Below are 53,432 nucleotides of genomic sequence, written 5' to 3' on the forward strand. Positions count from 1 at the left end.
AAAAATGGCGTAGTAGCCGAAAAGCCAAAACCCGAAAACCCTTGCAAATCAAGGAAAAATCGAAGGAGAATGAGTATATATGAAATTAGGCATCGTCGGGCTGCCGAACGTCGGCAAGTCCACCCTGTTCAACGCGATCACCAACGCGGGCGCGCAGTCCGCGAACTATCCCTTCTGCACCATCGAGCCGAACGTCGGCATGGTCGCCGTGCCGGACGAGCGCCTCGACGTGCTCGCCAAAATGTACGACCCGGACAAATACACCCCCGCCGTCATCGAATTCGTCGATATCGCCGGGCTGGTGCGCGGCGCGTCCAAGGGGGAGGGGCTGGGCAACAAGTTCCTTTCCCACATCCGCGAGGTGGACGCGATCGTGCATGTGGTGCGCTGCTTCGAGGACAACGAGATCATCCATGTCGACGGGGAGATCGGCCCCCGGCGGGATATCGAGACGATCAATCTCGAGCTCATCTTTTCTGACATCGACATCGTCGACCGCAAGATCGACCGCGCCCTCAAGGCCGCCAAGGGCGGCGACAAAACGCTCGCCGCGCAGGCGGACGTGCTGGGACGGCTCAAGGCCCACCTCGAGGAGGGGAAATCCGCCCGCAGCTTCGTGTGCGACGCAGAGGAGCGCGCCGCGCTCGAGGACATGCCGCTGCTCTCCGACAAGCCGGTCATCTACGCCGCCAACATGAGCGAGGCGGATTTTACCGGCGGCATCGAACAGAACCGCTTTTACCATGAGGTGGAGGAGATCGCGGCGGCGGAGCACGCCGAGGTGCTGCCCATCTGCGCCCGGATCGAGGAGGAGATCGCCGACATGTCCGCCGAGGACAAGCTGCTCTTCCTCGAGGAGATGGGGCTGCATGAGTCGGGCCTCGACCGCCTCATCAAAAAGAGCTACGCCCTGCTCGGGCTGATCTCCTACCTCACCGCCGGCAAGCAGGAGGTGCGCGCGTGGACGATCACGCGCGGCACCAAGGCCCCGCAGGCCGCCGGGAAGATCCATTCCGATTTTGAAAAGGGCTTCATCCGCGCCGAAGTCGTCGCGTACGACGACCTCATCGCCTGCGGCTCGATGGCCGCCGCCAAGGAGAAGGGCCTTGTCCGCTCGGAGGGCAAGGAATACGTCATGCAGGACGGCGACGTCGTCCTCTTCCGCTTCAACGTCTGATGAGGCGGGCGCTGGTCCTGTGCGGCGCGCTCGCGCTCGCCGCGCTGCTCTTTTTGTTCCTGCGGCCGCACCCGGAGCGCGCCGCCTTCCTGCCCGAGGCGCAGAACGACTTCGTCCTGGGCGCGGTCGGCCTACCCGGCGGCGCGCCCGCCCCGGAAAGCGCATCCCCCGTCGACGGGGTCCCCTCCCGGGCGGAAGTGGTCCCCGCGGAATCCTCCGCGGCTTCCGAGGCCGGGTCCGCCGAGGCCGAATCCGGCGAACCGGAAAATACCGCCCCGCTTCCCGAAGCCGCCGCGCTCCCCGCCGGGGAACGCAGCGTGGACGCCCGTCCCGAGCGGGAGAGCTACCCCGTTGGGACCGGCGAGATCGCGCTCGTCGTCACCAACCGGACGGAAAACGACCTCATCTACACCCACTGGTTCGACTTCCGGCGGGTGGAGGGGGACGCCGTCGTGCCGCTCACCCCGCGCGCGGGGCTGATGGCAAACCCCGACGACGTGAACGCCGAACGGGTGCTGCACGGGGGCGAGACCGTCACGATTACGCTGCCCATCGACCTCTTCGACGAGCCGCTGCCGCCGGGCACCTACCGCGCGGCGCAGCTGAGCTGCTTCGCGGATACCGGCGGGCAGGCGCTCGCCTGCTCGGAGATCACCGCGGACTTCGTTATCGCGGAAAGCTGAAGAGCAGGCCGGGGCGCCGCCCCGCCGCCTTTTGAAAAAGGCGGGCGAAAATCTTCGCTTTTGGCTTTCTCACGGCGCCCCCCTTTGCGGGGGACGCGGCCGGCCTGCGCCAAACGTTCTTTGCCCCCTTTCTTGAAAGAAAGGGGACCGACGGCTTCCGGAGGAAGCCGGACAAAAGAAGGCCCCCGCCGCAAGGCGGGGGCCTTCTTATTTTCGCCTCCCCGTCATTCATCCTCGGGGTAGGCGGCGTTGATTTGGTAGCAGAGGGTCATGAGGCTGTCGCCCAGGTGGACGTTCTCGACGACCGCACCCTCAAAGTCGAGGGAGAGGTCGTAATGGGAGAAGTTCCAGAAGCAGTTGACGCCGAGCTTCATGAGCCGCTGGGCGGTCTCGAAAGCGACCTCCTTGGGGATACAGAGGATGGCGGCCCGCGGGGACTGCTCCTTGCAGAACGCCTCGAGCCCCGCCATGTCCTGCACGGTCAGGCTGCTCACCTTCTGGCCGATCACGCGGGGGCTGTCGTCAAAGATCCCGACGAGCTTGAAGCCGCTGCTCTCGAAATCCATGTGGCGCGCGATCGTGCGGCCGAGGTTGCCCGCGCCGATGAGAACCATGGGGGTATGCTTGTTGAGCCCCATGATGTTGCCGATCTCCTTGTGGAGCGCGGCCACGTTGTAGCCGTAGCCCTGCTGCCCGAAGCCGCCGAAGCAGTTGAGGTCCTGGCGGATCTGGGACGCGGTCAACTGCATCAGGGAGGCCAGCTCGCGCGAGGAGATGCGGGTGACGTCGCGGCTGAGCAGGTCGCCGAGGAACCGGTAGTACCTGGGCAGCCGCTTGATAACGGATAGGGAAACACCCTCGTGTTTCGGCATATGCAAAACCTCTCGATCCAGAATTCCCGGTTACAGCCGTGCGATGGTGTCCATCACATAGTTGCCGAATTCCTCGCAGGTGCAGCCGGTGTCGCGGCCGGTGACCGCGAGCTTCTTTTCCTCGTACATACAGATGTCCAGCGCCCGTTCGAGCTTATCCGCCTCGGCCTGATAGCCGATGTGGCTCAGGAGCAGCACCGCCGCCCGCAGCATCGAGCAGGGGTCGGCGTATTTGCCGCGGCCCTCGGCGATCATGCGCGGGGCGGAGCCGTGGATCGCCTCGAACATCGCGTAGCGCTTGCCGAGGTTCGCGCTGCCCGCGGTGCCGACGCCGCCCTGGAATTCGGCGGCCTCGTCGGTGATGATGTCGCCGTAGAGATTGGGCAGCACGAACACCTGGAAGTCGCGGCGGCGCTTGGGGTCGATCAGCTTGGCGGTGGTGATGTCGATGTACCAGTCGTCGGTCGTGATGCCGGGGTACTCCTCGCCGATCTTCTGGCAGAGCTTCAGGAACTTGCCGTCGGTCGTCTTGACGACGTTCGCCTTGGTGATGATCGACACGCGGCTCTTGTGGTTCTTTTTCGCGTAGTCGTAGGCGAGCCGCGCGATCCGCTCGGTGCCCTCGGTGGTGGTCACGACGAAGTCGAACGCCACGTCCTCGTCCACGTTGAGGCCGCAGGAGCCGATCGCGTAGGCGCCCTCGGTGTTCTCCCGGAAGAAGGTCCAGTCGATCCCCTCGCTCGGCACCTTGACGGGGCGCACGTTGGCGAACAGGTCGAGCTCCTTGCGCATCGCGACGTTGGCGCTCTCGACGTTGGGCCACGGGTCGCCCGCGCGCGGGGTCGTCGTGGGGCCCTTGAGGATGACGTGGCATTTTTTGAGCTCGGCGAGCACGTCGTCGGGGATCGCCTTGCCCTGCGCCGCGCGGTTCTCGATCGTCAGCCCGTCGATCGTGCGGAACTCCACCTTGCCCGCCCCGACCTCGTCCGCCAGCAGGTGCCGGAGCACCCGCGCGGCCTCGTTCGTGATGATGGGGCCGATGCCGTCGCCCCCGCACACGCCGATGACGATGGTGTCGAGCTTCCCGTAGTCGGTAAACTCCTTCTGCGCCTTGATGCGCTCGTTGCGCGCGAGCTGCGCTTCCACGAGCGCCGCGAACTTTTCAGCGGCGGCTTTGACTTTCTGGTCCAATCGCGTTTCCTCCCATATTTTCATTTCCCCCGCGCGCTCTCACGCCGGACGGTCTGTCTATATATGATAATTTTATAACAGACTTACCCCATTGTCAATGAACGATGGAAAGAAATCCGGCCGCCGCCCCCGCTTTTACGAGGGGAACAGCCCCGCCTCGCTGCACATCTCGGCCTGGGCGCGCAGCGTGCGCTTGGCGGCCGCGAGCCTGCGGCTCACGGTGGAGGGGTGCACCCCGAGCTCCAGGGCGATCGCCGGGATGTTGCGCCCCCCGAAAAAATAGAGCGCGACGACCTGCCGCTGCTTGGGCGGCAGGTGGCGCACGGCGCTGCGCAGGAACCGCGCGTACCGTGCGCGCGCGGGTGCGTTGTCGGCGCACTGCGGCGCGGCGATCCGCTCGAAATCCTGGAGGGAAAAGGTGCTTTCACATACGTCAAACATGTGCCCCGCCCCCCTCAGTCATAATAGTGGCGCAGGTAGTCCATGACCACGCGCAGGTCGTACAGTTCGGCGTAGAGCGCGTCGATCCGCCGCTGCGCGGCGAACGCCTCCTCGCCGCGCGCCGTCTGCGCGAACACCCTCAGCTCCCGCAGGCGCTCCTGCAGGCGGTCGGCCGCCGTCCGGTACTCCTCCGACAAAGCGGTTAAATCCATTCAATTCCTCCTTGTGATTTTACAAATCGTGTGATTTTTGCTTCTTATCTTAAGAGTGCCACACGGAATGTGTATTCACAAGAAAATTTCGCACAATTTGCAAGATTTTGTTGACGAAATACACAAAATGTGTTATTATCAGGACAGTGAGGTGACCGGAATGCTGGCTAACAGGCTGCGGGCCCTGCGCAGGGCCAAGGGGCTGACCCAACAGGAACTGGCGGGCGCGCTGGAAATTTCCGCGAGCGCGGTGGGCATGTACGAGCAGGGACGGCGGGAGCCGGACAACGAGACGCTGACCAAATTCTGCCGGTTCTTCGGCGTGCCGAGCGACTACCTGCTGCTCGACGGGGCGGAAAGCCCCGCCGGACCGCCCGAGCTCGGGGAGTTCCTCGAGGATTTCCGGCGCAGGCTGCTGGCGCAGGAGGGCCTGATGTTCAACGGCGTGCCCCTCACCGAGGAGGAGATCACCCAGGTCGTCAGCGCGATCGAGGTGGGCGCGTCGGTCGCCGTCAACAAGCTGGGCCGCAAAAGCGGCGGAAAGGACGTCTGAGCAGGACAGCATGGAACGCATCAAGGAACTGGCGCGCCAGCTCGCCGAGCGGTTCGGCACCGCCGACCCGTTCGCGCTCTGCGCCGCGCTCGACATCACGGTCCTGCCCGTCGGGCTGCCTCCCGGCGTCAGGGGCTTTTACGGGTGCGTGCACGGGGCGCGCATCCTCTACCTCAACGGCGCGCTCGAGGAAAACGAGCGCCGGACGGTGTGCGCCCACGAGCTGGGGCACGCCCTGCTGCACGAGGGGCACAACGCCCTCTTCCTGCGGGAGCGCACCGACTTCGTCATGGAGCGCTACGAGCGGGAGGCCGACCTCTTCGCGGGGTACCTGCTGCTCGACGGCGAGACGGTGGAGGAGTGCCTGCGCAACGGCTGGACCTCCGAGCAGGCGGCGGCGTTCACCGGGCTGCCCGCCCATATCGTCGAATACTGCATGACCCACTAGGCAATCAAAAACGGGGCGCCTCCGGCGCCCCGTTTTTGATTACGCCTCCTCTGCCAGCGCGCGGCTGACGGCGGCGAACTGTTCCAGCGTGAGCTGCTCGGCGCGCGCCCCCGCGGGCACCTCCGCCCGCTCGAGCAGGGCCGCGGCACGCTCCTTGGGAAGCGGCAGGCCCGCCGAAAGGCAGTTGAGCAGCGTCTTGCGCCGCATCGAAAAGGCGGCGCGCACCACCCGGAAGAAGGTTTTTTCGTCCCCCGGGTCGACGGGCGGCTCCCGGCGGATGTCCAGCCGGATGACGGCGGAATCCACGTCGGGCGAGGGCAAAAACGACCCGCGCGAAACGGGAAAGAGCACCTTCGGCTCGCTGTAGTAACGCACGGCGCAGGACACCGCGCCCGCCTCCCGCATGCCGGGGAGGGCGCACAGCCGCTGGGCCGCCTCCTTCTGCACCATGACGGTCACCGATTCGATGGGCAGGCGCTGTTCGAGCAGGCCCATTACGATCGGGGAGGTGATGTAGTAGGGCAGGTTCGCGCAGACGACCACCCGCAGGCCGCCGAGCTTTTCCGCGATGAGCGCGCGCAGGTCGACCTTCATGACGTCCGCGTTGACGATCTCGACATTTTGGAACCCGGCAAGCGTTTCCGCGAGCACGGGGAGCAGCCGTCCGTCGATCTCGACGCAGACGACCCTGTCCGCGCGGCGGGCCAACTCGGCGGTCAGCACCCCGACCCCCGCGCCGATCTCGATCACGCCCACGCCCGGCCCCGCGCCGCCCTGCTCCGCCATGCGCGGGCAGACGGTGGGGTTGACCAGGAAATTCTGCCCCAGCGCCTTGGAGAAGCGGAAGCCGTGCCGCGCGAGCAGGTCCCGGATGACACCGATATTCGAGAGGTTTTCCACGGCGTTTCCCTCCTTTCCGCCGACGCGGCAAATTTCCGCACGGCCCGTGAAATTTTTACCGATTGTTGCACAGTCCGGCAAACTATAGTAAAATGGTCTGAAAGGACGAACGCCCTTCCGCCGAATGGTATCATTATAAAGGATGTGAACCGATATGACAAGACGCGATAAGATCAACTACTACCTCGACATCGCCGAGACCGTCGCCGAGCGCGGCACCTGCCTGCGGCGCAACTTCGGCGCGATCATCGTCAAAAACGACCAGATCGTCTCCACCGGCTATGTCGGCGCGCCGCGCGGCCGCCAGAACTGCTCCGACCTGGGCTACTGCACCCGCGACCGCATGGGTGTCCCGCGCGGGCAGCGCTATGAGCTCTGCCGTTCGGTCCACGCCGAAATGAACGCGATCATCCACGCCGCCCGCGTGGACATGCTCGGCTCCACCCTCTACCTCGTCGGCCGGGAGGTGGCCTCGGGCGAATATGTCCAGAACGCCTTCCCCTGCTCGATGTGCACCCGCCTGATCATCAACGCGGGCATCTCGACCGTCATCGTGCGGGACGACAAGGAAAATTTCCGCGTCATCAACGTTGCCGACGAATGGATCGTCAACGACGAGACGCTGCGCGGAGAAAGCAACTACTGAACGTCATAAGGGGGACTCCGCCGTGAACAGACATAACCGCATCGACCTCTCGGGACGGCGCGGGGGCAACAGCCTCCCGCTCTGCCTGCTGCTCGCGCTCGCGCCCGCACTGATCGGGTGCTTCCCCGCCGTCTCCTACCCGCTCGAGCAGCAGATGAAGCGCGCCTTCCTCGTGTGGCCCGCCCTCTGCTGGCAGTTCTTCAGCATGCTCGCCGTCGCCGCCTACCTCACGGCGGCGGCCATCCTCTGCGCCCGCGCGCGTTCCTCCGGCGCCTGCGCCGGGGCCGCCGCGGCCGGGCTTGCGCTCCTGTCGGCCCTCGGGCTCACGGTCGGCGCCTATCCGGGCGGCGGCCTTACCCTGCGGCTCGTCATGCTGTTCGAGCGGCAGCCGGTCGGCATCGCCTTCCTCGGCCAGATCATCCTGGCCGTTTATCTGCTCGCGCGCTGGCTGCGCTACCGATAGGGGGGCGCGCGGATGAAACAGCCTGAACTGAGCCCCTCCGCCCGCGTCTTCCCAGGCGCGGTCGTGCGCGGGGAAGTCACCGCCGGGGCGGAAAGCAGCATCTGGTACAACGCGGTCGTCCGCGGCGACATCGAGCGGATCTCAATCGGCGCACGCACCAACATCCAGGACTGCTGCGTCGTTCACGCGGACGCGGGGTTCCCCGTCGCGGTGGGCGACGGCGTCACCGTCGGGCACGGCGCGATCCTCCACGGCTGCACGGTCGGGGACAACACGCTGATCGGCATGGGCGCGATCGTCTTAAACGGCGCGAGGATCGGGAAAAACTGCCTGATCGCCGCCGGCGCGCTCGTCCCGCAGGGGGTGGAAATCCCCGACGGCTCCCTCGCGCTCGGCCAGCCCGCGCGGGTGATGCGCCCGCTCATGCCCTCCGAAATCGAACATAACGCCGCCTCCGCCGCGCAATACGCGGCGCTTGCCGCAGAAGCAGAATAACCGCCCCGTTTTCCAGCGGGGCTTCCGCAAAAAAACGAGCGGTTCGCTAAATTGCGAACCGCTCGTTTTTTATTTTATGCTTTATTTCAATCTCCGGAATGTCAGGCGGCGGCGCCAGCACCCTGCCGATCATAAAGCCCATCTTGATTCGGAACTGTTCATGCAAATCGTTGATGTTGACGCCCAAAAGGGTCTTGATTTTGTCCAAGCGGTACTTCAACGTGTTCTCATGGATGTAAAGGACATGCGCCGTCGGCGCCAGCTTCGCATTGTTGTTCAAATAACATTCCAACGTCCTCATCAATTCGGTGTGGTTGCTGCTGTCGTATTCAAGCAGCGCATGGAAAAGGTTGTTGTAATAATTTTGCAGTACGGAGGACTCCCGCACGGAAAGGAGAAGAGAATACAATCCGATGTTCTCGTAATACATCACCGGGAAATCCGGCTTTTCGATCCGCAGCACCTTCAACGCCTGCTGCGCAGTCTGGTAACTCTTGAGAAGATTCTCCATTCCCTCGAACGCCCTTCCCACGCCGATTTCCAGTGTCAGCTTCGGGTACCTTCCCGACATAACGGTGATCACATAGGACAGAATCTGATCCAGGTAGCGGTACCGCTGATCGCACTTTGCCAGAAATATGATCCGGTCTTTTTTGTTGGTCAGCAGTTTGGTGACCCCGTACTCCTCGAAGGACGTCCCGACCAGATCCCAAAGGTAGTTTTTGACGTTATAGCTGTTGTAATCACGCGCCGCTTCCGAAAAATCGGCGTTGATGATCCCAATGCTGTATTTGTCGTTCGGCTCCATCCCATACCGCGCAAGCCGCGGAAGCAGATTTTCCTCCCCGCCGATGTCCCCAAAAAGAAGGTCGTTCATAAACGCGTTGATGGATTCCTCCTCCAGGGAGGAGTCGATGATCGCCGCCCCGATATCCTTGGTAAACTCCACCAGCTTGGTCTCCCACGGGACTTCAAAGAGCGGCAGGTGGAGGTCATCCGCAAGCGCCACCGCCTCCGGAGGCAGTTTCGGGATATACCTTCCCGTGTTCACCACGATGCCCGCCACAAACTTGTCGTTGCAGCGCTGGATAAACCTCAGCAGCTCCTGCGTGACGTTCTCCTTGAGGTTACTGCCGGTTATGATGACGAGCTCATCGCCGATGAGCCAGTCAAGCGTCATGCTGATATTTTCCATTGCCTCGGCGACATAGACCCAACGGACCACCCTGTCCAAACCCTCGGCCCCGCTGAGGAGCCTGAGGTTCCGAATGGTAGGAATCGTTAGAATCTCTCGGCATTGAAAACTCACTGACAACATCCCCTTTCGTGACACAGTTCCATTATAAGCGGCGCCACACACTCACCGCATGTCCGAACGAGATAGTTTTATTCGTCGACTCGAGCCATACCAATCACCGGATATTTATGATTTAATAATCCCAAAGAAAAATGTTTGTCTGTTTTGCATGACTTTTATAAACTTATTTTCATTTTTTAAGTTATTCTTCTTATTTTACAGTTTATATGTGTGAGCAGTTTAAATCAAGTGTTTCTTTTCTGGCAAAAAGTGGCTCGGTGAGTAGGGTCCTGTCATCCGGCCGTGCAAGGGGTGGGAAAATGAAGCCTAAGGTATGGACTGATTCCGGGAACGGGCTGCACGCCGCATTGAACAAGCTGGATGTCATCCTCCTCACCTTTGGGGCCATGCTCGGCTGGGGCTGGGTGATCCTAACCGGGGAATGGATTCTGTCCGCGGGCGCCTTCGGCGCGGCGGCTGCTTTCGTCCTGGGAGGTATCTTTGTCTCCTTCGTCAGCCTTGTCTATGCGGAGCTTTCCTCCGCCATGCCGAACAGCCTTGGGGTCATCGGCTTTTGCAGGCGCGCTTTCGGGACACGGATCTCCTTCCTCTGCGGATGGGCGGTCATCCTCACCTTTCTCTCCGTCATCTCCTTCGAAACCGTCGCCTTCCCCAACGTTTTCGCCTACCTCTTTCCCGATATCCTTTCGGGCTACCTTTACAGCGCCGCCGGTTTTGAGATCCATGCTCCCTGGCTGCTGATCGGCGTCGGAAGCTCTCTGTTGATTTGCGCCGTCAACTACCGGGGGGTCCGAACAGCGGCCCTCTTACAGACGGTCCTGATGGCCGTCATCCTTCTTGCGGGGATTCTGCTGGCGGGCGGCACGGTCGTCAACGGGAAACCGGAAAATCTTTTTCCCCTCTTTTCAAACGGCCCGCACGGGGTTCTGACCGTCGTCGTCATGACGCCTTTCATCTACAGCGGCTTTGACGTCATTCCCCATGCCGCGGAGGAGATGAATATCCCGCCGCGCAAAATCGGCCAGCTGCTGGTTTTATCCGTCGGGCTTGCCGTCATATGGTATGTCTCCATCATCCTCTGCGTCAGTTGCACGCTCAGCAGGCAGCAGATCGCGTCGAGCGCGCTTCCCACCGCCGACGCGATGGCGGCTGCTTTCGGCGGCAACACCGCTGCGTCCAGACTCCTAGTCGCCGGCGGAGTGGCCGGAATCGTAACCTGCTGGAACGCCTTTTATATCGGCGCCAGCCGTACGGTCTATGCCATGTCCCGGGAGGGTCTGCTCCCCGCCTGGTTTGGAAAAATCCATCCAAAGTACCGAACCCCTTCACGCGCCATCCTTTTGATCATGGTGCTCACCTCCGCCGCTCCGTTTTTCGGCGCGACCGTACTGAAATGGGCGGCCAACGCGGGCAGCTTCGCCACCGTCGTCACCTATCTTTTGGTCTCGGTTTCCTATTTGAGGCTGCGCCGGCGGGAACCCGACATGCCCCGTCCCTATTCGGCGGCGCGGTGGCGGCTCGCAGGGGGCGGTTCCCTTCTGCTCAGCGCCGTCATGCTTGCGGCCTATCTCCCGGGCTCCCCCGCATCGCTCAGCTGGCCCTATGAATGGGTGATTGTCGGCGGGTGGGCGGTTTTAGGGCTCCTGTTTTACCGTTCCTCCCCCCGGCGGAAGGCCTCCCGTCCCCGCTGACTCCTGAAAGCTTTCCGGCTTGTGGGGGCGAGACAAAATCTTTTGTCAGCGGGCCACATAGTAACCCAATATGGATTGTGTTTAAATGGGATTGGGGAGCGTTTCATGATTCGGATGATGACCGCCGCGCTTCTGCTCAACACCGATATGGGCATTTATTTTTTCGTCCTGCCCTACCTTTCCTCCGGGCTGGGGATGTCCCAATCCGAAATTGGATTGCTGACGGCGGTCCACTCGGTCTGCTACATCGCCGTCACCTGCCTGAGCGGGATGCGCCGGAACCATCTCTGCGGAGCCTTCGCGGCGCGTTGGTCGATTCTTTTGGCCGCGGCCGTATACCTGATAAGCGCTCTTTGTCCCACCCACCCGCTCCTCTATCCGCTGGTGCTTTTGCACGGTCTTTGCCAAGGGACGTTCTGGCCGGAATTCTGGGCCTTTCATGCCGCCCGCGGCGGGAACGGCGAAGACACGGGGCTTCTGTGCAACAGCTTTATCTGGATCACCATGACGTCGGTCGCCGCGCCCGTGCTGGCGGGCTTCCTGTATCCCCTGCTGGGGCGCTGTCTGCTCCTGCTTGCGGCGGCCATGCTGCTGCCGTCGGTCGTCTGTCCGCCTCCCATTTCTCCGAAAGCGGCCGGCAGGGCCGCCGTATCGACCGGCGGCGACGGAAGCGGAGAGGACCGCGGTTCCCCATGGGCGGACCTCTGCCGGTCCGAACAACGGATTTTGCTTTTTTCCGGTTTGGGTGGAATCTGCGCGGCCGGGCTGGCCGAAGGGGCCTTCCGCGCGACAGGCGCCTTTTTTGTACGCCGGGCCGGGTTCGGCGCCAGTTTCTGGGGCGTGCTGCTGGGCATCCGGCTCTTTGCGCAAATGGCGGTCGCCACCGCGTTAAAGCGATCCGGTCCCGAGCAGTTGGCCAAGCTTTGGACCGCTTTGATAATCGCCCTGTCGGAAGGGGCGCTCTGCCTCTGTTTTCTATTGCTCGGGAATGCGGGACGGGCCTGGACCATGGGGATCGGAATGGCCCTCGTGGGAACCGTGGCGGGGTTTCTGCATTTCACCGCGCTGCGGATCGGGGTCTTCGCCTCCCGGCCGGGAGGAAGGAATTACGGCGGCGCCGCCGAATGCCTGCTTGGGCTGGGAACCTTTCTCGGTTCGCTGTTCAGCGGCTTTTACGGGACAGAACGGTACGGGAATCCTTTTCTGCCCGTAATCCTGTCGGCAGCGCTGCTTTCGGCGGCAGTCATCGCAATTTTGGGGAACCACATCGTTCGAAAAAACTTGCAGATTTGATTCGCGGGAGGGATTTGAATGGATGCGATGCTCGTATTGGACGGGCTCACCAAAAAGTATCAGGAGGTTGTGGCGGTAAAGGACCTTTCTCTTGAGTTGCACGAGGGGGAGTTCCTGACGATTCTCGGCCCCAGCGGGTCGGGCAAAACCACCACGCTGAAAATGGTCGCAGGGCTGGAGACCCCCACCAGCGGCATGATTTCGGTAAACGAGCGCGACATAACGTTTCTGCCGCCCAATGAACGGGGGTTGGGCATGGTGTTCCAGAATTACGCGCTGTTCCCACATATGAGGATCAAAGACAACGTCGCTTTCCCCCTCCATATGAAGAAGCCACGGCTTCCGGAGGCGGAGATCGGGCGGACGGTCGCGGAAATCCTCCAGCTTGTCCAGCTTGACGGATATCAGGACCGGTATCCCTCCCAACTCTCCGGCGGCCAGCAGCAGCGCGTCGCCCTCGCCCGCGCGCTCGTGTTCCATCCGCCGATCGTCCTGATGGACGAACCGCTCGGCGCCCTGGACAAAAAGCTGCGTTCGGCCATGCAGCTTGAAATCAAGCGGATCCAGCAAAAGCTGAATATTACGACGATCTATGTCACGCACGACCAGGAGGAGGCCCTCACCCTTTCCGACCGCATCGCAATCATGCGGGATGGGGAAATCGCCCAGCTGGACACGGCGAAGAACATCTACGAGCATCCCAACAGTTCCTTTATCGCCGACTTTATCGGGGAGTCAAACTTTGTACCGGTCGAAATAGCCGGTCAGGAGGGGGAGGAACTGATCCTGCGGATCAAGTCCGAGCAGGGTTCCCTCATCCGCTGCCCCAGGCGCGGCGCCCAGCCCAAACCGACGGACGATCTGAAATTCGTCATCAGGCCGGAGAAGGTCGCGATCGGCAGGGACCTCGGGCCGGAGGCGAAGCTTCGCGGGCAGGTGGCGCAGGTCATCTACCTTGGCGAAACGGTAAAATACATCATTTCAATCGACGGCAGCTACCACTTCTCCGCAAAGGAACAGACTATGGATATCCGTTCCCATTTTTCGGTGGGGGATCTCATCGACCTGACATGGAACAGTGAAAACAGCCAGCTCCTCTCCTGACGGACGTTGGATCCATCGGCCGGACGGCCGCTGCATATTCGATACAAACCAGAATGCTGAGAGAAAGAGGCGAAAAAAATGAAACGATTGACAGCGTTACTTCTGTGCGTGGTATTGGGCGTCTCTCTGATGGCGTGCGGGGCGGAGCCTGCCGCGCCCGCCGCCGACGCGGCGATCCCGGATGCGGCTCCGGCCCCCGCCGAGTCCGGTGCGCAGCCGGAAAGCGGCGGTAAGATCTTCGAGGGAAAAGAGATTACCGTCGGCGTCTGGGGCGGGAATTTCGCCAATAACATCCAGACCTGTTTTGTCGATCCTTTCGTAGAGGACACCGGAGCCACCGTGATCCTCGAAGAATACGGCAACGACTTGAGCGCAAAGATCCGCGCCCAGTACGAGCAGGATATCCCCGGTTACGACCTCGTCTCCGGCCTTGGCACAACCGACACCCTGTGGGTGTGCGCCGAGGCGGGCGCGCTGCAGCCGATCGACTACAGCAGGCTGAAATCCGCCGATAACATCATGGAAGACGTGAAGTACGAGTACGGCATCGGCGCTTACGCCAGCTCGATCCATCCCGTCTACCTCGCCGACAAATTCCCCAACGGCGGACCGACAAATGCGGTGGAATACTTCGATCTGGAGAAATTCCCCGGCAACCGCTCGATGATCAGCTATGTCCCCACCCAGACCTTCGAACTCGCCCTGCTGGGCGACGGGGTCGCGCGGGAAGACCTGTATCCGCTGGACATCGACCGCGCTCTGAAGAGCCTCGACCGGATCAAGGGCTCCATCACCAAATGGTGGGGCTCGGGGGCGGACATCATGCAGGCGCTCAACGACGGGGAGGTCGACGCCGGATATTTCTGGCCGGGCTACGCCTATAAGGTCAAGGATTCGGGCGTCAACGTCGAGGTCGGCTTCGACGACGTGCTGATGAACGTCGACGCGTGGTCAATCCCCACAAACGCGCGCAACGTCGACGTGGTCTACGCCTTCCTCGATTACTGCTGCGACCCTGAGCTGGCCGCCAAATTCTCCATCCAGTCGGGTTACGGTCCCGTTATCACGACCGCGTTCGACTATATGACAGAGGAACAGGCCAACCGAATGGCGACTTCCCCGCAAAATATCGACGGCGCGATCTGGGTCAATGTGGAATGGTGGGAACAGAACTTCAAGGAAGCGGAGCGGCGTTATCTCGAATGGCTCGCGGGCTGACGCATCGGTCCTTTAATCAAGCATCCGCCCCGCCGGCTCCCCTGCGCGGACGCCGGCGGCGGATGTCCCTTGGGAGGGATGACCATGACATTTTCGCAGAACGCAGGGTCCGGAAGGCAGCGGGAGGGTGCTTCCCTCCCCCGGAGGAGGAGCCCCTGGATCTCCTCTTTTGCGATGATCCTGCCCTCGCTGATCCTTTTGATGATCTTCTATTTTTATCCCATGATGAAACTGCTGCCCCAAAGTATTTATGAGGATCACGCCTTTACCCTGCAGTATTTCCAGCATATCTTTTCCGAGCCGGTCTACATCAAAACGCTGCTTCGCACCATCTGGCTATGTTTGGCCACCACGGCGATCAATTTTATCCTCGGGTACCCGGTGGCGTATCTTCTCTCCATCGTAAAGTCCAAGACCGCCGGCGCAATCATGACGATCATCCTGCTTTCGCTCTGGACCAGCCTGTTGGTTCGGACCTACTCCTGGATGGTGATCCTGCAGCGCACGGGGGTCGTCAACAGCTTCCTGCTCGCGCTGGGCATCGTCAGCGAGCCGGTCCAGATCATGTACACGCCGGCAGCCGTCCTGATCGGCATGGTGCATATCCTGCTGCCCTACATGATTCTTCCGATCTACAGCGTGCTGCGCAGCATCGACAAAAACCTGAGCCTGGCGGCCATGTCGCTGGGCGCTTCCAGAACGAAGGCCTTCCTGCGCGTCACCCTGCCGCTGAGTGTCCCCGGGATCGCCTCCGGGATTTTACTGGTATTCATCCAGTCGCTCGGTTTCTACGTCACCCCCATGCTTCTCGGCGGCGCGCAGACGCTGGTCGCCTCAGGGCTCATCGACCGGCAGATGTTTACGTTCCTGGATTGGTCGTTCGGCTCCGCCCTCGGCGTGATCCTCCTGTTGATCACGGTCCTGTTCCTCGGGGTTTTCGACCGCTTTTTCGGAATGGATTCCCTGCAAAAACGGCTTGTCTAGGAGGTGCCTCATGCGGACGCGAATTTCAAGGTTCGACCGGCGGCCGGTCTGGCTGTATATCGTCTGCGGACTGGTCCTGTTTTTTTTGATCATGCCGGTGCTCATCATCATCCCCATGTCCTTCGGCGGTTCGGATTTCCTGGAGTTCCCGCCCAGCAGCTTTTCCCTGCGCTGGTACCGGGATTTCTTCTCCAACCCCAAATGGCTGAACGCGGCGTGGAACAGCCTGCGGATCGCGGTCTGTACCATGGTGCTGGCCTGCACACTTGGAATCTCTGCGGCGTTGGGGATCACCAGCAAGACCATGAAAAAGGGCGGCAAGGTCTTCAATGTCATCCTGCTGCTCCCCATGATCCTGCCCTCGATCATCGTGGCGATTTCCATGTACATGGTCTACGGGCAGTGGAAGCTCATCGGCACTTACACGGGCATGGTTCTGGCGCATACCTGTCTTGCGATCCCAATGGTGGTGACCTTGACGGCGGCCTCCCTGTACGGTGTGGATTCAAACCTGTACGACGCGGCAAGGAGCCTGGGCGCGACCCATTTCACGGCGGTGCGCAAAATCGTGCTTCCGCTCATCAGGCCCGCGATCCTCACCAGCATGCTGTTCGCCTTCGTCACCTCGTTCGACGAATCCGTGATATCGGTTTTCATCGCCCGCAGGAACACCGCCACGCTGCCCAAACTGATGTTCGACAGCTTGAAGTACGAGGTCAGCCCGGCGATTTCGGCCATCTCGTCCCTGCTGATCTTTGCAACGCTCGCCGTGTTCTGCCTGCGGTTCGTCATCAACGCCAAAAAGGAGGCTGCGCATGAAAAAGTTCATTAACGCCCCCGAGGCCTACGTCGACGAGATGATGGAGGGCATCGTCGCAGCCCACCACGATACGGTCGAATGCCTCAATGGGAACCTGCGGTGCTATGTCAAAAGGAACCGCGAAAAACAGAAGGTCGGCATCGTCACCGGCGGCGGGACCGGGCATCTCCCGCTCTTCCTCGGGTATGTCGGGGACGGGATGCTCGACGGCTGTGCGGTCGGCGGCGTCTTCCAATCCCCCGGCGCGGACGACATCTATGCGGTCACCAAAGCCGTCGACCGTGGGATGGGCGTGCTCTACCTGATCGGGAATTATACCGGCGATCTCATGAATTTTGGGATCGCCGCGGAGCTCGCGGAAATGGACGGTATCAAAGTAAGGACGCTGGCAGGCACCGACGACGCCGCATCCGCCCCGCTGGACGAGGCCCACAAACGCCGCGGCGTCGCGGGAATCTTTTTCGTCTACAAGGCCGCGGGCGCGATGGCGGACGCGGGCGGTTCCCTCGACGAGGTGTGCCGCGTCGCCGAGAAGGCCAACCGGAACGTCCACACCGTCGGCGTGGCCGCCTCCCCCTGCGTGATCCCCGAAGTCGGCCGTCCCTCCTTCGAAATCGGGGAGGGCGAGATGGAGTTCGGCATGGGCATCCACGGCGAACCGGGAATTCTGCGCCAACCGCTGCGCCCGGTGGAGGAAATCGTCTCCGACATGCTCGCCCTCATTCTGGGCGAAATGGACGCCGCTCCCGGAGACGAGGTCTCCGTTCTGGTGAACGGGCTGGGGGCCACCTCACTGGAGGAACTCTACATCGCGTTCCGCAGCGTCGCCGCGATCCTGGAGGATAAGGGGATTTCGATCTTTTCCTCCTATGTGGGGGAATTCGCCACTTCCATGGAAATGTCCGGGTTTTCCCTCTCCCTTTTGAAACTGGACGGGGAGCTGAAAGAATTGCTGCGCCGGGAGGCGCATACGCCCTTTTTTACCCAGAACGCCGGCTAGCTGCCCATTGGAGGAACTATGATCGAATTCACAAAGAAGCACGCGGTCGATGCAATGAAACGCGTCTATGCGCTTATGAAGGAAAACCGGGATTCCCTGATCGAACTGGACAGTAAAATCGGGGACGGAGATCTCGGACTGACGATGGTCCGCGGATTTTCCGCGGCCGCCGACACTGCCGAGAGCATCGCCGATTCCGATCTCGGCATGTTTTTTACGAAGGTCGGCCTCTCCATCATCCGGGCGGCTCCCTCCACGATGGGGACGCTGCTCGGTTCCGCCCTGCTCGGCGCGGGGAAAGCCCTATCCGGCCGCGAACAGCTCGACGGGACAGGCTTCGCCCTGCTTTTCCGCAGTATGGCGGAAGCCGCGGCCGAACGGGGAAACGCCGGAGAGGGAGAAAAGACGCTGCTGGACGTGCTTTTCCCGGCCGCCCGCGCCGTGGAGGGGTGCGACAGCCCGGACATCTGGAAGCGCGCGCAGGCCGGGCTGACGCAGGCAAAAATCAGCCTGGAAAACACACGCGCGCTGATGAGCCAGCACGGAAAAGCCGCCGTATTCCGGGAAAAAACAATCGGCCTGGTCGATCCGGGCGCGGCGGCCGCCTGCCTGCTCATCGAGGGGATCGTCACGGCATGCAAACCGGCCGGAGTCGGCCTACAAAGACAGGAGGGTCAAAAATTGGATCGGGAAAAAGTTTATCAGATGTATCGGGAACTGGCCGCGCGTGAAACGGCGTATCGGGAGGAACAGTCGGAAAACGACCGCAGGCTCGGAATTAAGGATCTGTACCGGGAGGAGGCCGCGCGTGGGACCCGGATGCTTTACGAGCTTGGGTTCTCCCCCTCCGGCGACAACGGGGACATCAGCGTTCGCGATCCGGAAACGGGACTGGTGTATATCTCCGCCTCGCCGATCGAAATCGGCTACAAAAATCTCGGCGAATACCACGCCTGCGACATGGCCGTCGTGGACATGGAAGGCAATCGCATGACCACCTGGTCCCGCCCCACCATCGAGATGCCGATGCATCTTGCGATCCTTCGGGCCCGTCCCGACGTCAACGCGGTGGTGCATACCCACGCCGCCTGGTCCTCCGTCTTCGCCATCTGCGGCAAAAACATCCCCTTCGTGCTTGCCGAGCAATACGCGCACCTCGGCGCCGGCGAGGTCGTCTGCGCCGGATACGGCAAAGCGGGTTCCGACGAGCTGGGGGAGGAAATCGTCAGCGCGCTCGGCAAAAACAACGCCGTCCTCATGCGCAACCACGGCGCGGTAACGGTCGGGCGCACCCTCGACGAAGCGTTTACCAACGCCCGTTTCCTCGAATGCATCGCCCAGAAGGCGCTGTTCGCCACCCTGCTCGGCGGCCTCCAGACCGTCAACCCCGAGGATGTCGCGGAGGAGTGGGCGAAGTAAGCCGCCCTTTTCAGAAAATTTGTCTGTGATCGGGGGATTCCTGAAATGAAATACCTGCTCGGCGTGGACCTCGGGACCACCGCGGTCAAGGTCGGCCTGTTCGATTCCCAGGCCCGGAAGATCTGCTCCTCCACGCAGGAGTACCGGCTCATCACCGAGTCTCATTTCGTGGTGGAGCAGGAGGTGTCCGTCTATTGGGATGCCTTCAAGGCCGGCCTGCGGGAGGTTTTGGCGGAGTCGCGCCTGTCCGGCCGGGAAATTCTCGCCCTGAGCGTCTCCGCGCAGGGGGAAACCATGGTGTTCCTCGATGAAGCCGGGCGGCCGCTCTCCCGCGCCATCGTCTGGATGGACAACCGCGCGCAGGAGGAGGCCCGGTTCCTCGCGGGCCGCTTCGACCCGGATAAAATCCACCGCGCCACCGGACAGACCGACGTGATCCCGCTTTCTCCCGGCTGCAAGGTGCTGTGGTTCAAACGCAACCGTCCCGCTCTCTTTGAACGCCTCGGCAAAATCCTGCTGCTGGAGGACTGGTTCTTTTTCCGTCTATGCGGAGAGACCTTCGGCGAGGGTTCCCTCTGGTGCTCCACCCATATGTGGGACATCCGCACCAGGGACTATTGGGAGCCCATGCTGCGGGAGCTGGGCGTGCGGCGGGAACTGCTGCCGAAGATCGTGGAGTCGGGCACGCCGCTCCCGGCAATCCTGCCGGAGGTCGCCGCCGAGCTCGGGCTTTCGGAAGAGATCCTTCTCGTCATGGGCGGTCTGGATCAGTCGTGCGGCGCGCTGGGCGTGGGAAACGCCCGGCCGGGCATCCTGTCGGAAAGCACTGGGGCTGCCATGGTCGTCTGCACCCTGACCGAGCGCCCCGCCATCGATCCGCACCGCAGGCTCTCCTGCTTTTACACGGCGATTCCCGGCATGTACATGATCCATGGCTTCTCAAGCGGCGGAATCGCTCTGAAATGGCTGCGCGACGCCCTGTGCGCGGAGGAGTCCGCCGTGGGGCGGCTGCTCGGCCGGAGCGCCTATGCGCTCATGGACATGGAGGCCGCGGCCATCCCGCCAGGAAGCGAGGGGTTGACGGTGCTGCCTCATTTCCAGGGGGCCGGTCCGCCCGACACCGATATCGCCGCAAAATGCCTGATCTACGGTCTCGGTCTCAATCACACCAAGGCGCACATCATCCGCGCCTACCTTGAGGCGGTCGCGGCCTCTCTCTGCCGCATCGTGGAAGCTGTGGAGGAGATGGGGATTCCCGTGACGGAAATCCGGTCGCTCAGCGGCGGCGCGCAAAGCCCCCTTTGGTGCCAAATCAAGGCGGACATGCTCGGCAGGCCCCTGTTGACCATGCAGAACACCGAGGACGCCGCCTGCCTGGGGGCCGCGCTTCTGGCGGGCGCCGGCGCGAAGCTGTGGCCCTCCGTGCAGGAGATTTCCCTGCGGATCGCCCGGGAACGGGAACGGTATCTGCCCGCCCCGGAAAACCGCGCCCCCTACGACGACCTGCTCAGGCGATACAAGCTGCTTACCGCGCAGCTCCGGGGGATCACCTCCCAGCTGTAAGGAAAGAAGGAAGGAAGACGACGCAATGGAAGGTCCGCATTTAACCGTCATGCTCACACACCACGACATCACCGTGCCCAACGCCATGGACATTTTTCTCGAGGCAAAAGACGCCCCCGCAGACTTTTGGGGATTCAAGGACATCGGTCTGCCTGAGCGGGAAATGCGCGAGCTTGTCCAGTGTATGAAGCGTGAAGGGAAAACCGTCTTTTTGGAATCCCTCGCCTATACCGAGGAAGAGGGGCTGCAAAGCGCCCGGCTCGCAATCAACTGCGGTTTCGACTATTTTACGGGGACGAACTTTTTCCCGAAAATCCAGCAGCTCGCCTCTGAGAACGGTCTGCGTTACCTCCCCTTCGTGGGCAAACGGAGGGATCACCGGCTCTATGGGGAAATCGACGAGATCATTGCCCACGCACGGGAAGTCAGTGCGCAGGGCGTATACGGCATCAACCTGTCCGGCTTCCGCTATGTCGGCGACGCGCCCGCACTGATCACCGGGCTGGTGCACGCGATGGACAAGCCCGTCAGCATCGTCGGGAGCATCGACAGCTATGAGCGGCTGGACCTGATCAAAAAAGCCGGCCCGTGGACGTTCACCGTCGGCGGCGCGTTTTTCGAGGGGAAGTTCGGCGGGACCTTTTCCGAACAGATCGAAGCCGTCGTCTCCTATCTGAAAAAATAAGAGCCGGCCCGTCCGGCTGCGGAGGAAATCACCATGAAGATCGCAACGACATCCCCGCTCTTTGCCAGGCATCCTCTGGAAAAGGCCTTTCAAATCGCCTCCTCGCTGGGGTATGACGGAATCGAGCTGTGGGGCGGGCGCCCGCATGCATATGCGTACGACATGACGCCCGAACGGATCGATCAGATCCTGCGCCTCAAGGAGCGTTACCGGGTCGATATCCCCATCTATCTGCCTGAAGTCACCAGCTACCCCTACAACGTCTCCTCTCCCGATCCCGTGGAACGGGAGGAAACCGTCGTCTACCTCAAAAGAGGTCTGGAGGTCGCCCGGGCGCTTGGCATTCCACGTGTTTTGATCAACAGCGGACACGCCGGCTTTGGCACGACCCGGCGGGAAAACATGAAGAACATCCGCAGCGTCTTTCTTCCGGTCGTCGCGCACGCGGAGAAGGTCGGCGTCGATATCATCATCGAGGCGTTGACCCCCATGGAGAGCAACACCATCTTTTTGCTGGACGACCTGGTGGAGCTGATCGAGGATCTGAACAGCGACCGCGTGAAATCCATGCTTGACACCGTCACCCCCCTCATCAACTACGAGCCCTATTATGAACACTTTGAAAAGCTGGGCGACAAGCTCGACTATATCCACTTTGTGGACAGCAACGGCATCGACCAGACCCACATGGGGATCGGCACCGGCGTATTGGACATGCGGGAGCTTTTGGATCTGATCCGTCGCTACCACTATGATGGCTGGCTGAGCATTGAGCTTCTGTCCTGTGGGGCGCGGGAGCCCGAAATTTATGCGGGCCGCGAAATCCGCGCCCTCCGCCGGCTTCTGTCAGAATTGGAGTAGTATCCCGGGCCTTCGTTTGCAGATATGCATAACCACATCCCCGGCCGCCGCGCAAACGCGCGGCGGCTTCTTTTTTTCGCGCTTGTTCGTTTGACATTCTGCCCTGTAATGTTATAATAAAGTTGTATGTTTTGCCGCATTTTCCGATGAAGAACGGTCAATGCTACAGTCGTTACCATTCTGAAGGAGGTACCGATTGTGAAAGCGTTTGACGATGAGGAAACCCGGCAGAACGCTCCCCAAAACAACGAAAAGCAGGACGAGGCCGAATCCGACGAACAGGAGACCGGCTCGCAGGCGCAGACCGAACAGATCGAGCGTACCGGCGGCATCACGACGGGCAAGGGCAAGCACACGATCCACTGCCTGACGATCATCGGGCAGATCGAGGGGCACTACATCCTGCCCGCGACCAACAAGACGACCAAATACGAGCATGTCATCCCCCAGCTGCTGGCGGTGGAGCAGGACCCCGACATCGAGGGGCTGGTCATCATCCTCAACACGGTGGGCGGCGACGTGGAGGCGGGCCTCGCGATCGCCGAGCTGCTCTCGGGGATGAAGAAGCCCACCGTCTCCCTCGTGCTCGGCGGCGGCCACTCGATCGGCGTGCCGCTCGCGGTGAGCGCGCGCAAGAGCTTCATCGTGCCGTCCGCCACGATGACGGTCCATCCGGTGCGGATGAACGGGCTGGTGCTCGGTGTGCCGCAGACCCTCTCCTACTTCGACAAGATGCAGGAGAGGATCGTCAAATTCGTCACCGACAACTCGAACATCACCCCCGAGCGGTTCCGCCAGCTCATGATGAACAAGGACGAGCTCGTCATGGACGTGGGCACCGTGCTCGACGGGCAGTCGGCGGTCGACGAGGGGCTCATCGACGCGCTCGGCGGCGTGTCCGACGTGATCGAGTCGCTCTACGCGATGATCGAGGGGCGGGAGGAAGCGTCATGATCCTGCACACGATCATCCCGCCCGAGCAGATCTTCCCGGGCGGTGAAAACGCCGCATACGAATACCAGGAGCTGCATAACAGTTATATACAAGGAGTAAATATCGACGGAAAATTTACCGTTTCCCGACTGATTTCCACCGATCCCAGGCTCTACCTCGACCCCCGGTACGCGCCGGGGGGCCAACTGTCAAAATAAGCCGGAGGGCGCGCCGCGCCCTACATAAAGGAGTCTGCCATGAGCGTGTTGGAGGCGTTTCTGCAGGGCGTCCTGCAGGGCCTGACCGAATTTCTCCCCGTGTCCAGCTCGGGACACCTCTCCCTTTTCCAGTATTTCACCGGGAACAGCGGCGACACCGGGTTCCTCTTCTCCATCCTGCTGCACGCGGGTACGCTGATCGCCGTGTTCATCGTCTTCCGCCGCACCATCGCCGACCTGATTCTCGAGGCGTTTTCCCTGCTGCGGGACCTCTTCACCGGGCGTTTCTCCGCCAAAAACATGTCCCCCAGCCGGCGGATGCTGCTTTTCCTGCTGCTCTCGCTCCTCCCGCTGACCGTGATGTTCCTCATCAAGGACTGGGTCGAGGGCTTTTCCACCGACAACGACGTGACGGTTGAGGGCTTCTGCTTCCTCCTCACCGGCGTCATGCTCCTGACCGCCTGCAAGCACGACCACGGCCGCAAGAACGCCTCCAGCATGAAGGCGAAGGACGCCGTCGCGGTCGGCGTGGCGCAGGTGGTCGCCACGATGCCCGGCATCTCCCGTTCCGGGTCCACCATCTCGGCCGGGATGCTGTGGGGCTTCGAGCGGGAATACGCCGTCACCTATTCGTTCATCCTCGGCATCCCCGCCGTGCTCGGCGCGATCATCTTCGAGGTGCCCGACGCCTTCCGCGAGGGGTCCGGGCTGCCCCTGCCCGTCATCCTCACCGGCTTTCTCACCTCGGCCGTCTTCGGCGTGCTCGCCATCAAGCTGGTGCAGTGGGTCGTCAAGGGCAACAAGCTCAAATATTTCGGCTGGTACACCCTCGCGCTCGGCGCCGTCATGCTCACCGTGGGCGTGATCGACAACTTCGCAGGGCATCCCATCCAGCAGTTCTTCATCGGCAAATAAACCGCAGTTGCTCAGGAGGGTATCATGGCCACCAAAACCTCATCCAATTCCCGCGGCAAATCCGCCGCAGCCACCCGCAAACGAAACGCCGCCCAGCAGCGCGCGCGGCGGCAGATCCACGCGATCATCCTCTTTGCGGTCGGCATCTTCGTCGCCGCGCTCACCCTGGTCAAGGGCTCGAGCGGCTGGAACTGGCTGCACAACGCCATGTTCGGCCTCTTCGGGTGGGGCGCGATCTTCGTCGCCGTCACCCTCCTGTACATAGCCGCGCTGCTCACGATGGACAAGCCCTTCAAGGCCCGTGCGTTTGAATGTGGCGTGCTGGTCGTCCTCTTCTGCGGCGCGCTGCAGATCTTCCAGATGGGCCTGCCCGAGAGCGACCACCTGCTGGACATGCTCGTCGAATGCATCCTGCGCGGCACCGAGGTCAAGAGCGGCGGCCTCTTCGGCGCGATCGCCGGGCTTCCGCTCCTGCACTTCTTCGGCAAGGTGGGCGCGGGGGTCGTCATCGTCCTGCTCATCTTCGTCTTCCTGATGCTGCTCACCGGCGGCACCCTCATCGGGCTCGCGCGCGCGGCGCACCAGCCCGTCAAAAAGATCGAGGAGACCTACGCCGACCAGATGCAGAAGCAGGAGGAGCGCCGCGCCGCCCGCGCCCAGGCCGCCCCGAAGACGCCCATCGACATCCCGCTCGACACCCCGCGCCGGGGCCGCAAAACCGCGAAGGCCGCTCCCGACCTCACCTCCGACGTGCCGCAGGCGGGCGCGCCGCCCGCGCCCAGGCCGAAGGCCGCCGCGATCGACATCCCGCTCGACGACGACTTCGACCCCGCGCTGGCGGGGGGCTTTTCGCTGCTGCCCGCCGACGAGGCGATGGAGTTCGTGTCCGCGCCCCAGCCGTCGATCGACGATCTCGTGAGCAAGGCGGCCACCGACACCGGCCGCTTCTCCTTCAAGACGGAGCCCGCGCCCGAACCGGAGTCCGCGCCGCCCTTTGAGCCGGACCCCGTCCCCGCGCCGCCGCTCGACCGCGGCAAGCCGGACGAGGGCATCCAGATGGAGCTGGAGGCGGAATCCACCATCCCGGTGCACCCCGCCTATGTGAAGCCGCACGTCGGGCTGCTCAAGGAACCCCGCCGCAAGAGCGAGACGGACATCACCGACGAGATGCGCGCCAACGCCCAGCGGCTGGTGGACACACTCGCCTCCTTCGGCGTGCAGACGCGCATCGTGGACATCTCCCGGGGCCCGGCGGTCACGCGGTATGAGCTTCAGCCGTCGGCGGGGGTCAAGATCAGCCGCATCACGGGACTGGCGGACGACATCGCGCTCAATCTCGCCTCGGCGGGGGTGCGCATCGAGGCCCCCATCCCCAACAAGGCCGCCGTCGGCATCGAGGTGCCCAACAAGGTGATCAGCGCGGTGTCCATCCGCGAGATCATCGACTCGAAGGAGTTCCAGGGCGCCAAGAGCAAGCTCACCGCCGCGCTCGGCCGCGACATCGCGGGCAATGTGACGCTCGCCGACATCTCCAAGATGCCCCACCTGCTCATCGCCGGCTCCACCGGCTCGGGCAAGTCGGTCTGCATCAACTCGATCATCATGTCCCTGCTCTATAAATCCACCCCCGAGGAGGTCCGCTTCCTCATGATCGACCCCAAGGTGGTCGAGCTGGGGGTCTATAACGGCATCCCGCAGCTGCTCGTGCCGGTCGTCACCGATCCGAAAAAGGCGGCGGGCGCCCTCTCGTGGGCGGTCACCGAGATGCTCAAGCGCTATAAGCTCTTCGCGGACAACTCGGTGCGCGACCTCGGTTCCTACAACCACCTCGCCGCCCGCACCGAGGGGATGACCACCCTGCCGCAGATCGTCATCATCATCGACGAGCTCGCCGACCTCATGATGGCCGCCCCCACCGAGGTGGAGGACTACATCTGCCGCCTCGCGCAGATGGCCCGCGCCGCCGGCATGCACCTCATCATCGCCACCCAGCGGCCGTCGGTCGACGTCATCACCGGCGTCATCAAGGCGAACATCCCCTCCCGCATCGCCTTCGCGGTGTCGTCGCAGGTGGACAGCCGCACGATCCTCGACATGGGCGGCGCGGAAAAGCTGCTCGGCCGCGGGGACATGCTCTTCAACCCCGTGGGCGCGGCCAAGCCGGTGCGCGTGCAGGGGTGCTTCGTCACCGACGAGGAGATCGAGGACGTGATCGCCTTCATCAAGAGCGACGCCTCCGCCGAGTACGACGAGGAGATCGTCAGCGAGATCGACAACCACGTCGTCGCCGGCAAGGGGAGCAAAAACGGCGGCGGCGATTCCGCGGCGGCGGGCGAGGACGCGGAGGACGAGATGCTCCTGCCCGCGATCGAATGCGTCGTCGAGGCGGGGATGGCCTCCACCTCCCTGCTCCAGCGCCGCCTCAAGCTCGGCTACGCGCGCGCCGCGCGCATCGTCGACGAGATGGAGCAGCGCGGCATCGTCGGCCCCTTCGAGGGCAGCAAGCCGCGCCAGGTGCTCATCTCCCCCGAGCGGTGGGCCGAAATGAAGCTGAACCGCGCCGATTAAATAAAATTCGTCCCAGAGATGCCGCCCCCGGCGGCATCTCTCATTTCCGCCGCCCCGCGCGGCCGAGGAGCGTTACGATGTTTTTACCGCTGACCAAACAGGAGCTGCGCGAACGCGGATGGGACCGGCCGGATTTCATCTGCGTGACGGGCGACGCCTACGTCGACCACCCGAGCTTCGGGATCGCGATCGTCTCCCGCCTGCTGGAATCGCTCGGCTACCGGGTGGCGATGATCGCCCAGCCGGTGTCCGACGCGGACTACCTGCGCTTCGGCGCGCCGAAATACGGCTGGTGGGTGACGGGCGGCAACATCGATTCGATGGTCGCGCACTATACCGCCGCCAAGCGGAAACGCTCGGACGACGCCTATACCCCCGGCGGGAAGGCGGGCCGCCGCCCCGACCGCGCCACAACCGTCTACTGCAACAGGATCCGCGCCCTCTTCCCCGACGCGCAGATCGTCATCGGCGGGCTGGAGGCGTCGATGCGCCGCTTCGCCCACTACGACTACTGGGCGGACACGGTGATGCCCTCCATTCTGGTCGACAGCCGCGCCGACCTGCTCATCTTCGGCATGGGGGAAAAGCAGACGGAGCATATCGCGCGGGAGCTGGAAAAGGGTGTGCCCGCCCAAGAGATCCGCTGCAAGGGGGTCTGCTACCTCACCAATCAGCCGGGGCTGCCCGCCGACGCCGTGTCGGTGGCCTCCTACGCCAAGGTGAAGGAGAACAAGCTCTCCTACGCCAAGGCCACCCGCACCGAGATTGAGGAACAGGACGCGGTGCGCGGGCGCAAGATCATCCAGAAGCAGGGGGACGACTGCTTCCTCGTGCAGACCGAGCCGATGCCTCCGCTCACGACGGAGGAGCTCGACGCGGTGTTCGCCCTGCCCTTCGAGCGGATGTACCACCCCTCCTACGAGGCGCAGGGGGGCGTGGACGCGATCAAGGAGGTCGAGTTCTCGATCATGCACAACCGCGGCTGCTTCGGCAACTGCAACTTCTGCTCGATCGCCTTCCATCAGGGCCGCGCCGTCACCTGCCGCAGCGAGGAATCGGTCGTCGCCGAGGCGGAGGGCTTTCTCAAAAATCCCCGCTTCAAGGGGATCATCAGCGACGTGGGCGGCCCCTCCGCCAACTTCCGCCGTCCCTCCTGCAAAAAGCAGCTCTCCAAGGGCCTCTGCGCCGGGCGCAAATGCCTCGCGCCCACCCCCTGCCCCGCGCTGGAGGTGGATCACAGCGAATACCTCCATCTGCTGCGCCGCCTGCGCGGGCTGCCCGGGGTCAAACGGGTGTTCGTCCGCTCCGGCCTGCGCTACGACTACATGATGCTCGAACAGGACGACCGCTTCATGCGCGAGCTGCTCCAGTACCATGTGAGCGGCCAGCTCAAGGTCGCGCCCGAGCATTCGAGCGCCCACGTCCTCGACTGCATGGGAAAGCCCCACATCGAGGTCTACGAGAAGTTCGCCGAGCGGTTCTACCGCCTCACCAAACAGGTGGGCAAGGAGCAGTACCTCGTCCCCTACCTCATCTCCTCCCACCCCGGCTCCACGCTGAAGGACGCGGTCAACCTCGCGGTCTTCCTCAAAAAGCACCGCATCCGTCCCGAGCAGGTGCAGGACTTCTACCCCACGCCCGGCTCCGTCTCCACCTGCATGTTCTATACCGGGCTCGACCCCTATACCCTCAAGGAGGTGTTCGTCCCCCGCTCGCAGGAGGACAAATGGCTCCAGCGGTCGCTGCTCCAGTACTATAAGCCCGAGAACCGCCGCGCCGTGCTCACCGCGCTTCAGCGCACCGGCCGGATGGACCTCGTCGGAAACGGGCCGAACTGCCTGATCCCGCCCGACCGGCGCGCGCCCGACCGGGCGGCGGAAAAACCGGCGGGCCGCCAGGCGCCCGGCCGCGCGAAGGGCCGGGGGGAGCGGCGCGGCGCGCCGTCCCCGCGCGGGAAGCGCCCCGCCCGTCCCGCGGGCGGGCGCGGCCCCGGATAGCGGGCCCGCGGGAACGTTTTCTCCATAAGGAAAGCGGACATTTTCTTCGGAAAATGTCCGCTTTTTTTGCTGCGCGAAAAAGGGCGCGCCTAGAGCAGGTGCAGCTTGATGCCCGCCTCCCCGATCCACTCCCGCCAGTCCTCGGGCAGGCCGGTGTCCGTCACGATCGCGTCGAACTGGGACAGGTGGGCGTAAAACGCCACCCGGACGTTGCCGAACTTGCTGGAATCGGTCACGAGGATGCGCGTCTTGGAGGAGCTGATGGCCGCCAGCTTGAGGTCCACCTCGTACTGGTAGGTGCAGGTGACCCCCAGCTCCCGGTGCACCCCGCCCGCCGAGAGGAAAACCTTGTTGGCGCGGAGGTTGTTGACCATCGCGACATTCTCGGGAGATTCGCACATGTCGGTGGCGTGGTGGTAGCTCCCGCCTCCCAGGATGAGCCGCCGGTTCGGCCTCTGCCGGAGCTGGTTGAAGACGCTGACGCTGAAGCACATGGCGGAAAAGTCCATGTCCGCCGGGATGTGACGGGGCAGGCGCTCGAGCGTGCTGCCCACGTCGAGGATGACCATGTCGCCCGGCTCGATCATCGACGCGGCGAAACGGGCGATCCGCTCCTTTTCCTCGAAGTGGGAGCTGTTTTCATAGGCCCACTCATAGTCCGGTCCGATGACCGGCCGGGCTTGGGGGTTCTTGAGCAGGACGTGGCCGTGCGCGACGGTCACAATATCGCCGTCCATCAGCACCTCCAGGTCCCGGCGGACGGTCATTTCCGACACCTTCAGTTCCCCGGCCAGCTCCCGGACCGTGGAGGAGCGCCTTTGCTGCAGAAGCTCTGTCATCCGGTTGATCCGCAACAGTTTTTTGTCCAATCGAAGCAATCCCTTCCTGTTATGATCTTGCCAAATCATAACAAATTGTGTTGGAAAATTCAAGCATATGTGAATATTTTGTCAATATAGCGCCTGTTTTCTCCCACAAAAATCACAAAATGATTTATTTTGTGATTTTTTATGTGGCTTTCTCCCAAGCTCCCGGACCCCCATGTGGCCAATTCTCCGAATCTTTCCGCCCGCCCCCACATCCGTATTGCAATGCGTAAAAACGCCGTGTTAAGATGGGCTTGCAGCCGGTGATTCCGGTAACAGATTTTTTCACATTCCGCCTGCGGGCACAAAGCCGTTACACGCGAAACCTTTCAAGGAGGGGAAGACCATGCTCGAAATTCTGGCCGGCATGCTGCGCACCGCCGCCCCCATTCTGCTCGCCGCCATGGGCGGCGTCGTCTTTGAAAAATCCGGGGTGTTTACGATCGCACACGAGGGCATCATGCTCTTCGGCGCGTTTTTCGGCGTGCTGGGCGTCTACCTGACCGCCTCCCCCCTCATGGGGGTCGCCTTCGCGCTGACGGCGGGCGCGGTCTGCGGGCTGCTCTACATCTGGCTGACCGAGCGGCTGAGCGCCAACGCGACGATCGTCTCGATCGGCATCAACACGCTGGCGATCGGCGCCACCACCTACATGATGAAGATGATCTTCGGGGACGCCGGGACGGTCGGGAATCCGCGCATCATCGGCCTCCCGCGGATTTCGATCCCCCTGTTCGACCGGGTCCCCTTCCTGGACAAGGTGCTCAACAACCACACCGCGCTGGTCTACGTCTCCCTGCTCCTCGTCGCGGCCCTCCACTTCCTGCTCTTCCACACCCACCTCGGCATCTCCCTGCGCGCCGTGGGGGAGAAGCCGGAGGCCGCGGCCGCCGCCGGGATCCCCGTCTACCGCTACCGGCTGGCCGCCTCCGTCTTCGCGGGGATGCTCTGCGGGCTGGCGGGGGTGCACCTCTCCCTCGGGTACGTCAAGATGTTCACCGAGAACATCACGGCGGGGCGCGGGTTCTTCGCCTACACGGCGGTCGTCTTCGGGCACGCCAACCCCTTCGCCGCGGCGCTCGCGAGCTTTGTGTTCGGGCTCGCGGAGGTCGTCACCTTCCGCGTCCAGAACCTGAACCTCCCCGGGCCGCTCGTGCTCACCATTCCCTATCTCGTCACGCTTGCGGTGCTGATTCTGCGCAACCTGCGCCTGAAAAAGCCCGCCGTCCATAAGCCAAACCCAGCCGCGACCAACAACTAAACCGAAAAAGGGGGATTTCCATGGCAGTACCAATTCAAAAGATGCTCGACTTCTCGGGGAAAACCGTGATCGTCACCGGCGGCCGCGCCGGGCTCGGCTCGGGGATCGCAAAGCGGTTCGCCGAGACGGGGGCCAACGTCGTGATCACCTACCGCACCGAGAACCCGGCGCACCCCGCCGCCGAGGTGGTGGCGGAGATCGAAAAACGCGGCGCCAAAGGGCTTGCCATCCGCACCGACGTGCGGGACGCCGCCAGGAGCCGGGAGATGATCGCCAAGGCGGCGGAGGTCTTCGGCCGGGTGGATATGCTGGTCAACAACGCGGGCATCTATCCGCACCACGACCTGCTCACCGTGGGCGAGGCCGAATGGGACGACATGCACCAGTCCAACCTGCGGGGCGCCTTCTTCTGCGCGCAGGCCGCCGCCAACCAGATGATCCGACAGGGGACGGGCGGCGCCATCGTCAACATCCTCTCGATCAACGCCTTCCGGCCGATGGCCGACGGGCTCGTCTACGGCTCCTCCAAGGCGGGGCTCGAGATGGTCACGCGCTGCATGGCCTTCGAGCTCGGAAAGTACGGCATCCGCGTCAACGCGGTCGCGCCCGGGCTCATCGACGCGCCCGGCCTCGACCAGAACGTCCCCGGCTGGCGGGAACGCTACAGCGACCGGGCCCCTCTCGGGCGGATCGCGCAGCACGTCGACATCGCCGACGTCTGCATCTTCTGCTGCAGCGAGCTCTCCGCATGGGTGACGGGAGAGACCATCCTGGCCGACGGCGGCGTCATGCTCGCCGAGGCCTACTAGAGAAGGAGGCTTCCATGAACGACTATTACTCCCTCAAAAACCGCGTCGCCATCGTCACGGGCGGCGGCAGCGGGCTCGGCCTCGGCATCGCCCGGGCGCTCGGCCAGCTCGGCGCGTCCGTCATGCTCTGCGACATCAACGAATCGAGCCTGCGCAGGGCGGCCGAGGAGCTCCGGCTGGAGGGGATCGACGCCGCCGCCAGCTACTGCGACGTGACCAAGCCCGACACCGTGCGGGACTCGCTGGAACGCGCGCGCCAGGTCCTCGGCGTGCCAGACATCCTCGTGAACAACGCGGGCGTCACGCTGATGCAGGATATCTTCGAGATCGGGGACAAGGACTGGGATTTCATTCTGGGCGTCAACGTCAAGGGGCTCTTCCGGATGACCCAGCTCTTCGCGGACGGGCTGCGCAAGGCTGGAAAGGGCGGCAACGTCGTCAACCTCTCCTCCAACGGCGCCAAGGTCACCTACGACGACCAGGTGCACTACTGCGCCTCCAAGGCGGCGGTCAGCAACATGACCCAGTGCATGGCCTCCAACTTCGCCCCGCTGGGCATCAACGTCAACGCGGTCTGCCCGGGCGCGGTGGACACCGCCATGCTCCGGGCCTGCATGGCCGCCACCGAGCAGCAGACGGGCGGCAGGGTGACCGTCGCCGACTGCGAAAGGACCTGGGGCCCGCCCCAGCTCGGCAGGCTGATCCAGCCGGTCGAGGTCGGCCGGGTCGTCGCCTTCCTCTGCACGCCCGCCGCCGCGATGATCCGCGGCCAGTCGATCAACGTGGACGCCGGGAACACCAAATTCTGACGATGAATAAGGAGGGAATCTCATGAAAAAGGCTCTCGCTCTCATGCTCGTTTTGACCCTGTCCCTTTCCCTGCTGGCAGGCTGCGGCGGCAGTCCGGCCGCCTCCCCCGCTCCCGACAGCGGCACGCAGGCCGCCCCGGCCGCCTCCCAGGAACCCGCCCCCGCTTCCGGCGGACGCCGCGTCGTCATGGTGATCCCCCAGAGTCTCGGCGACTCCGGGCCGATGGACAGCCTCAAGCAGAATCTTGAGAAGGCTGCCGGGGAGTTCGGCCTCGACACCTCCATCTACGAGGCGCTCGAGCCCTCCCAGCACGAGGAGGTCGTCCGCACCTTCGCGCGCGAGGGGGTCGACATGATCATCTGCGCCATGCCCACCATGGTGGAGGCGCTCAAGGCCGTGGCCCCCGAGTTTCCCGACACCAAATTCTGCATGGTCTTCCCGCTCGAGGAGATCGAGATGGACAACGTGGTCTGCGTCGACTTCGCCACCTGGGAGGGCTACTACCTGTGCGGCGTCCTCGCCGGCCACATGACCAAGGTGAACAAGGCCGGGCACGTCATCGGCGCCGAGCAGAGCGCGCTGATCGCCAACTACAACGCCTTCAAGGCGGGCGGAAAATCGGTCAACCCCGACTTTGACGTGCTCCTCTCCAACGCGAACTCGTTCGACGACCCCGCCAAGGGCAAGGAGGCCGCCATCAGCCTGATCGACCAGGGCTGCGACCTGATCATCACCGACTGCGCCGCCACCGCGATGGGCGTCATCGAGGCGGGCGAGGAGAAGGGCGTCTTCATCATCGGCGACTCCTCCCCCCACAACGAGATCTCCCCCGCGGTCGTGCTGGCCGACACGATGACCCAGTTCGGCCCCGCCATGTACTCGGTGGTCAGTGAATTCGCCAACGGCAGCTTCTCCCCCGGCACCCACTTCTCCACGCTGGCGGAGGGCGGCATCGGCATCACCGTGAGCCCGCTCATCTCCGAGCACCTCAGCGCGGAGGACAAGGCCGCCTTTGACGAGGGCGTGGCCGACGTGGAAGCCGTCTCCGAAAAGATCAAGGCCGGCGAGCTGACGGTCGAGCGCAACATTCAGAAATGACACACCAGTGGACCGGCCCGCGCCCTCTGGGCGCGGCCGGTTCCACGCGACCGGGATGCGGCAGGTGACTTTGATGAATCCTGAATACGATCTGGAGCTCTCCGGCATCACCAAGCGGTTCGGCGCGACGCTCGCCAACGACCACATCCATTTCGGCGTGAAAAAGGGCGAGGTCCATTCGCTGATCGGTGAAAACGGCGCGGGAAAGAGCACCCTCATGAATATCCTCTACGGGCTTCTGCGTCCCGACGAGGGGGAGATCCGCCTCGGCGGGAAGCCGCTCGTGCTGCGCAGCCCCAAGGACGCCATCGCCAACGGCATCGGGATGGTGCACCAGCATTTCATGCTCTCCCCCTCCCTGACCGTCGCGGAAAACATCGTGCTCGGGCACCGGCCGCCCGGGCAGCGGGTGCTGTGGAAGCCCCGCGAGATGGAACGCCACCTCGAGGCGATCAGGCGGGACTTCGACGTCGACCTCCCGCTGGACGCGCCGGTGAGCAGCCTCACCGTCGGGCTGATGCAGCGGATCGAGATCGTCAAGACGCTCTACCGCGGGGCGAAAATCCTCATCCTCGACGAGCCCACCGCGGTGCTCACCCCGCAGGAGAGCGAGGAGCTCTTCCACACCGTCCGCAAGCTCTCGCAGGCCGGGCACACCGTCATCTTCATCTCCCACAAGCTGCGGGAGGTGATGGAGATCTCCGACCGGATCACCGTCCTGCGGGCGGGGAGGTCGGTCGACACGGTGAACAAATCCGACGTGACCCCCCGCCTTCTCGCCCAGATGATAATCGGGCGGGAGATCCGGGGGCTCGAGCCCAAGGATACCGACCGGGGGCCGGTCGCGCTCTCGGTCGAGGACCTCGCGGTCCCCGGGGACCGCGGCACGCTGGAGGTGCAGGGGCTCTCCTTCGAGCTGCGCATGGGGGAGATCCTCGGCGTGGCGGGCGTGGAGGGCAACGGGCAGACCGAGCTGGCCGAGGCGGTCATCGGGGTCCGCCGCCCCGCTGCGGGCCGCATCGAAATGCAGGGGGAGGAGATCACCCGCATGCCGGTCGGCAAACGGTTTGAACGGGGGCTCGCGCACATCCCGCAGGACCGCGTCAAGGAGGGGCTCATCCTTGACTTCTCCCTCACCGACAACCTCGTCCTCAGCATCCGGAACGGTCCGCCCGTCTCGAAGCACGGGGTCATAGACTGGAGGGCGGCGCAGACGGTCAGCCAAAAACTCATCGCGGACTATCAGATCAAGGCGTCCTCCCCCGAGGAGGCCTGCAAAAACCTTTCGGGCGGCAACATGCAGAAGGTGGTCGTGGCGCGCGAGCTCTCCAAGAAGCCCCGCGTCATCATCGCCTGCCAGCCGACCCGCGGGGTGGACATCGGCGCGTCGGAGTACATCCGCAGGATGCTCATGGAGATGCGCGACGCGGGCAACGCCGTGCTGCTCATCTCCGCCGACCTCGACGAGGTCATGGAGCTCAGCGACCGGATCATGGTCATGTACGGCGGCAGGAAGACCGGCGAGTTGCTGCGCGCCGAGGCGGACGAGCACAAGCTCGGGCGGATGATGTTCGGCATCACGGAAAGCGAGGAGGCGGAGGGATGAATCAAAAAGCGGTACGGTTTTTCCGGGGGCTCGCGCGCATCCTGCTCATCCTGCTGTGCGCCTTCGCGCTCAATACGCTGGTGCTGCTCGCCAGCGGCAAAAGCCCCGCCACCATCTATTCCGCCCTCTTCAAGGGCGCGTTCGGCGGCGTCTACAACCTGGCGCGCTCGCTGCGCTGGGCCACCCCGCTCGTCTTCACCGGGCTCGCCTTCGCGGTCTCCTCCCGGTGCGGCATCTTCAACATCGGCGCAGCCGGCCAGCTCTACCTGGGCGCCTTCGCCGCCACGGCGGTGGGCCTCGCCCTGCCCGGCGCGCCCCGCCTTGTGGTCCTTCCTCTCGCCATGCTGGCCGGAATGGCCGCCGGGATGCTCTGGTCGGTGCTCGCCGGCTCCATCAGCATCCGCTTCGGGGCGAGCATCGTGGTGGTCACGCTCATGCTCAACTACGTGGCCACCCTCTTCACCGAATATCTCGTGCGATATCCCTATTACGAGCCGGGCACCCTCGGGGAGAGCGGCTCGACCGCCTACATCCCGGAGGGCTCCCGCCTGACCGTGCTGATCGGCGGCACCAACGTCACCACCGGGATCCTGATCGCGCTCATCGCGGTGGCGGTCATCGCCTTTTTCGACGCGAAGAGCGTCATCGGCTACGAGTGCCGGGTCATCGGCGCGAACGAACGGTTCGCCGAGTTTTCCGGCCTGCGGGTCGGCGGCCGGCAGATGCTCGTCTACGCCGTCAGCGGCGCCATCGCGGGGCTGGGCGGCGCGGTCGAAATCCTCGGGAATTACGGGCGGTTCATGATCGATTTCTCCCCCGACGTGGGCTTCGACGGCATCGTCGTCTCCCTGCTCGCGGGCGGGAATCCCGCGCTCGTGCCCCTCTCCGCCTTCTTTATGGGGGCCATGACGAGCGGGTCCATCGCGATCGAGATGTTCGGCGGCGTCCCCAAGGCCATGGCCAAAATTCTCATGGGGATCGTCATTGTCATCATCACCGTACAGAAGCTGCCGCAGCTCCGCGCAAGATTCCGGGCGGCGGCTTCCGGCCAGTGAAATCATCAAACCAGGAAAGGACCATAAGCACATGAAAAAAACCTATCTGCGGATTTCCCCGGAGGTCGAGGCGGCACTTGCCGAAAACAGGCCGGTGGTGGCGCTGGAAAGCACCATCATCTCCCACGGCATGCCCTACCCGCAAAACGTCGAGACCGCCCTCGAGGTGGACCGGATCATCCGGGAAAAGGGCGTCGTCCCCGCGACCATTGGCGTCATCCATGGGGAGATCATCGTCGGCATGGACCGCGATGAGATCACCTATATGGGCAAGGCCGGCCTCGCGGTCCGCAAGCTCTCCCGGCGGGACATGGGCGCGGCCGTCGCCCTCGGGCTGGACGGCGCGACCACCAGCGCGGCGACCTCGATCATCGCGCATCTGGCGGGCATCCGCATCTTTGCGACCGGCGGGCTCGGCGGCGTCCACCGCGGCGCGCCGGAATCCTTCGACATCTCCGCCGACCTCGATGAGATTGCGCGCACGCCCGTTCTGACCGTCTGCGCGGGGCCCAAGGCCATCCTCGACATCCCGCTCACCCTCGAATACCTCGAGACGAAGGGCGTCCCGGTCGTCAGCTACCGCTCCGACCGCCTGCCCGCCTTCTATTCCTCCCAAAGCCCCTACAGTCCGGATTACCGGCTGGACGACCCCGCCGACATCGCCCGGATCTTCCACCTCCAGCAGGAGATGGGGCTCTCCAACGGCATGCTGGTCTGCAATCCCGTGCCAGGGCAGTATGAAATCCCGCAGGAGGAGATCAACCCGGTCATCGAACAGGCCGTCCGGGAGGCCGAGGAGAAGGGCATCCACGGCAAGGATTCCACCCCCTTCCTGCTCGACCGGGTCAAGCAGATCACCGGGGGGCGCAGCCTCGACACCAACATCCAGCTGGTTTACAACAACGTCCGCCTTGCAAGCGAAATCGCCAAGGCGCTCGCCGCGCTTTCGGCGGGAGAACTCTGAAAATACGTGTGGAAGAACGCGGGCGGGCGGACGCGGCTCCCCCGCCTGCGGATGAGGAGTCATCATGGCAGGAAGGATCGAACTGGCGGTGTTCGGACACACCACCCGCGATTTTATCGTCACCTATGACGGCAGGCTCCAGCTCGGATATCTGGGCGGCGGCGGCATGAACGCCGCCGCCGGGGCGTCCTACTGGGCGAAGGACGGGGAAGTCGGGCTCGTCACGCGGCGGGCCTCCGTCATGCCCCCCGCCCTGCTCGAACCGCTGGCCCGGCATCCCGGCCTCGACATCGAGGGGGTGCGGGTGATGGAGGGGGAGGGCATCAAGCTGTGGCTGCTCTACGACCTCGACGGCTACCGCCACTGGGTCAAGCACCACGATTCCGCCAACCGCATGGAGGCGGCGCCCGCCCCCGGGGACATCCCGCCCCGCTACCTCGACGCCGGGGGCTTTCATATCGCCCCGCTTCCCCCCGGGGAGGTCCTCGCCCTGCTGAACGCCCTGCCGGAGGGGCGCGTCGTCCAGCTCGACCCGCATTACGAGTGGTTTTTCCAGCGGCATATCGGCCTGTGGGAGCAGATCCTCAAAAAGGTGACGGTCGTCACCCCGAGTGAGGACGAGTTCACCAAGTTCTGGGAGATCCCCTACGGGCAGCCGGTCGAAAACTACATGCCCTATCTCCGCAGGCTCGCCGCCATGGGGCCGGAAGTCGTCGTCCTCAAGATGGGCGGAAAGGGCGCCGTCCTCCATGTCAGGGAGGAGGACGCCTTCTATCTGGTGCCGCCCTGCGCGCGGGACGATGAAATTATCGACGTCACCGGCGCGGGCGACAGCTTCTGCGGGAGCTTCTGCATCAACCTGCTGCGCGGGAGGCCGCTTCTGGAAGCCGCCGTCTGCGGCATGGTGGGTTCCGCCGTCTCCATGGGCCTGCGCGGCGTGCCCGAATATCTCGGCGTGCCCTTCGGCCGCGCCGAAGCGCTCTACCAGCAGGTCCGCGAACAGATGGCAAACCGAATCGTCCGACTGGACAATTCATAACGTAGAGGGGGCCCCGCATAGCGGGGCCCCCTCTACGTTGCCATAGTCCGTTAGGGAAACAGGAGTACAGCAGCAAGACGTATATTTTTTCTATACGTCTCACGAATGTATAATAGCACATTTACCATGCTAAAGTCAAGACAATAATTACATTCGTCTGACGTATGGGAGATGTCCTATGTACAGTATGCAGTTCCAGAATCAAAAAAATCTGGTCGCCGAACGAGTTGTCCAGAAGCGTCGGGAAAAGAGTCTGACGCAGAACGAGCTTGCGGCGCGGATGCAAACCCAAGGAGCAAACATCGATCAACAGAACATCAGTAAAATCGAGCGTAATCTGCGGATCGTTACCGACTACGAGCTTCTGTGTCTCAGCCGGGCGCTTTCCGTCGACGTGTATTGGCTGCTCACCGGTGAGGAGGCGCATCCATGAGCCGGACCCACCGGAAAAAGCGCAGGCCGCTGCCCTTGAAACAGGTCCTGTTTAGCGCCCTTGCGGTGCTGGCGGCGCTCTTCGTCCTGATCCTTCTCAACGAGGCGCTCGGAAGCGGCCTGCCGCTGCCCGGCACGGACGACGTGATGAACGGGCTTGGCGGCCTCTATGAAAAGGCCGGGCTTTCCCCCGCGGCGGTCACGCGGGCGGAGGGGGAGCTCGCCGTCCACTATGTCGACGTGGGGCAGGCCGACTGCGAGCTCATCCAGACGCCCGAACAAAATGTGCTGATCGACGCAGGCGACGTGGGCGGCGGGGATGCGGTCGCCGCCTACCTCAAGGCGCAGGGCGTTGAGCGCATCGACCTGCTGATCGCCACCCATCCTCACGCCGACCACATCGGCGGCATGGCGGACGTGGTAAACCAGTTCGAGATCGGCAAGGTCCTTTTCGCGGAGGTGCCGAGATTGCTGACCCCAACCTCCAAAACCTATGAACGCCTGCTCGACGCGATCGCCGACAAGGATTTGAAGGTCGCCAAGGCGCAGCCGGGTATCAAATATGATCTCGGCGGCGGCGCGATGCTCACCGTCCTCGGGCCGATGGACGAATACCGCGACGACCTCAATGAAAATTCCGTCGTCTGCCGTCTCGACTTCGGCGAGACCTCCTTCCTCTTCACCGGCGACGCCAGCAGGCAGAGTGAAAACGATCTCGTCAAGGCCTATGGCGACGGCCTTTCCGCCGATGTGCTTAAGCTCGGGCATCATGGGAGCGACACCTCCTCGCAGGAGAAGTGGCTGAACGCCGTCGACCCGGAGGTCGCGGTCTGCTGCGTCGGCTGGGACAACACCTATGGGCATCCGAATCCGGAGGTGCTCGAACGGCTCGAAAAGCGCGGCGTCACCCTTTACCGCACCGACCGCAACGGCACCGTCGTCGTCACTTCGGACGGGGAACAGCTTGCCGTGCAAACTGAAAAGTCTTAGATTTGCCGCTCGGCGAGCGGCGCAGTTTGTCGGGTCCCGCCCCGGCGGGCGGCCCCATTTCTTGTACGGACAAGAAATGGGGGAAAGAAGCCGCAGGGGGCTTCGCCCCCTTGACCCCCAGCGCCGCCTCCGGTTGGCCTGCGGCCAAAGTCGGCGGCGCCCCACCACGGATGAGCGAACGAGCCTACAGCATCCCACCAGCCGCCGCGCCACGGGCGCAATGCCTCTGCCCGAGAGTCTCCGGTACCGTACCGGGAGTTCCCATAGGGGAGGCACGGCCGCTTTTGCGTGGCGCGCAGCGCCCACGGGGAGGCGGAAAACTGCGCGGCTACGCCGCGCACGCGCGCAGAGCGTGCGAACGCCCGGAACGGGCGTTGTTTTCCGTCGTGCGTCCCCGGCGAGCCATCCGGCTTCGGTCGTTGGGTGCGTCCGCAACCTGAATTGAGCCTTCAGCTGGTGTACCCGTGGGGAGCGGCGGTAGTCTGCGGGTTATAGCAAGGTACTCCCGGGGGTTTCTCAAGGGGACTGGCGGAAGTCCCCTTGAGCGCCCTTCTTCCGCCGACTTCTTGGGCGCGCAAGAAGTCGGCCCGCCTGCCGGGGCGGGTCCCGGCGATCCATGCCGCCGAAGGCGGCTCCCCTAAAGCGCCCCAGAGGGGCGCGTAAAAGGCTCACCGGGCGCAGCGCGGCAAATCCAAAACTGCCGCCGGGCGCAGCGCGGCAAAAAAATCAAAGCTCCTCCCAGCCGAGCGTACGCAGGAACCACTTGTCCTTTTCGTTCAGCTGTGCGTTTTTCAAAAGCTCGGGGCGCTTTTCATAGGTGTTCTTGAGGGACATTTCACGCCGCCACCGGGCGATGGCGGCGTGGTTGCCGTTCGTGACGATCTCTGGCACGGCGACGCCGTGCCAGACGGCGGGCTTGGTGTATTGCGGGTATTCGAGCAGGCCGTTCCAGTGGCTCTCCTCGGTGAAGCAGCTCTCATCGGCGAGCACGCCGGGGCAGAGCCGCGCCACGCAGTCGATCAGTACGAGCGCGCCGAGCTCCCCGCCGGTGAGCACATAGTCCCCGATGGAGATCTCCTCGTCGACGATCTCGTCGAGCACCCGCTGGTCGACCCCCTCGTAGTGGCCGCAGAGCACAAAGAGGTGCTCCGCCTGGGAGAGCTCCTTCGCCCGCTGCTGGGTGAGGGTCTTTCCCTGCGGCGACAGGTAGATCACATGCGGCCGGGAGGCGCGCTCGGCGCAAACCGCCTCCCAGGTGCGGTAGATCGGGTCTGCCTGGAGCAGCATCCCCTTGCCGGGGCCGTAGGGGGTGTCGTCGACGTTGCGGTGCTTGTCGACCGTGTAGTCGCGGATCTGCCAGCACTTGATGTCGAGATGGCCCGCTTTTCTGGCGCGGCCGACGATGCTCTCGGAGAGCACCGTCTCGCACATGTCCGGGAAAAGGGTCGCCAGATCGATCTTAATCATCGAAAAGCCCCTCCAGCGGCCGGATGACGATCCGCCCGGCGTCGACGTCCCGCTCGAGCACCACGTCGGGGATGGCGGGCACCAGCCGCTCCTTCCCCGCCTCGTCCCGCAGGTAATAGACGTCGTTCGCGCCGGTCGGGCGCACGTCGTAAACCTTCCCGTAGCTGCGCCCGGTATCCGCGTCGAACACCTCGCAGTCGATCAGGTCCTGTACAAAGTACTCCCCTTCCCCGACCGGCGCGTCCGCGCGGTCGATGTAGAGCACCTGGTTTCGCAGCGCCGCCGCGGCCTCCGGCGTGTCCACGCCCGCTATTTTCAGCACCACCATATTCTTCTGCACGCGCGCCCGCTCGACGGTGAGCGGGGTCTCGCCGCGCCTGAGGAAAAGAGTTTCAAAGTCCAGCAGGAAATCGGGGCTGTCGCACCACGGCTGGACCTTCACCTCGCCCTTGATCCCGTGGGTGGTGACGATCTTTCCACATTCCAGAAATTGTTTTTTCATGACGTCCTCCCTGCTTGCAAGAGGGTAAAAATGGGGGAGCGCACGCTCCCCCATTTTCCGGTTCTCAATCAGTCGATCTCGACGGCGACTTTGGTTTCAGCCTTGTTGGCCGCCGCCCTGACGACGGTGCGAATCGCCTTGGCGATACGTCCCTGTTTGCCGATGACGCGCCCCATGTCGTCGGGGGCAACGTGGAGGTGGTACACGACCAGACCCTCCTCGTTGGGCTCGTCGACCGTGACGCTGACGGCGTCCTTGTCCTCGACAAGGCCCCGCGCGATGGTAACAATCAGCTTATCCAAAACGACTTACCTCCACGCCCATATTAGAGCACGCCTTCGATTTTCAGCAGCGCCTTGACGGTGTCCGTGGGCTGGGCGCCGTTGGAGAGCCATTTCTTCGCCTTTTCCGCGTCGACCTTGATCACGGAGGGGTCCTTGGTGGGGTCATAGGTGCCGATCTCCTCGATGAACCTGCCGTCGCGGGGATAACGGGAATCCGCAACCACGATCCGGTAGAAAGGAGCCTTCTTCGCACCCATCCTTCTCAGTCTGATTTTAACAGCCATGTATGTCACCTCCTATGGTTATTGACCTTCTGTCTTCTATCGTCCGCCGGGAAGTCCCGGAGAGACAGCCTTAAAACGGCATCCCGGGCATGCCGCCGCCCATGCCGGGCATCCCGGCGAAGGGGTTCCTGCGGCGCTTGCCCTTCTTTTTGCCGCCGCCGGACATCTGCCGGAAGAGCTTCTGCATCTGCTCGTTCTGGCGGAGCACCCGGTTGACGTCCGACACGTCGGTGCCGCTGCCCGCCGCGATGCGGCGCTTGCGGGAGGGGTTGATGAGCGCGGGCTTTTCCCGCTCGGCGGGGGTCATCGAGTGGATGATCGCCTCGACCTTCCGAAGCTCCTTCTCCCCCTGCTCGGCCTCGTCGTCGCCGATCTTTCCTGCGGCGCCGGGGAGCATATTCATCACGCTCGAGAGCGGGCCCATCTTTTTGAGCTGCTGCATCTGTTCGAGCATGTCGTTGAAATCAAAGGTGTTCTGCTTGAGCCGCTCGGCCATCTCGGCCGCCTTCTTGGCGTCGAAATCGGTCTGCGCCTTCTCGATGAGGGTGAGCACGTCCCCCATCCCGAGGATGCGGGAGGCCATGCGGTCGGGATAGAAGGGCTCGAGGTCCTCGAGCTTTTCTCCCGTGCCCGCGAACTTGATCGGCTTGCCGGTCACCGCGCGCACCGAAAGCGCCGCGCCGCCGCGGGTGTCGCCGTCGAGCTTGGTGAGGATGACCCCGTCGATGCCGAGCGTCTCGTCGAATTTGGAGGCCACGTTGACCGCGTCCTGGCCGACCATCGCGTCGATGACGAGCAGGATCTCCTGCGGCGACACGGTCTCCTTGATGCGGGAGAGCTCCCCCATCAGCTCCTCGTCGATGTGCAGGCGGCCGGCGGTGTCGAGGATGACCAGGTCGTTGCCGTAGTCCTTCGCGTGGGCGACCGCCTTTTTGGCGATCTCCACCGGGTCGCCCTGCCCCACCTCAAAGACGGGGACGTTCGCCTTTTCCCCCACGACCTTGAGCTGGTCGATCGCCGCCGGGCGGTAGACGTCGCAGGCGACGAGCAGCGGGCGCTTGCCCTGGTTTTTAAAGTGCAGCGCCAGCTTGGCGGAATGGGTGGTCTTACCGGAGCCCTGCAGGCCGCACATCATGACGACCGTCGGGGGCTTGCTGGAAAAGTTCAGGCGGGCGTTTTCCGCGCCCATCAGCGCGGTCAGCTCGTCGTTGACGATCTTGACGACCATCTGCGCGGGCGTGAGGCTCTCGAGGACCTCGTCCCCCACCGCCTTGGCGGTGACGTTGGCGACGAACTCCTTGGCGACCTTGTAGTTGACGTCCGCCTCGAGCAGCGCGAGACGCACCTCGCGCATCGCCTCCTTGATGTCGCTCTCCTTGAGCCTCCCCTTGTTGCGCATCTTTTTGAAGACGGCGGAAAGCTTGTCGGACAGGCCTTCAAATGGCATGGGGTTCCCTCCTGACAGTCCTATGTAAAAAGCGTGTTATTCGTTGATCGAGCCGGCGATCTCGATGATCTCGCCGCACTTGTCAGTGATCTCCTTGGAGGTGCCGAAGCGGCTGTTGTAGGCGCGGATCTCCTGCGCGTTCTGCACGATCCGGTCGAGCCCGTCCTGGATGGTCCGGAACTTTTTGGCCAGGCCCAGCCGGTCCTCAAGGTCGAGCAGGATGCCCTCCGCGCGCTTGATGGAATCCCGCACGCCCTGGCGTGTGATCCGGCTGTGCGCGGCGATCTCGGAGAGCGAAAGGTCCTCGTTGTAGTAGAGCTCCACGACATTGCGCTGTTTCTCGGTGAGCATGTCTCCGTAAAAATCGAGCAGCAGCGAAATTTCCAGATTTTTAGCCACCATCCTGCCTCCCATCATGTAAAGTGATCTGCTTTACACGTTCCCTCTTTGTGTATTATAACGGACAGTCCCCCGTCTGTCAAGGCGATTTTCTTTACACGACAAAATATTTTCTTTTTGTTCAACATTCGAGCACGCGATCGTGTATAATAGAGCTGTCGGGCCGCGCCACGCGGCCCTGCCGCCCGGCGCCGCGCGCCGCGGAGAAGGGAGCGATCCATGAACATCAAGAACGATCTCACCCAGCTGATCGGCAACACCCCCCTCATGTACCTGGCCAACTACAGCGCCTCGCGGGGACTGGCCGCGAAGCTCGCCGTCAAGCTGGAATATTTTAACCCCCTCGGCTCGATCAAGGACCGCGCCGCCTACGCGATGGTCGTCGACGCGGAAAAGCGCGGCCTCGTCAAGGAGGGCACCGTGATCATCGAGCCGACGAGCGGCAACACCGGCATCGGGCTGGCGTTCGTCTGCGCGGCGCGGGGCTACCGCCTCATCCTCACGATGCCCGAGACGATGAGCCGCGAGCGGCGCGCGCTGCTGGCCGCGCTGGGCGCCGAGCTCGTGCTCACCGAGGGCGCGAAGGGGATGACCGGCGCGATCGAAAAGGCGGCCGAGCTGGCTTCGCAGCTCCCCTCCGCCTTCATCCCCCAGCAGTTCGAGAACCCCGCCAACCCCGCCATCCACGAGGCGACGACCGCCAAGGAGATCCTGCGGGACACCGACGGCAGGATCGACATCCTCGTCGCGACCTTCGGCACCGGCGGCACCGTTTCGGGCGTCGGCCGGGCCCTCAAGCGCCACAACCCCGACATCCGCGTGGTCGGCGTGGAACCGGCCGAATCCCCCCTCGTTTCGGAGGGCCGGGCCGGCCCCCACGGCATCCAGGGCATCGGCGCCAACCTCGTCCCCGCAAACCTCGACCGTTCGGTGCTCGACGAAATCGCGACCGTCACGACCGGGGAGGCGTTCGAGGCCTGCCGCGCCGTCGCCAGGCAGGACGGCCTGCTCGTGGGCGTCTCGTCGGGCGCGGCGATCGCCGCCGCCGCGAAGATCGCCGCCCGGGAGGAAAACGTGGGCAGGCTGATCGTCGCCGTCTGCCCCGACACGGGGGAACGCTACCTTTCGTCGGGGCTCTATGAAGCGTAAGGAACCATAAAATTTTCTGATAAACGGAGGAAGCATGATGAACGAACAGGAAAACAAACTCCCACAGGAAGAGACCGAGGCGCCGGTGGAGCAGGCGCAGCCCGCCGCTCCGGAGGAGGCCGCGCCGGAATCCGCCGGCCCCATCCCCGCGGATAAACCGAAAAAGGCCGCCCGCTATACCCACCGGACGGCGAACACCCTCTACCGCCTGCACATCGGCGGGCTGGTCGTGACCGCGGTCTACCTGCTCAGCCAGCTCATCCTCACCCTCTCGAGCTATTTCACCCAGAAGTCCCAGCTCGACCTGATGATTGCGCTCGGGCAGACCAACCAGAGCATGTCCTCCCTCAACCTCTCCCTCTTCTATTCGCTGATCGGCATGGTCCTGCCGCTCGTCTGCCTCGTTGCCGTCTGCTTCCTCTTCCTCTTCTTTGCCGAGGTCGTCGAACAGATGTCCATCCGCAACCAGAAGTCCTGACCCTTCGTCGGGACGGAAAAAGCCCCCGGCGCGAAAGCGCCGGGGGCTTTTGGTTTTCATCAGGTCTCCGGGTCGTCCGGCTCCTCCTCTTCCTCCGGGGCGGGGACGAAGTGGTCGTCCAGCCAGCCGAGCAGCTCCTGCCAGATCTGCTCGCGGCCCTGCTCCCCGAGCACCTCGTGGCGCGCCCCCTCGTAGAGCACCAGCTCCACGTCGGCGACCCCCGCCTTCACATAGCGGTCGTACACCTGCGTGGGGCCCCTGCCGTACTCGCCCACCGGGTCCATCGACCCGGCGACGATATAGATGGGGGTCTGCCTGTCGACACCGGCAAAGCAGGCGTTCTCGTTGCACTTTTTGAGCAGCGTGAACATGTCGGCCATGCCCGAGACGGTGAGCAGGTACCCGCAGCGCGGGTCGTCGGCGTACCGCTCGACGAGCGCGGTGTTGCGGCTGAGCCACTCGTAGCCGGTGACGGCGGGGACGCAGCGGTCGTTATAGTGCCCGAAGACGAGGTGCTGGAGGTCGTGGTCGCGGTAGAGCTCGCCGTTCTTTTTGATCGAGCGCGCGGCGAGCCTGCGCCCGAAGTCGACCCGCACGCCCGCGCGCGCGGTGCCGCAGAGCACGAGCCCGGCGATCGTCCGGGGGTATTTCGCGGCGTAGAGGCGGGCGACGAAGGAGCCCATGCTGTGCCCGAGCAGCACGACGGGCGCGCCGGGGACCTCGCTGCGGATGATCTTGTTGAACTTGTGCTGGTCGTCGACCAGCCGCTTCCAGCCGTCCTGCTCGGCGAAATAGCCGAGGTGCCCGTCGTCCCGCGCCGAGCGGCCGTGGCCGAGGTGGTCGACGCCGCACGCCGCGTACCCCTGCTGCGCGAGCCAGCGCATGAACTCGTGGTAGCGGCCCATGTGCTCGACCATGCCGTGGGAAATCTGCACGGCGGCGCGCACCGGGCCCGCCGGGATATAAATCCATCCAAAGATGGTGTCGGTGCCGTTGGTGCTCCTGAATTCGATCTGCCTGACAGTGATGTTCATCTTGTTCGTTCCTCCCGCGGCAGGCGTCCTGCCGTCCGATTCATCGCGCGCCGATCTCAATGGCCGCCGCGAATTCGCGGTCGACCACCTCGTGCAGCTCCCCCTTCTCGTTGACGGTGAAGAAGGTGACGTTCTGAAGCGTCTTCCACATCCGCACGAGGATCGAACTCTCGTCCCGCGGCATGCCGGTGACCGCGTTGATCACCCGGTTCTCCCGGATCGAATGGACGATCGCGCTCTGCGGGTTGTTGGAAAATTCCACCGTCATTTTGGCGCCATATTCCTTGGCGACGCCGAAGAGGTGTTCGAGCGCCGCGGGGTTGATCTGCGCGCCCGTCTTCATGACGCTGAGCACCGTGAGATCGGTCTTGCTCAGGTCCGCGATCACGCGCGCGGCCTTGATGATCCGCTCGCAGGTGAACTGGTCGGTGACCAGCACAAGGGTATTATAGACATTCGGCTGCGTCTGATTCATGACGCCCTCCTCTATCCGGATCCGCCGGGGACGGCGGAATGTTTTCTTCCCAATCAGTATACAACAAAATTGTAAACAAATTATGATAAAGAACCCGATTTTTATAAAAAACCGCCGCCCGTCCGATACCGACAAAAACCGCGCCCCGCAAGGCGGGGCGCGGTACAGGAAAGGAGGCCGCGGCTGACGGTCCGCGCGGACCGTCAGCCGAAGAACTGGTTGAAGAAGTCCTCGAATTCGTCGTAGCTGTCGCCGTAATCGTCATAGCCGTTCCCATAGGGGTTCTGGCCGTTGCCGTAGGGGTTCTGCCCGTAGGCGTCCGACGGGTCCTGGACGCCGCCCTGCGTTGAAACGCTGTCCCCCAGGTCCTCCATCAGCGCGACGGTGACGGTGAAGAATTTCCCCTCCGCGTTGGGGCGCTGGCTCGGGCGGTAGACCTCGAGCTCGACGGTGTCGCCCGGCTTTTTGCCCTCGATCTCCGCCGAAAGGTCCTGCGTGCCGGTGATGTCCTTGCCGTTCACCTTGGTGATGATGTCGCCCGGGACGACGCCCTTTTTGGAGATGTCGGAGCCCTCCTCGGTCGACTGCACGAAGAGGCCGGTGGGCACGTGGTTGAGGCGCGCGAGCACCTCGTCGACCTCGGTCGCGTAGATGCCCAGACGGACCCGTCCGGTGACGCGTCCGTAGGCGATCAGGTCGTCGACAATCGGCTTGACCTCGTTGGAGGGAATCGCAAAGCCCATGCCCTCGGCGCCGGTCGCGATGACCTTTGCGGAGTTGATGCCGATGACCTGGCCGTATTCATTGACCAGCGCGCCGCCCGAGTTGCCCGGGTTGATCGCCGCGTCGGTCTGGATGAGGTTGGTGTAGTGGGTCACGGTGGTGCCGTTCTGGCCGCCCGCCGTGATCTGGCGGTTGAGCCCCGAGACGATGCCCTGCGTCACGCTGCCCGCGAAGTCCATCGACTGCGGGTTGCCGATCGCAAGCACCTTTTCGCCCATCTTGACCTGGTCGGAGTTGCCGAAGGTCGCCGCGGGCAGGTTCTCGGCGTCGACCTTGACGACCGCGAGGTCGGTCTTGCTGTCCGAGCCGACCAGCCGCCCCTCATAGGAGGTGCCGTCGCCCAGCTGCACGGTGATCCCCTTCGCGCCCTCGACCACATGCGCATTGGTCACGATGTAGCCGTCCTCGCGGATGATGATCCCGCTGCCCATGCCCTCGGCCTGGTAGTTCTGGTAGTTCACGTAGGTGGTGATCGCCACGACGGAGGGGGAGACCTTTTCGATGATCTCCTCGCTCGACAGCTTGCCGCCCGGCAGCGATTCCCCGGCCGACTGCGGCTTATCCTGCAGCGTGATGCCCGGCAGGTCGTCGGCCGGAACGTTCAGCGTCGGGCCGTTGTCCGACGCGGGCGGAGCGCCCGCGTCCTTCTTCATGCTGCTGTAGATCCCGATGCTCGTCAGCGACACCAGCGACACCACCAGCACCGACGCCAGAATGATCCCGAAGACCATCAGGCCCTTGTTGCGGCGGCGCGGCTTGGCCTTGGCCGCCTGCTCGTAGTCGGAGATGTTCCACTGGTAGGCGTCCCGGCGCTGCGCGCTGCGCCCGTCGGGACGCTGCCAGCCGCCGCTCGCCGAATACTGGTTGGGGGTCAGGTCCTGCGGCGGCTCCTGCCGCCCGCTCTCCTCCGTCCCCGCGGCGCCGCGCTCATAGGGAGGGCGGTAGCCCTGCCCCTCGTTCTGCGGAGGCACGTTCCACACATGCTGCCCGCCAGCCGGACCGCTCTCCGCCGAACCGTTTTCCTTCTCGTGCGGATTTTCGTTCGGATTGTAATAATCGCTCATATATCTCATACCTTTCACGGTTGGATTCCGCCTGTGGAGGCGTCCTTTTTTTGTTCTTCTGGCGTTAGTATACCGCAGATTTGTTGCAATAAAATAGATGAGATTTAAAAGAATTATTCATATCTGTTGAAGAATTTGTGAACCCGGGGACTTTTGAAAAAGTCCCCGGGACCCGAAAACTTTTATCAGGCCGGCCACCCTTCCCCACCGCCGCCTCTACCCGTGCCGCCGGGCCAGGGGAACTCTGCCGCACGGGCGGATAAAGTCCCCGGGACCCGAAAACTTTTATCAGGCCGGCCACCCTTCCTCACTGCCGCCTCTGCCCGTGCCGCCGGGCCAGGGGAACTCCGCCGCACGGGCGGCGCGAAACCGTGGGGCGCGACGGCTTGATTGAATCAAAAGTTTCGGGGTCCGGGGGGCTTTTCAAAGCCCCCCGGTCAGTTCTTTTTGCTCTTATGGGGCTTGGGGATGGTGAAGACGAACTCGCAGTATTCGCCCTCGACCGAGCGGACGATGATGTCGCCGCCGTGCAGGTTGACGATCGAGCGGACGATGTGGAGCCCGAGCCCGGCGCCGCCCTTGTCGCGGCTGCGGGACTTGTCGGCCTTATAGAAGCGGTCGAAGATGTGGGGAATCTCGTCCTTGGGGATGCCGTCGCCGGTGTTGCGGATGCCGACGGAGGTATAGCTGTCGTCCTCCGAGTAGTTCACGTCGATAAAGCCGCCCTCGTTGCAGAATTTGACGGCGTTTTCGATGAGGTTGTAGACCACCTGATGGATGAGGTCGGGGTCGGCCTCGACCATGACCTTGCCGCCGTCGAGGCCGCGCACCTCGATGTTCTTCGCCTCGAGCGGCTGCTCAAAGGTAAAGACGGTGCGGATGACCGTGTCGTTCACGTCGAAGAGGTCGGGCCTCAGCTCCAGTTCGCCCGCCTCGATGCGGGCGATGTTGAGCATCGAGCGCACGAGCCGCGAGAGCCGCTTGATCTCTTCCGAGACGATTTTGAGGTAGTCGTCCCGCTTTTCGGGCGGGATGGTGCCGTCGAGGATGCCGTCGATAAAGCCCGCGATGGTCGTCATCGGCGTGCGCAGCTCATGGGAGACGTTGGCGGTGAAGGAGCGGCGCGCCACCTCGGTGGTGGCCAGCGAGGTGGCCATATTGTTGAAGGAGATCGCGAGCTGCCCGATCTCGTCGTAGCTCTCCACCGGCACCCGCACGGTGAAATCCCCCTTGGAGAAGCTCTGGGTCGCGGCGACCATCTTGCGCAGCGGGCGCACGAGGTCGGCGGTGATGAAATAGACCGCCGCGAACGCGAGGATCAGCACGGCGAGCGAGCTGATGATGAACATCTTGAGGATTTCCTTGAGGAAGACGGTCAGCGTGCCCGCAGAGGCGGACGCGAAGATGACCGCCGCCGGGACGCCGCTCTCGGTCTTGACGGGGATGCCCACCGTATAGTGGTTCTGGGAGTAGAGCCCCCCGACCTTGCCGACCTCCTGGTATTCGCCCGCGGCGCACGCCTCGGAGATGATGTTCTTCGGGATGTCCACCTCATTGTAATCCGAATGGGAGCCGCTCACGAAGAGCAGCAGCTTGCCGTCGGTGTTGGCAAGGTAGATGTCGGCCTCGATCGCATCCGCGAGGATGGTGTAGCGCGGCAGCACGACCGCCGGGGTCACCCCCTGGTAGAGGTTGGAGCGGAAGTCCGCGTAGGTGAGCTCGGCCGCCTGCTGGGCGTTGTGCTCAAGCAGACGGTAACGGTCCTGCTTGAAGTACTGGCTGGCGAACGCCAGCAGAACCGCGCCCAGAATCGTGATGCTCAAAAGGATGATCGCGGCGATGGTGATGAAGTGTTTACTGAAGAGCGTTTTTTGCATACCTGACCCACTTTTCTGATTGTTTGATGCGAAAAAGGGCGGGCTTGCCGCCCGCCCCGCGTGATCAACAGGTTATTCCTTGACCTCGAATTTGTAGCCGACTCCCCACACGGTTTTGAGGGTCCACTGGTCTGAGACGCCCTCGAGCTTTTCACGCAGGCGCTTGATGTGCACGTCGACCGTGCGGCTGTCGCCGTAGTACTCGAAGCCCCACACCTCGTCCAGCAGCTGGTCGCGGGTGTAGACGCGGTTGGGATTGCTCGCCAGGTGGTAGAGCAGCTCGAGCTCCTTGGGCGGCGTGTCGATCACCTTGCCGTCCACCTTGAGCTCATATTTGGTCATGTTCACGACCAGCTTGTCGTAGCTGACCTCCTTGACGTCCGCCTCCGCGGCCGTTTTGCCGGTGCGCCGCATGATCGCCTTGATGCGCGCGACGATCTCCTTGGGGTCGAAGGGCTTGACCACATAGTCGTCCGACCCGAGCTCGAGCCCGAGCACCTTGTCGAACGTCTCCCCCTTGGCGGTGATCATGATGATCGGCATGTTGGATTTTTTGCGGACCTCCCGGCAGACCTGCCAGCCGTCCAGCTTGGGCATCATGATGTCCAGCAGCATAAGATCGGGATTTTCAGAGGAGAATTTTGCGAGCGCCTCTTCCCCGTCGTTGGCGATCACGACCGCGTAGCCCTCCTTCTCGAGATAGAGCCGGAGCAGCTCGCAGATATTGCGATCATCGTCGCAGACCAGGATTTTCCCGATTGACATGTCTGGTACCCCCATTCTGCCCGCCGCAACAGGCAGATTATTTGCTTTATCATATCACAATTATAGCGGAAAATCACCCGTTTTGGTGAATATTTTTTGAATGGGGATTGTCCAAACTGCAAAGAAACGCCCGCCGCGCGCGCATCCGTAAAAAAGAAGGGCGGGCGCTCACGCGCCCGCCCTTCCGGCGGCCCGGTTCCGCTTATTTCGCAAAGGAGGGGAGGATCGCCTTGGCGGGAGCCGCGGGCGCCTCTTCCGCGGGGGCTTCCTCCGCCGTCTCCGTGGGGGCCTCGGCCGCTTCCCCAGCGGCCGCCGGCTTCTCCGCGATGATGTAGGTGCCGAGCTCGCGGGTCTTCAGCTCAAAGACCCAGTCGCCGTCGTCCGTCTCGTGGATCCTCCCCTTGCCGGTGATGTCCACAAGCGCGCCGTCCACCACCTGGTAAACCACGATCGAATCCTCGTCGACCGACAGCTCCCCATCCTCATTGAGGAAGGGGATGCGCAGCCTGAGGGAGGCGCGGCTCGTCGAAGCGATCTTCGGATTGCCGATAAAATCAAAGAGGTAGGCGTCCTGGTCCGCAAAATATTCCGCGTACTCCTGGTCGTCCCATTTGGTGGTCATCTTTGGGAAGAACTTCTTCGCGTCGTCGTCGCTCGTGAAGTTGAGCCACGCCAGCGTGTCCTTTTCGTCCTCCCAGGTGATCTCGTTGTCCTCATTCTTCTGCGGCTTCACAACCACGCCGCCGTCGCCCGCCTTGAAATCCGCGTCCGCGCTGCGTTCGCCGTTGCCCATGAAAAATTTCAGGCCCATCGTCATTTTGGAGCCCGGCGCGTAGACCCCCTGCGCGAGGTCCTTAAAAGCCACGTCCCCTTCGGAAGCCCCGTTGAGCTCCTCCAGCGTGTCAAAACCGTAGTGGCCCTTTACGCCGTTTCCGGGCTCCCCGTCTTCAGCCGATATGGAGTCGACCAGATAGCGCTTGGCCGTAAAGGTGACCGACGGCGTCAGCTTGAACTCGTCGCCGCTGAAATCCTGCGCGAGCTCGATTTTGAGCGCGTGGCAGCGCCAGCCGCGGGCCTCGAATTTCTTCTCCACAAAGCTGATTTTTTTGATCATTTTGGCGTTGTTGTCGCCCTTGTCGAACTTCACCTTGTAGTTGTCCCTGTCGCCGTACCACGCCCCGACCTCGTCGGGGTCGTCCGGGTTCTCCCCGGCGAAGATGCGGAAGGGCAGATAGACGGTGCTGTCCGGCGGGATCAGGTCATTCGGACCGTAATAGATTCCATCGCCGTCACATAATACCCCCGCGTCAAAGCCGGTCAGCGAAAGATCGATCTTCTCCGCGTCCGCCGCAAAGGCGGTCACGCCGAGCGGCAGGGCCAGCGCGAGCGCGAGGACCAGCGCCAACAGTTTTTTCATTCTGGTTGCCTCCTCATACTTATTCATCATTATACACACCGGATAATCCAACCGTCATTTTACATAAAAATTGGGGCGGCTATCCAAACAATAGTATAGCCGCCGTCCGTCCGTCCGTCCTGTCAACCCGGCTTTTTGGGGGTGTTTTTGCGGTTTTCTTTGTGCATCTTTTTGGCTCCGGTTTTTTCATATACGTTTTTTGCATGAATATCCGTCGCCCACAGCCGGGCGAAACCGCTTGCGCGCCGCGCGTTTTTCCTGTATAATGAGCAGTTGTAAGATCGGAGGAATCAGCCATGAAATTAGGAATCGGAGGACCGCTACCTGATTTTATATCTCAATAATCCTCAATAAATACGAATATTACTTGATTTGAAGCGGATTTTGGAACAAACCAACCATATATAAC

At 63.2% G+C, this 53,432-nt stretch carries 54 protein-coding genes; 35 read left to right on the plus strand and 19 right to left on the minus strand.

The genetic code is table 11. The features are described from left to right. Positions 1 to 79: 79 nt before the first annotated feature. Together ychF and ACZO3G_RS07000 are read left to right on the plus strand one after the other, a co-directional pair. The gene (ychF, locus tag ACZO3G_RS06995) at positions 80 to 1,177 is read left to right on the plus strand and encodes a redox-regulated ATPase YchF (protein ID WP_256152731.1); all 1,098 of its coding nucleotides are present in this window, start codon (positions 80 to 82) and stop codon (positions 1,175 to 1,177) included. Continuing rightward, the gene (locus tag ACZO3G_RS07000) at positions 1,177 to 1,860 is read left to right on the plus strand and encodes a hypothetical protein (RefSeq protein WP_276871621.1); all 684 of its coding nucleotides are present in this window, start codon (positions 1,177 to 1,179) and stop codon (positions 1,858 to 1,860) included. Before ychF ends, ACZO3G_RS07000 begins: the two co-directional genes overlap by 1 nt. A 224-nt stretch (positions 1,861 to 2,084) precedes the next feature. Here the strand turns inward: ACZO3G_RS07000 and ACZO3G_RS07005 are convergent, their stop codons facing one another. The 4 genes from ACZO3G_RS07005 to ACZO3G_RS07020 all read right to left on the minus strand — a co-directional run bounded on the left by ACZO3G_RS07005 (position 2,085) and on the right by ACZO3G_RS07020 (position 4,576). Then, positions 2,085 to 2,732: a redox-sensing transcriptional repressor Rex gene (locus tag ACZO3G_RS07005; RefSeq protein ID WP_101552443.1), complete on the minus strand. Its 648-nt coding sequence runs from the start codon at positions 2,730 to 2,732 to the stop codon at positions 2,085 to 2,087. A gap of 30 nt (positions 2,733 to 2,762) precedes the next feature. Continuing rightward, a complete protein-coding gene (locus ACZO3G_RS07010; RefSeq protein WP_121587360.1) occupies positions 2,763 to 3,947 on the minus strand; it encodes an isocitrate/isopropylmalate family dehydrogenase in 1,185 nt (394 codons plus the stop codon). A 111-nt stretch (positions 3,948 to 4,058) separates the two neighbouring features. Continuing rightward, positions 4,059 to 4,364, minus strand: a complete 306-nt coding sequence (locus ACZO3G_RS07015; RefSeq protein ID WP_276871624.1) for a sigma-70 family RNA polymerase sigma factor — start codon at positions 4,362 to 4,364, stop codon at positions 4,059 to 4,061. A 14-nt stretch (positions 4,365 to 4,378) separates the two neighbouring features. Next, entirely contained in the window at positions 4,379 to 4,576 is a 198-nt protein-coding gene (locus tag ACZO3G_RS07020) for a hypothetical protein (RefSeq protein WP_101552449.1), read from the minus strand. Between the two features lie 160 nt (positions 4,577 to 4,736). Here ACZO3G_RS07020 and ACZO3G_RS07025 point away from each other — a divergent pair, with 160 nt between their 5' ends. Both ACZO3G_RS07025 and ACZO3G_RS07030 read left to right on the plus strand, forming a co-directional pair. Then, positions 4,737 to 5,129: a helix-turn-helix domain-containing protein gene (locus ACZO3G_RS07025; RefSeq protein WP_158595686.1), complete on the plus strand. Its 393-nt coding sequence runs from the start codon at positions 4,737 to 4,739 to the stop codon at positions 5,127 to 5,129. Positions 5,130 to 5,139: 10 nt separating this feature from the next. Next, on the plus strand, positions 5,140 to 5,577 hold the full coding sequence (locus ACZO3G_RS07030) for an ImmA/IrrE family metallo-endopeptidase (RefSeq protein ID WP_276871637.1): 438 nt from the start codon (positions 5,140 to 5,142) through the stop codon (positions 5,575 to 5,577). Between the two features lie 39 nt (positions 5,578 to 5,616). On the opposite strand, the gene rsmA is transcribed toward ACZO3G_RS07030, so the two are convergent. Beyond that, complete coding sequence (gene rsmA, locus ACZO3G_RS07035; RefSeq protein ID WP_276871640.1) at positions 5,617 to 6,477, minus strand: 16S rRNA (adenine(1518)-N(6)/adenine(1519)-N(6))-dimethyltransferase RsmA; 861 nt, start codon at positions 6,475 to 6,477, stop codon at positions 5,617 to 5,619. Positions 6,478 to 6,631: 154 nt separating this feature from the next. On the opposite strand from rsmA, the gene ACZO3G_RS07040 reads away from it, so the two are divergent. From ACZO3G_RS07040 to ACZO3G_RS07050, 3 genes are read left to right on the plus strand one after another with little or no spacing between them, the layout of a single operon-like run. Further along, positions 6,632 to 7,123, plus strand: a complete 492-nt coding sequence (locus ACZO3G_RS07040; protein WP_101552458.1) for a deoxycytidylate deaminase — start codon at positions 6,632 to 6,634, stop codon at positions 7,121 to 7,123. Between the two features lie 22 nt (positions 7,124 to 7,145). Then, complete coding sequence (locus tag ACZO3G_RS07045; RefSeq protein WP_288235038.1) at positions 7,146 to 7,586, plus strand: hypothetical protein; 441 nt, start codon at positions 7,146 to 7,148, stop codon at positions 7,584 to 7,586. A 12-nt stretch (positions 7,587 to 7,598) separates the two neighbouring features. After that, positions 7,599 to 8,081 (plus strand): gamma carbonic anhydrase family protein, encoded by a 483-nt coding sequence (locus tag ACZO3G_RS07050; RefSeq protein ID WP_276871644.1) that lies wholly within the window; start codon positions 7,599 to 7,601, stop codon positions 8,079 to 8,081. A gap of 46 nt (positions 8,082 to 8,127) precedes the next feature. Here the strand turns inward: ACZO3G_RS07050 and ACZO3G_RS07055 are convergent, their stop codons facing one another. Then, a complete protein-coding gene (locus ACZO3G_RS07055; RefSeq protein WP_101552462.1) occupies positions 8,128 to 9,399 on the minus strand; it encodes a PucR family transcriptional regulator in 1,272 nt (423 codons plus the stop codon). A 347-nt stretch (positions 9,400 to 9,746) separates the two neighbouring features. Between ACZO3G_RS07055 and ACZO3G_RS07060 the strand changes: the two genes are divergently transcribed. The 16 genes from ACZO3G_RS07060 (at position 9,747) to ACZO3G_RS07135 (ending at position 28,668) form a co-directional block, all read left to right on the plus strand. Next, on the plus strand, positions 9,747 to 11,090 hold the full coding sequence (locus ACZO3G_RS07060; protein ID WP_288234707.1) for an APC family permease: 1,344 nt from the start codon (positions 9,747 to 9,749) through the stop codon (positions 11,088 to 11,090). Between the two features lie 105 nt (positions 11,091 to 11,195). Beyond that, complete coding sequence (locus ACZO3G_RS07065; RefSeq protein ID WP_288283881.1) at positions 11,196 to 12,383, plus strand: MFS transporter; 1,188 nt, start codon at positions 11,196 to 11,198, stop codon at positions 12,381 to 12,383. Positions 12,384 to 12,401: 18 nt separating this feature from the next. Beyond that, complete coding sequence (locus ACZO3G_RS07070; protein WP_276871650.1) at positions 12,402 to 13,487, plus strand: ABC transporter ATP-binding protein; 1,086 nt, start codon at positions 12,402 to 12,404, stop codon at positions 13,485 to 13,487. A 78-nt stretch (positions 13,488 to 13,565) separates the two neighbouring features. Then, positions 13,566 to 14,705: an ABC transporter substrate-binding protein gene (locus ACZO3G_RS07075; RefSeq protein WP_276871652.1), complete on the plus strand. Its 1,140-nt coding sequence runs from the start codon at positions 13,566 to 13,568 to the stop codon at positions 14,703 to 14,705. 84 nt (positions 14,706 to 14,789) lie between these two features. Then, on the plus strand, positions 14,790 to 15,689 hold the full coding sequence (locus tag ACZO3G_RS07080; RefSeq protein WP_288234709.1) for an ABC transporter permease: 900 nt from the start codon (positions 14,790 to 14,792) through the stop codon (positions 15,687 to 15,689). 10 nt (positions 15,690 to 15,699) lie between these two features. Beyond that, the gene (locus ACZO3G_RS07085) at positions 15,700 to 16,521 is read left to right on the plus strand and encodes an ABC transporter permease (protein WP_276871654.1); all 822 of its coding nucleotides are present in this window, start codon (positions 15,700 to 15,702) and stop codon (positions 16,519 to 16,521) included. After that, entirely contained in the window at positions 16,505 to 17,509 is a 1,005-nt protein-coding gene (locus ACZO3G_RS07090) for a dihydroxyacetone kinase subunit DhaK (protein ID WP_101552478.1), read from the plus strand. Before ACZO3G_RS07085 ends, ACZO3G_RS07090 begins: the two co-directional genes overlap by 17 nt. 18 nt (positions 17,510 to 17,527) lie before the next feature. Continuing rightward, positions 17,528 to 18,928, plus strand: a complete 1,401-nt coding sequence (locus ACZO3G_RS07095; RefSeq protein WP_101552480.1) for a class II aldolase/adducin family protein — start codon at positions 17,528 to 17,530, stop codon at positions 18,926 to 18,928. A 45-nt stretch (positions 18,929 to 18,973) separates the two neighbouring features. Continuing rightward, the gene (locus ACZO3G_RS07100; RefSeq protein WP_276871658.1) at positions 18,974 to 20,491 is read left to right on the plus strand and encodes a xylulokinase; all 1,518 of its coding nucleotides are present in this window, start codon (positions 18,974 to 18,976) and stop codon (positions 20,489 to 20,491) included. A 25-nt stretch (positions 20,492 to 20,516) separates the two neighbouring features. Then, positions 20,517 to 21,176: a hypothetical protein gene (locus tag ACZO3G_RS07105; protein WP_276871661.1), complete on the plus strand. Its 660-nt coding sequence runs from the start codon at positions 20,517 to 20,519 to the stop codon at positions 21,174 to 21,176. A gap of 33 nt (positions 21,177 to 21,209) precedes the next feature. Continuing rightward, complete coding sequence (locus ACZO3G_RS07110; RefSeq protein WP_101552486.1) at positions 21,210 to 22,037, plus strand: TIM barrel protein; 828 nt, start codon at positions 21,210 to 21,212, stop codon at positions 22,035 to 22,037. A gap of 198 nt (positions 22,038 to 22,235) precedes the next feature. Then, positions 22,236 to 22,991, plus strand: a complete 756-nt coding sequence (locus ACZO3G_RS07115; RefSeq protein WP_101552488.1) for a ClpP family protease — start codon at positions 22,236 to 22,238, stop codon at positions 22,989 to 22,991. Next, complete coding sequence (locus ACZO3G_RS07120; RefSeq protein ID WP_101552490.1) at positions 22,988 to 23,188, plus strand: YlzJ-like family protein; 201 nt, start codon at positions 22,988 to 22,990, stop codon at positions 23,186 to 23,188. The genes ACZO3G_RS07115 and ACZO3G_RS07120 overlap by 4 nt, the downstream gene beginning before the upstream one ends. A 39-nt stretch (positions 23,189 to 23,227) precedes the next feature. Further along, positions 23,228 to 24,103 (plus strand): undecaprenyl-diphosphate phosphatase, encoded by an 876-nt coding sequence (locus tag ACZO3G_RS07125; RefSeq protein ID WP_101552492.1) that lies wholly within the window; start codon positions 23,228 to 23,230, stop codon positions 24,101 to 24,103. A gap of 24 nt (positions 24,104 to 24,127) precedes the next feature. Continuing rightward, positions 24,128 to 26,671, plus strand: coding sequence for an FtsK/SpoIIIE family DNA translocase (locus tag ACZO3G_RS07130; RefSeq protein WP_276871665.1), 2,544 nt, complete (start codon positions 24,128 to 24,130; stop codon positions 26,669 to 26,671). Positions 26,672 to 26,748: 77 nt separating this feature from the next. Further along, positions 26,749 to 28,668, plus strand: a complete 1,920-nt coding sequence (locus tag ACZO3G_RS07135) for a YgiQ family radical SAM protein (protein WP_101552496.1) — start codon at positions 26,749 to 26,751, stop codon at positions 28,666 to 28,668. A gap of 89 nt (positions 28,669 to 28,757) precedes the next feature. Here ACZO3G_RS07135 and ACZO3G_RS07140 read toward each other — a convergent pair whose 3' ends face one another. Continuing rightward, complete coding sequence (locus ACZO3G_RS07140) at positions 28,758 to 29,507, minus strand: DeoR/GlpR family DNA-binding transcription regulator (protein ID WP_276873415.1); 750 nt, start codon at positions 29,505 to 29,507, stop codon at positions 28,758 to 28,760. 373 nt (positions 29,508 to 29,880) lie between these two features. Between ACZO3G_RS07140 and ACZO3G_RS07145 the strand changes: the two genes are divergently transcribed. From ACZO3G_RS07145 to ACZO3G_RS07190, 10 genes are all read left to right on the plus strand, one after another. Continuing rightward, positions 29,881 to 30,795, plus strand: coding sequence for an ABC transporter permease (locus ACZO3G_RS07145; RefSeq protein ID WP_276873418.1), 915 nt, complete (start codon positions 29,881 to 29,883; stop codon positions 30,793 to 30,795). Between the two features lie 20 nt (positions 30,796 to 30,815). Then, a complete protein-coding gene (locus tag ACZO3G_RS07150) occupies positions 30,816 to 31,604 on the plus strand; it encodes an SDR family NAD(P)-dependent oxidoreductase (RefSeq protein ID WP_276873422.1) in 789 nt (262 codons plus the stop codon). A 14-nt stretch (positions 31,605 to 31,618) separates the two neighbouring features. Beyond that, positions 31,619 to 32,413, plus strand: coding sequence for an SDR family NAD(P)-dependent oxidoreductase (locus ACZO3G_RS07155; RefSeq protein WP_276873424.1), 795 nt, complete (start codon positions 31,619 to 31,621; stop codon positions 32,411 to 32,413). A 22-nt stretch (positions 32,414 to 32,435) separates the two neighbouring features. After that, the gene (locus ACZO3G_RS07160; protein WP_276873427.1) at positions 32,436 to 33,512 is read left to right on the plus strand and encodes a BMP family ABC transporter substrate-binding protein; all 1,077 of its coding nucleotides are present in this window, start codon (positions 32,436 to 32,438) and stop codon (positions 33,510 to 33,512) included. Positions 33,513 to 33,585: 73 nt separating this feature from the next. Further along, positions 33,586 to 35,118, plus strand: a complete 1,533-nt coding sequence (locus tag ACZO3G_RS07165) for an ABC transporter ATP-binding protein (RefSeq protein WP_276873430.1) — start codon at positions 33,586 to 33,588, stop codon at positions 35,116 to 35,118. Beyond that, positions 35,115 to 36,173, plus strand: coding sequence for an ABC transporter permease (locus ACZO3G_RS07170; protein ID WP_101552507.1), 1,059 nt, complete (start codon positions 35,115 to 35,117; stop codon positions 36,171 to 36,173). The genes ACZO3G_RS07165 and ACZO3G_RS07170 overlap by 4 nt, the downstream gene beginning before the upstream one ends. 31 nt (positions 36,174 to 36,204) lie before the next feature. Beyond that, positions 36,205 to 37,137, plus strand: coding sequence for a pseudouridine-5'-phosphate glycosidase (locus tag ACZO3G_RS07175; RefSeq protein ID WP_256153155.1), 933 nt, complete (start codon positions 36,205 to 36,207; stop codon positions 37,135 to 37,137). A gap of 64 nt (positions 37,138 to 37,201) precedes the next feature. Further along, complete coding sequence (locus tag ACZO3G_RS07180) at positions 37,202 to 38,176, plus strand: carbohydrate kinase family protein (RefSeq protein WP_276873436.1); 975 nt, start codon at positions 37,202 to 37,204, stop codon at positions 38,174 to 38,176. 178 nt (positions 38,177 to 38,354) lie between these two features. Then, entirely contained in the window at positions 38,355 to 38,609 is a 255-nt protein-coding gene (locus ACZO3G_RS07185) for a helix-turn-helix domain-containing protein (protein WP_276873439.1), read from the plus strand. Beyond that, positions 38,606 to 39,598: a ComEC/Rec2 family competence protein gene (locus ACZO3G_RS07190; RefSeq protein ID WP_276873442.1), complete on the plus strand. Its 993-nt coding sequence runs from the start codon at positions 38,606 to 38,608 to the stop codon at positions 39,596 to 39,598. Before ACZO3G_RS07185 ends, ACZO3G_RS07190 begins: the two co-directional genes overlap by 4 nt. Before the next feature lie 726 nt (positions 39,599 to 40,324). Here ACZO3G_RS07190 and trmD read toward each other — a convergent pair. From trmD to ylxM, 6 genes are all read right to left on the minus strand, one after another. After that, positions 40,325 to 41,062, minus strand: coding sequence for a tRNA (guanosine(37)-N1)-methyltransferase TrmD (gene trmD, locus ACZO3G_RS07195; RefSeq protein ID WP_172439320.1), 738 nt, complete (start codon positions 41,060 to 41,062; stop codon positions 40,325 to 40,327). Next, positions 41,058 to 41,567, minus strand: a complete 510-nt coding sequence (gene rimM, locus ACZO3G_RS07200; protein WP_121587367.1) for a ribosome maturation factor RimM — start codon at positions 41,565 to 41,567, stop codon at positions 41,058 to 41,060. The genes trmD and rimM overlap by 5 nt, the downstream gene beginning before the upstream one ends. A 68-nt stretch (positions 41,568 to 41,635) precedes the next feature. Next, a complete protein-coding gene (locus ACZO3G_RS07205; RefSeq protein WP_101552420.1) occupies positions 41,636 to 41,869 on the minus strand; it encodes a KH domain-containing protein in 234 nt (77 codons plus the stop codon). Between the two features lie 23 nt (positions 41,870 to 41,892). Beyond that, positions 41,893 to 42,135 carry a 30S ribosomal protein S16 gene (gene rpsP / locus ACZO3G_RS07210; RefSeq protein WP_006873857.1) on the minus strand — a complete coding sequence of 81 codons (243 nt, stop codon included), beginning with the start codon at positions 42,133 to 42,135 and terminating at the stop codon, positions 41,893 to 41,895. A gap of 70 nt (positions 42,136 to 42,205) precedes the next feature. Next, positions 42,206 to 43,582 carry a signal recognition particle protein gene (gene ffh, locus ACZO3G_RS07215; protein WP_302549911.1) on the minus strand — a complete coding sequence of 459 codons (1,377 nt, stop codon included), beginning with the start codon at positions 43,580 to 43,582 and terminating at the stop codon, positions 42,206 to 42,208. A 36-nt stretch (positions 43,583 to 43,618) separates the two neighbouring features. Continuing rightward, the gene (gene ylxM / locus ACZO3G_RS07220; protein ID WP_172439274.1) at positions 43,619 to 43,984 is read right to left on the minus strand and encodes a YlxM family DNA-binding protein; all 366 of its coding nucleotides are present in this window, start codon (positions 43,982 to 43,984) and stop codon (positions 43,619 to 43,621) included. Between the two features lie 216 nt (positions 43,985 to 44,200). On the opposite strand from ylxM, the gene cysK reads away from it, so the two are divergent. Both cysK and ACZO3G_RS07230 read left to right on the plus strand, forming a co-directional pair. Next, positions 44,201 to 45,130 (plus strand): cysteine synthase A, encoded by a 930-nt coding sequence (cysK, locus tag ACZO3G_RS07225; protein ID WP_288283775.1) that lies wholly within the window; start codon positions 44,201 to 44,203, stop codon positions 45,128 to 45,130. Positions 45,131 to 45,167: 37 nt separating this feature from the next. Next, positions 45,168 to 45,608, plus strand: coding sequence for a hypothetical protein (locus tag ACZO3G_RS07230; protein WP_101552426.1), 441 nt, complete (start codon positions 45,168 to 45,170; stop codon positions 45,606 to 45,608). Between the two features lie 59 nt (positions 45,609 to 45,667). On the opposite strand, the gene ACZO3G_RS07235 is transcribed toward ACZO3G_RS07230, so the two are convergent. From ACZO3G_RS07235 to ACZO3G_RS07260, 6 genes are all read right to left on the minus strand, one after another. Then, positions 45,668 to 46,642 (minus strand): alpha/beta hydrolase, encoded by a 975-nt coding sequence (locus tag ACZO3G_RS07235; RefSeq protein WP_276874083.1) that lies wholly within the window; start codon positions 46,640 to 46,642, stop codon positions 45,668 to 45,670. A gap of 40 nt (positions 46,643 to 46,682) precedes the next feature. Then, positions 46,683 to 47,117 (minus strand): adenine nucleotide alpha hydrolase family protein, encoded by a 435-nt coding sequence (locus tag ACZO3G_RS07240; protein WP_101552430.1) that lies wholly within the window; start codon positions 47,115 to 47,117, stop codon positions 46,683 to 46,685. A 203-nt stretch (positions 47,118 to 47,320) separates the two neighbouring features. Next, positions 47,321 to 48,973, minus strand: a complete 1,653-nt coding sequence (locus ACZO3G_RS07245; RefSeq protein WP_276871670.1) for a S1C family serine protease — start codon at positions 48,971 to 48,973, stop codon at positions 47,321 to 47,323. 428 nt (positions 48,974 to 49,401) lie between these two features. Next, entirely contained in the window at positions 49,402 to 50,841 is a 1,440-nt protein-coding gene (locus ACZO3G_RS07250) for a sensor histidine kinase (protein ID WP_101552434.1), read from the minus strand. 72 nt (positions 50,842 to 50,913) lie between these two features. Then, the gene (locus ACZO3G_RS07255) at positions 50,914 to 51,606 is read right to left on the minus strand and encodes a response regulator transcription factor (RefSeq protein WP_101552436.1); all 693 of its coding nucleotides are present in this window, start codon (positions 51,604 to 51,606) and stop codon (positions 50,914 to 50,916) included. Positions 51,607 to 51,808: 202 nt separating this feature from the next. After that, positions 51,809 to 53,023, minus strand: coding sequence for a hypothetical protein (locus tag ACZO3G_RS07260; RefSeq protein ID WP_276871604.1), 1,215 nt, complete (start codon positions 53,021 to 53,023; stop codon positions 51,809 to 51,811). Between the last annotated feature and the right edge of the window lie 409 nt (positions 53,024 to 53,432).

Source organism: Anaerotruncus sp., from assembly GCF_057433415.1.

What these genes read in the sequence shown, in the direction of transcription:
- ACZO3G_RS07095 (WP_101552480.1), top strand. Translation starts at nt 17,528, where the DNA reads ATGATCGAATTCACAAAGAAGCACGCGGTCGATGCAATGAAACGCGTC.
- ffh (WP_302549911.1), bottom strand. Translation starts at nt 43,582, where the DNA reads ATGCCATTTGAAGGCCTGTCCGACAAGCTTTCCGCCGTCTTCAAAAAG.
- ACZO3G_RS07055 (WP_101552462.1), bottom strand. Translation starts at nt 9,399, where the DNA reads ATGTTGTCAGTGAGTTTTCAATGCCGAGAGATTCTAACGATTCCTACC.
- ychF (WP_256152731.1), top strand. Translation starts at nt 80, where the DNA reads ATGAAATTAGGCATCGTCGGGCTGCCGAACGTCGGCAAGTCCACCCTG.
- ACZO3G_RS07000 (WP_276871621.1), top strand. Translation starts at nt 1,177, where the DNA reads ATGAGGCGGGCGCTGGTCCTGTGCGGCGCGCTCGCGCTCGCCGCGCTG.
- ACZO3G_RS07260 (WP_276871604.1), bottom strand. Translation starts at nt 53,023, where the DNA reads ATGAAAAAACTGTTGGCGCTGGTCCTCGCGCTCGCGCTGGCCCTGCCG.
- ACZO3G_RS07165 (WP_276873430.1), top strand. Translation starts at nt 33,586, where the DNA reads ATGAATCCTGAATACGATCTGGAGCTCTCCGGCATCACCAAGCGGTTC.
- ACZO3G_RS07155 (WP_276873424.1), top strand. Translation starts at nt 31,619, where the DNA reads ATGAACGACTATTACTCCCTCAAAAACCGCGTCGCCATCGTCACGGGC.
- ACZO3G_RS07180 (WP_276873436.1), top strand. Translation starts at nt 37,202, where the DNA reads ATGGCAGGAAGGATCGAACTGGCGGTGTTCGGACACACCACCCGCGAT.
- cysK (WP_288283775.1), top strand. Translation starts at nt 44,201, where the DNA reads ATGAACATCAAGAACGATCTCACCCAGCTGATCGGCAACACCCCCCTC.
- ACZO3G_RS07040 (WP_101552458.1), top strand. Translation starts at nt 6,632, where the DNA reads ATGACAAGACGCGATAAGATCAACTACTACCTCGACATCGCCGAGACC.
- ACZO3G_RS07170 (WP_101552507.1), top strand. Translation starts at nt 35,115, where the DNA reads ATGAATCAAAAAGCGGTACGGTTTTTCCGGGGGCTCGCGCGCATCCTG.
- ACZO3G_RS07010 (WP_121587360.1), bottom strand. Translation starts at nt 3,947, where the DNA reads ATGAAAATATGGGAGGAAACGCGATTGGACCAGAAAGTCAAAGCCGCC.
- ACZO3G_RS07105 (WP_276871661.1), top strand. Translation starts at nt 20,517, where the DNA reads ATGGAAGGTCCGCATTTAACCGTCATGCTCACACACCACGACATCACC.
- ACZO3G_RS07190 (WP_276873442.1), top strand. Translation starts at nt 38,606, where the DNA reads ATGAGCCGGACCCACCGGAAAAAGCGCAGGCCGCTGCCCTTGAAACAG.
- ylxM (WP_172439274.1), bottom strand. Translation starts at nt 43,984, where the DNA reads ATGGTGGCTAAAAATCTGGAAATTTCGCTGCTGCTCGATTTTTACGGA.
- rpsP (WP_006873857.1), bottom strand. Translation starts at nt 42,135, where the DNA reads ATGGCTGTTAAAATCAGACTGAGAAGGATGGGTGCGAAGAAGGCTCCT.
- ACZO3G_RS07090 (WP_101552478.1), top strand. Translation starts at nt 16,505, where the DNA reads ATGAAAAAGTTCATTAACGCCCCCGAGGCCTACGTCGACGAGATGATG.
- ACZO3G_RS07065 (WP_288283881.1), top strand. Translation starts at nt 11,196, where the DNA reads ATGATTCGGATGATGACCGCCGCGCTTCTGCTCAACACCGATATGGGC.
- ACZO3G_RS07140 (WP_276873415.1), bottom strand. Translation starts at nt 29,507, where the DNA reads ATGACAGAGCTTCTGCAGCAAAGGCGCTCCTCCACGGTCCGGGAGCTG.
- ACZO3G_RS07100 (WP_276871658.1), top strand. Translation starts at nt 18,974, where the DNA reads ATGAAATACCTGCTCGGCGTGGACCTCGGGACCACCGCGGTCAAGGTC.
- ACZO3G_RS07120 (WP_101552490.1), top strand. Translation starts at nt 22,988, where the DNA reads ATGATCCTGCACACGATCATCCCGCCCGAGCAGATCTTCCCGGGCGGT.
- ACZO3G_RS07145 (WP_276873418.1), top strand. Translation starts at nt 29,881, where the DNA reads ATGCTCGAAATTCTGGCCGGCATGCTGCGCACCGCCGCCCCCATTCTG.
- ACZO3G_RS07050 (WP_276871644.1), top strand. Translation starts at nt 7,599, where the DNA reads ATGAAACAGCCTGAACTGAGCCCCTCCGCCCGCGTCTTCCCAGGCGCG.
- ACZO3G_RS07135 (WP_101552496.1), top strand. Translation starts at nt 26,749, where the DNA reads ATGTTTTTACCGCTGACCAAACAGGAGCTGCGCGAACGCGGATGGGAC.
- ACZO3G_RS07110 (WP_101552486.1), top strand. Translation starts at nt 21,210, where the DNA reads ATGAAGATCGCAACGACATCCCCGCTCTTTGCCAGGCATCCTCTGGAA.
- ACZO3G_RS07020 (WP_101552449.1), bottom strand. Translation starts at nt 4,576, where the DNA reads ATGGATTTAACCGCTTTGTCGGAGGAGTACCGGACGGCGGCCGACCGC.
- ACZO3G_RS07150 (WP_276873422.1), top strand. Translation starts at nt 30,816, where the DNA reads ATGGCAGTACCAATTCAAAAGATGCTCGACTTCTCGGGGAAAACCGTG.
- ACZO3G_RS07085 (WP_276871654.1), top strand. Translation starts at nt 15,700, where the DNA reads ATGCGGACGCGAATTTCAAGGTTCGACCGGCGGCCGGTCTGGCTGTAT.
- ACZO3G_RS07250 (WP_101552434.1), bottom strand. Translation starts at nt 50,841, where the DNA reads ATGCAAAAAACGCTCTTCAGTAAACACTTCATCACCATCGCCGCGATC.
- ACZO3G_RS07175 (WP_256153155.1), top strand. Translation starts at nt 36,205, where the DNA reads ATGAAAAAAACCTATCTGCGGATTTCCCCGGAGGTCGAGGCGGCACTT.
- ACZO3G_RS07185 (WP_276873439.1), top strand. Translation starts at nt 38,355, where the DNA reads ATGTACAGTATGCAGTTCCAGAATCAAAAAAATCTGGTCGCCGAACGA.
- ACZO3G_RS07025 (WP_158595686.1), top strand. Translation starts at nt 4,737, where the DNA reads ATGCTGGCTAACAGGCTGCGGGCCCTGCGCAGGGCCAAGGGGCTGACC.
- ACZO3G_RS07030 (WP_276871637.1), top strand. Translation starts at nt 5,140, where the DNA reads ATGGAACGCATCAAGGAACTGGCGCGCCAGCTCGCCGAGCGGTTCGGC.
- ACZO3G_RS07160 (WP_276873427.1), top strand. Translation starts at nt 32,436, where the DNA reads ATGAAAAAGGCTCTCGCTCTCATGCTCGTTTTGACCCTGTCCCTTTCC.
- ACZO3G_RS07015 (WP_276871624.1), bottom strand. Translation starts at nt 4,364, where the DNA reads ATGTTTGACGTATGTGAAAGCACCTTTTCCCTCCAGGATTTCGAGCGG.
- ACZO3G_RS07255 (WP_101552436.1), bottom strand. Translation starts at nt 51,606, where the DNA reads ATGTCAATCGGGAAAATCCTGGTCTGCGACGATGATCGCAATATCTGC.
- ACZO3G_RS07070 (WP_276871650.1), top strand. Translation starts at nt 12,402, where the DNA reads ATGGATGCGATGCTCGTATTGGACGGGCTCACCAAAAAGTATCAGGAG.
- ACZO3G_RS07245 (WP_276871670.1), bottom strand. Translation starts at nt 48,973, where the DNA reads ATGAGATATATGAGCGATTATTACAATCCGAACGAAAATCCGCACGAG.
- ACZO3G_RS07075 (WP_276871652.1), top strand. Translation starts at nt 13,566, where the DNA reads ATGAAACGATTGACAGCGTTACTTCTGTGCGTGGTATTGGGCGTCTCT.
- ACZO3G_RS07125 (WP_101552492.1), top strand. Translation starts at nt 23,228, where the DNA reads ATGAGCGTGTTGGAGGCGTTTCTGCAGGGCGTCCTGCAGGGCCTGACC.
- ACZO3G_RS07240 (WP_101552430.1), bottom strand. Translation starts at nt 47,117, where the DNA reads ATGAATCAGACGCAGCCGAATGTCTATAATACCCTTGTGCTGGTCACC.
- ACZO3G_RS07230 (WP_101552426.1), top strand. Translation starts at nt 45,168, where the DNA reads ATGAACGAACAGGAAAACAAACTCCCACAGGAAGAGACCGAGGCGCCG.
- ACZO3G_RS07130 (WP_276871665.1), top strand. Translation starts at nt 24,128, where the DNA reads ATGGCCACCAAAACCTCATCCAATTCCCGCGGCAAATCCGCCGCAGCC.
- ACZO3G_RS07235 (WP_276874083.1), bottom strand. Translation starts at nt 46,642, where the DNA reads ATGAACATCACTGTCAGGCAGATCGAATTCAGGAGCACCAACGGCACC.
- rimM (WP_121587367.1), bottom strand. Translation starts at nt 41,567, where the DNA reads ATGAAAAAACAATTTCTGGAATGTGGAAAGATCGTCACCACCCACGGG.
- ACZO3G_RS07005 (WP_101552443.1), bottom strand. Translation starts at nt 2,732, where the DNA reads ATGCCGAAACACGAGGGTGTTTCCCTATCCGTTATCAAGCGGCTGCCC.
- ACZO3G_RS07080 (WP_288234709.1), top strand. Translation starts at nt 14,790, where the DNA reads ATGACATTTTCGCAGAACGCAGGGTCCGGAAGGCAGCGGGAGGGTGCT.